At 73.6% G+C, this 45,377-nt stretch carries 39 protein-coding genes; 16 read left to right on the top strand and 23 right to left on the bottom strand.

Features of this window, described 5'->3' with window-relative positions; genetic code table 11:
- The first annotated feature begins 69 nt into the window (after positions 1-69).
- The 3 genes from trpS to ADL22_RS24070 all read left to right on the top strand — a co-directional run bounded on the left by trpS (position 70) and on the right by ADL22_RS24070 (position 2,939).
- Positions 70-1,083, top strand: a complete 1,014-nt coding sequence (gene trpS, locus ADL22_RS24080; RefSeq protein ID WP_066983560.1) for a tryptophan--tRNA ligase — start codon at positions 70-72, stop codon at positions 1,081-1,083.
- 119 nt (positions 1,084-1,202) lie between these two features.
- Positions 1,203-1,799, top strand: coding sequence for a 2'-5' RNA ligase family protein (locus ADL22_RS24075; protein WP_066983557.1), 597 nt, complete (start codon positions 1,203-1,205; stop codon positions 1,797-1,799).
- A gap of 216 nt (positions 1,800-2,015) precedes the next feature.
- Entirely contained in the window at positions 2,016-2,939 is a 924-nt protein-coding gene (locus tag ADL22_RS24070; protein ID WP_066983581.1) for a YihY/virulence factor BrkB family protein, read from the top strand.
- 76 nt (positions 2,940-3,015) lie between these two features.
- Here the strand turns inward: ADL22_RS24070 and ADL22_RS24065 are convergent, their stop codons facing one another.
- The 3 genes from ADL22_RS24065 to ADL22_RS24055 all read right to left on the bottom strand — a co-directional run bounded on the left by ADL22_RS24065 (position 3,016) and on the right by ADL22_RS24055 (position 6,233).
- A complete protein-coding gene (locus ADL22_RS24065) occupies positions 3,016-4,305 on the bottom strand; it encodes a D-alanyl-D-alanine carboxypeptidase family protein (RefSeq protein WP_107116374.1) in 1,290 nt (429 codons plus the stop codon).
- 351 nt (positions 4,306-4,656) lie between these two features.
- Complete coding sequence (locus ADL22_RS24060; RefSeq protein WP_066983554.1) at positions 4,657-4,926, bottom strand: SCO4848 family membrane protein; 270 nt, start codon at positions 4,924-4,926, stop codon at positions 4,657-4,659.
- Between the two features lie 77 nt (positions 4,927-5,003).
- Positions 5,004-6,233: a trypsin-like serine peptidase gene (locus tag ADL22_RS24055; RefSeq protein WP_234430840.1), complete on the bottom strand. Its 1,230-nt coding sequence runs from the start codon at positions 6,231-6,233 to the stop codon at positions 5,004-5,006.
- A 228-nt stretch (positions 6,234-6,461) separates the two neighbouring features.
- Between ADL22_RS24055 and fabV the strand changes: the two genes are divergently transcribed.
- Positions 6,462-7,679, top strand: a complete 1,218-nt coding sequence (gene fabV / locus ADL22_RS24050; protein ID WP_066983572.1) for an enoyl-[acyl-carrier-protein] reductase FabV — start codon at positions 6,462-6,464, stop codon at positions 7,677-7,679.
- A 61-nt stretch (positions 7,680-7,740) separates the two neighbouring features.
- Here fabV and ADL22_RS24045 read toward each other — a convergent pair whose 3' ends face one another.
- Positions 7,741-7,953 (bottom strand): hypothetical protein, encoded by a 213-nt coding sequence (locus tag ADL22_RS24045; RefSeq protein WP_066983551.1) that lies wholly within the window; start codon positions 7,951-7,953, stop codon positions 7,741-7,743.
- 238 nt (positions 7,954-8,191) lie between these two features.
- On the opposite strand from ADL22_RS24045, the gene ADL22_RS24040 reads away from it, so the two are divergent.
- Both ADL22_RS24040 and ADL22_RS24035 read left to right on the top strand, forming a co-directional pair.
- The gene (locus ADL22_RS24040; protein WP_066983548.1) at positions 8,192-12,490 is read left to right on the top strand and encodes a Pls/PosA family non-ribosomal peptide synthetase; all 4,299 of its coding nucleotides are present in this window, start codon (positions 8,192-8,194) and stop codon (positions 12,488-12,490) included.
- 5 nt (positions 12,491-12,495) lie between these two features.
- Positions 12,496-13,242 carry a BPL-N domain-containing protein gene (locus ADL22_RS24035; protein WP_079064387.1) on the top strand — a complete coding sequence of 249 codons (747 nt, stop codon included), beginning with the start codon at positions 12,496-12,498 and terminating at the stop codon, positions 13,240-13,242.
- Between the two features lie 31 nt (positions 13,243-13,273).
- Here the strand turns inward: ADL22_RS24035 and ADL22_RS24030 are convergent, their stop codons facing one another.
- The 7 genes from ADL22_RS24030 to ADL22_RS24005 form a co-directional block, all read right to left on the bottom strand.
- Positions 13,274-13,651: a VOC family protein gene (locus tag ADL22_RS24030; protein WP_066983566.1), complete on the bottom strand. Its 378-nt coding sequence runs from the start codon at positions 13,649-13,651 to the stop codon at positions 13,274-13,276.
- Positions 13,652-13,805: 154 nt separating this feature from the next.
- On the bottom strand, positions 13,806-14,810 hold the full coding sequence (locus ADL22_RS24025) for an ABC transporter substrate-binding protein (RefSeq protein ID WP_066983545.1): 1,005 nt from the start codon (positions 14,808-14,810) through the stop codon (positions 13,806-13,808).
- 2 nt (positions 14,811-14,812) lie between these two features.
- Positions 14,813-16,807, bottom strand: a complete 1,995-nt coding sequence (locus tag ADL22_RS24020) for an ABC transporter permease (protein ID WP_066983542.1) — start codon at positions 16,805-16,807, stop codon at positions 14,813-14,815.
- A complete protein-coding gene (locus ADL22_RS35490) occupies positions 16,804-16,977 on the bottom strand; it encodes a hypothetical protein (RefSeq protein ID WP_159048714.1) in 174 nt (57 codons plus the stop codon). Before ADL22_RS35490 ends, ADL22_RS24020 begins: the two co-directional genes overlap by 4 nt.
- The gene (locus tag ADL22_RS24015) at positions 16,977-18,107 is read right to left on the bottom strand and encodes a quaternary amine ABC transporter ATP-binding protein (protein WP_066983539.1); all 1,131 of its coding nucleotides are present in this window, start codon (positions 18,105-18,107) and stop codon (positions 16,977-16,979) included. Before ADL22_RS24015 ends, ADL22_RS35490 begins: the two co-directional genes overlap by 1 nt.
- Positions 18,107-19,648, bottom strand: coding sequence for a GMC family oxidoreductase (locus tag ADL22_RS24010; RefSeq protein WP_066983535.1), 1,542 nt, complete (start codon positions 19,646-19,648; stop codon positions 18,107-18,109). Before ADL22_RS24010 ends, ADL22_RS24015 begins: the two co-directional genes overlap by 1 nt.
- Positions 19,649-19,730: 82 nt before the next feature.
- Positions 19,731-21,239, bottom strand: a complete 1,509-nt coding sequence (locus tag ADL22_RS24005) for an aldehyde dehydrogenase family protein (protein ID WP_107116377.1) — start codon at positions 21,237-21,239, stop codon at positions 19,731-19,733.
- A 303-nt stretch (positions 21,240-21,542) separates the two neighbouring features.
- Here ADL22_RS24005 and ADL22_RS24000 point away from each other — a divergent pair, with 303 nt between their 5' ends.
- The 3 genes from ADL22_RS24000 (at position 21,543) to ADL22_RS23990 (ending at position 23,305) form a co-directional block, all read left to right on the top strand.
- Positions 21,543-22,355: a hypothetical protein gene (locus ADL22_RS24000; protein WP_079064386.1), complete on the top strand. Its 813-nt coding sequence runs from the start codon at positions 21,543-21,545 to the stop codon at positions 22,353-22,355.
- A gap of 89 nt (positions 22,356-22,444) precedes the next feature.
- Positions 22,445-23,038, top strand: coding sequence for a Uma2 family endonuclease (locus ADL22_RS23995; RefSeq protein WP_066983526.1), 594 nt, complete (start codon positions 22,445-22,447; stop codon positions 23,036-23,038).
- 57 nt (positions 23,039-23,095) lie between these two features.
- Positions 23,096-23,305, top strand: coding sequence for a DUF5988 family protein (locus ADL22_RS23990; protein WP_066983523.1), 210 nt, complete (start codon positions 23,096-23,098; stop codon positions 23,303-23,305).
- A gap of 72 nt (positions 23,306-23,377) precedes the next feature.
- On the opposite strand, the gene ADL22_RS36390 is transcribed toward ADL22_RS23990, so the two are convergent.
- The 7 genes from ADL22_RS36390 to ADL22_RS23955 all read right to left on the bottom strand — a co-directional run bounded on the left by ADL22_RS36390 (position 23,378) and on the right by ADL22_RS23955 (position 31,084).
- Positions 23,378-24,358, bottom strand: a complete 981-nt coding sequence (locus tag ADL22_RS36390) for a hypothetical protein (protein ID WP_066983520.1) — start codon at positions 24,356-24,358, stop codon at positions 23,378-23,380.
- A gap of 6 nt (positions 24,359-24,364) precedes the next feature.
- The gene (locus tag ADL22_RS23980; protein WP_066983517.1) at positions 24,365-24,748 is read right to left on the bottom strand and encodes a hypothetical protein; all 384 of its coding nucleotides are present in this window, start codon (positions 24,746-24,748) and stop codon (positions 24,365-24,367) included.
- 1 nt (position 24,749) lies between these two features.
- Positions 24,750-26,582 carry a hypothetical protein gene (locus tag ADL22_RS23975; protein ID WP_066983514.1) on the bottom strand — a complete coding sequence of 611 codons (1,833 nt, stop codon included), beginning with the start codon at positions 26,580-26,582 and terminating at the stop codon, positions 24,750-24,752.
- Between the two features lie 282 nt (positions 26,583-26,864).
- The gene (locus ADL22_RS23970; protein WP_066983511.1) at positions 26,865-27,854 is read right to left on the bottom strand and encodes a malate dehydrogenase; all 990 of its coding nucleotides are present in this window, start codon (positions 27,852-27,854) and stop codon (positions 26,865-26,867) included.
- 437 nt (positions 27,855-28,291) lie between these two features.
- Positions 28,292-29,512, bottom strand: coding sequence for an NADP-dependent isocitrate dehydrogenase (locus ADL22_RS23965; protein WP_066983508.1), 1,221 nt, complete (start codon positions 29,510-29,512; stop codon positions 28,292-28,294).
- A gap of 145 nt (positions 29,513-29,657) precedes the next feature.
- Positions 29,658-30,086 carry a DUF3017 domain-containing protein gene (locus tag ADL22_RS23960; protein WP_066983505.1) on the bottom strand — a complete coding sequence of 143 codons (429 nt, stop codon included), beginning with the start codon at positions 30,084-30,086 and terminating at the stop codon, positions 29,658-29,660.
- Positions 30,087-30,226: 140 nt separating this feature from the next.
- Positions 30,227-31,084 carry a bifunctional methylenetetrahydrofolate dehydrogenase/methenyltetrahydrofolate cyclohydrolase gene (locus tag ADL22_RS23955; RefSeq protein WP_066983502.1) on the bottom strand — a complete coding sequence of 286 codons (858 nt, stop codon included), beginning with the start codon at positions 31,082-31,084 and terminating at the stop codon, positions 30,227-30,229.
- A gap of 246 nt (positions 31,085-31,330) precedes the next feature.
- On the opposite strand from ADL22_RS23955, the gene ADL22_RS23950 reads away from it, so the two are divergent.
- Positions 31,331-32,113: an RDD family protein gene (locus ADL22_RS23950; protein WP_066983499.1), complete on the top strand. Its 783-nt coding sequence runs from the start codon at positions 31,331-31,333 to the stop codon at positions 32,111-32,113.
- 128 nt (positions 32,114-32,241) lie between these two features.
- Entirely contained in the window at positions 32,242-32,820 is a 579-nt protein-coding gene (locus ADL22_RS23945; RefSeq protein ID WP_066983497.1) for a hypothetical protein, read from the top strand.
- Between the two features lie 96 nt (positions 32,821-32,916).
- On the opposite strand, the gene purH is transcribed toward ADL22_RS23945, so the two are convergent.
- Together purH and purN are read right to left on the bottom strand one after the other, a co-directional pair.
- On the bottom strand, positions 32,917-34,488 hold the full coding sequence (gene purH, locus ADL22_RS23940) for a bifunctional phosphoribosylaminoimidazolecarboxamide formyltransferase/IMP cyclohydrolase (protein ID WP_066983494.1): 1,572 nt from the start codon (positions 34,486-34,488) through the stop codon (positions 32,917-32,919).
- A complete protein-coding gene (purN, locus tag ADL22_RS23935) occupies positions 34,485-35,138 on the bottom strand; it encodes a phosphoribosylglycinamide formyltransferase (RefSeq protein ID WP_066983491.1) in 654 nt (217 codons plus the stop codon). Before purN ends, purH begins: the two co-directional genes overlap by 4 nt.
- 270 nt (positions 35,139-35,408) lie before the next feature.
- Here purN and ADL22_RS23930 point away from each other — a divergent pair, with 270 nt between their 5' ends.
- Complete coding sequence (locus tag ADL22_RS23930; protein ID WP_066983488.1) at positions 35,409-36,338, top strand: hypothetical protein; 930 nt, start codon at positions 35,409-35,411, stop codon at positions 36,336-36,338.
- Positions 36,339-36,351: 13 nt separating this feature from the next.
- On the opposite strand, the gene ADL22_RS35815 is transcribed toward ADL22_RS23930, so the two are convergent.
- Positions 36,352-37,743, bottom strand: a complete 1,392-nt coding sequence (locus ADL22_RS35815; RefSeq protein ID WP_199836365.1) for a DUF6350 family protein — start codon at positions 37,741-37,743, stop codon at positions 36,352-36,354.
- Positions 37,744-37,841: 98 nt separating this feature from the next.
- On the opposite strand from ADL22_RS35815, the gene ADL22_RS23920 reads away from it, so the two are divergent.
- On the top strand, positions 37,842-38,807 hold the full coding sequence (locus ADL22_RS23920; RefSeq protein ID WP_234430839.1) for a hypothetical protein: 966 nt from the start codon (positions 37,842-37,844) through the stop codon (positions 38,805-38,807).
- A 200-nt stretch (positions 38,808-39,007) separates the two neighbouring features.
- Here ADL22_RS23920 and sucD read toward each other — a convergent pair whose 3' ends face one another.
- Together sucD and sucC are read right to left on the bottom strand one after the other, a co-directional pair.
- The gene (gene sucD / locus ADL22_RS23915; protein WP_066983485.1) at positions 39,008-39,892 is read right to left on the bottom strand and encodes a succinate--CoA ligase subunit alpha; all 885 of its coding nucleotides are present in this window, start codon (positions 39,890-39,892) and stop codon (positions 39,008-39,010) included.
- A 22-nt stretch (positions 39,893-39,914) separates the two neighbouring features.
- A complete protein-coding gene (gene sucC, locus ADL22_RS23910) occupies positions 39,915-41,093 on the bottom strand; it encodes an ADP-forming succinate--CoA ligase subunit beta (RefSeq protein ID WP_066983482.1) in 1,179 nt (392 codons plus the stop codon).
- A 790-nt stretch (positions 41,094-41,883) separates the two neighbouring features.
- Here sucC and ADL22_RS23905 point away from each other — a divergent pair.
- The 3 genes from ADL22_RS23905 (at position 41,884) to ADL22_RS23895 (ending at position 45,138) form a co-directional block, all read left to right on the top strand.
- Positions 41,884-43,731 (top strand): phage tail sheath family protein, encoded by a 1,848-nt coding sequence (locus tag ADL22_RS23905; RefSeq protein WP_066983479.1) that lies wholly within the window; start codon positions 41,884-41,886, stop codon positions 43,729-43,731.
- Positions 43,732-43,833: 102 nt separating this feature from the next.
- Positions 43,834-44,358, top strand: a complete 525-nt coding sequence (locus ADL22_RS23900) for a phage tail protein (protein ID WP_016574124.1) — start codon at positions 43,834-43,836, stop codon at positions 44,356-44,358.
- Positions 44,359-44,379: 21 nt separating this feature from the next.
- Positions 44,380-45,138, top strand: a complete 759-nt coding sequence (locus tag ADL22_RS23895) for a hypothetical protein (protein WP_066983476.1) — start codon at positions 44,380-44,382, stop codon at positions 45,136-45,138.
- Positions 45,139-45,377 lie beyond the last annotated feature (239 nt).

The raw sequence follows: 45,377 nt of genomic DNA, 5'->3' as shown, positions 1-45,377 counted from the left end.
GGCCCCCCGCCCCGAACACCCCCGGGCCTCCACACCCAGGCCCCCCGCGGACCTGAGAGAATGGCTGCCATGGCTCTGAAGCGTCCTCGTGTGCTCTCCGGTATCCAGCCCACCGCCGGCTCCTTCCACCTCGGCAACTACCTCGGCGCGGTCCGCCAGTGGGTGGCGATGCAGGAGTCCCACGACGCCTTCTACATGGTGGTCGACCTGCACGCGATCACCGTTCCGCAGGACCCCGCGGAGCTGCGCCGGAACACCCGCGTCGCGGTCGCCCAGCTGCTGGCCGCCGGTCTGGACCCGGAGCGCTGCACCCTCTTCGTGCAGAGCCACGTCCCCGAGCACGCCCAGCTCGCCTGGGTGATGAACTGCGTCACCGGCTTCGGCGAGGCGTCCCGGATGACGCAGTTCAAGGACAAGTCGGCCAAGCAGGGCGCGGACCGCACCACGGTCGGCCTGTTCACGTACCCGGTGCTGATGGTCGCCGACATCCTGCTGTACCAGGCCGACCAGGTCCCGGTCGGCGAGGACCAGCGCCAGCACCTGGAGCTGACCCGCGACCTCGCGGACCGCTTCAACGCGCGCTTCGGCGACACCTTCACCATCCCGAGCGCGTACATCGTCAAGGAGACGGCGAAGATCTTCGATCTCCAGGACCCGTCGATCAAGATGAGCAAGTCGGCGTCCTCGCCGAAGGGCATCATCGACCTGCTCGACGAGCCGAAGGCCACCGCCAAGAAGATCAAGAGCGCGGTGACCGACACCGACACGGTCATCCGCTTCGACCGCGAGGCCAAGCCCGGCGTCAGCAACCTCCTCACCATCCTGTCCACCCTCACCGGCCGCGACATCCCGTCCCTGGAGCGCGACTACGAGGGCAAGATGTACGGCGCGCTCAAGACGGACCTGGCCGAGGTGATGGTCGACTTCGTCACGCCGTTCCGGACCCGTACGCAGGAGTACCTCGACGACCCCGAGACGCTGGACACGATCCTCGCCAAGGGCGCCGAGAAGGCCCGCGCGGTGGCCGCCGAGACCCTGGCCGCCACCTACGACCGGATCGGCTTCCTGCCGGCCAAGCGCTGACCGACCGCGGAAGGCCGGGGGCGCGCACGGTACGCCCCCGGCGCACTGAGAAGGTGCGCGCCCCCGCGGCGCGCAGGCAACGCATCAGGCGCATGCCACACATCAGGAGGGAGAACGCAGTGGGGACCGTAACGCTCGGCGTGTCGATCGCGGTCCCGGAGCCTTACGGCAGCTTCCTCCAGCGGAAGCGCGAGAGCTTCGGCGACCCGGCCGCCCGCGCCATCCCCACCCACATCACCCTCCTCCCGCCGACCGAGGCCGACGCGGCGGCGCTGCCCGCCATCGAGGCGCATCTCGCGGAGGTCGCCGCGGGCTGCCGGCCGTTCCGGCTGCGGCTGGCGGGCACCGACACCTTCCGGCCGCTGTCGCCGGTGGTGTTCGTACAGGTCGTCGAGGGGGCGCGCGGCTGCACCGCGCTCCAGGAGCGGGTCCGCGCCGCGTCCGGGCCGTGCGCCCGCGAGCTGCAGTTCCCGTACCACCCGCACGTCACCGTCGCGCACGGTATCGACGAGGCGGCCATGGACCGCGCCCAGAAGGAGCTGGCGGACTTCTCCGCCACCTGGCTGATCGGCGGTTTCGCGCTCTACGAGCAGGGCGCGGACGCGGTGTGGCGGCTGGAGCGGGAGTATCCGTTCGGGGCCGGTGGCGGGCCGGTGACGCTGCCCCGCCAGGCCGCCGAGGCCGGACTGTCCCGGCCGCCCGCGCCGTCCCGCTGACCGTCCCCGCCCTCCCGTGTCGCTCTCCGGCGGCCCGCCGGGTAGCTCCCGGTTTCCGGGGTATCCGGACGCTAGTGTTCCGGGTCAGTCGGGTGTCGGGAGGGCGGTACGCGGATGGCGGACGAACGCGGAATGCCGGGGAACGGCGACGGGAGCAGGGCCGGCGACCCCGGCGGGACCGGGCAGAGCCCCCAGGAGGGCAAGGCCGACGGCCAGCTGACCTGGATGCGCGGCCTCCCGCTCGTCGGCCCGCGGCTCGCCCCCCTGGTCGACCGGATGCTCACCACCCACCTCTGGCGCAGCTACAACCGCATGCTGGAGGTCCACTGGACCCGGCTCGCCGCCGCCATCACGTTCACCAGCTTCATGGCGCTCTTCCCGCTGCTGACCGTCGCGGCCGCGATCGTCGCCGCCACGATCGGCGACGCCCAGCTGCACCAGCTCCAGAAGAAGCTCGCCGAGCAGATCCCCGGGATCGCCGGGCAGCTCGACCTCGGCGCGCTGGTCGAGAACGCCGGCACGGTCGGCCTGATCGCCGGCGCCGCGCTGCTGCTCACCGGCATCGGCTGGGTGCAGTCGCTGCGGGACTGCCTGCGGGCCGTCTGGGAGGCGCCCGACGAGGAGATCAACTTCCTGGTCGGCAAGGCCCGCGACGGCGGGCTGCTGCTCGGCCTCGGCGGGGTCGCGGTGGCGTCGGTGGCCTGCTCGGCGTTCGCCTCGGCGGCGGTCGGCCGGGCCGCGGCGGCGATCGGACTGCCGCGGGAGGGCGCGGCGAGCGTGCTGCTGACGGCCGCCGGCTTCTGCATCGCGGTGCTCGCCGACTTCCTGATGCTGGCGTACGTCCTGACCAAACTCGCCGGGGCGCATCCGCCGCGCCGCGCGGTGATCACCGCCGGGCTGATCGGCGCGATCGGCTTCGAACTGCTGAAACTGCTGCTCAGCGGCTATCTGCGGGGCGTCGCGGCGCGCAGTATGTACGGGGCGTTCGGCACCCCGATCGCGCTGCTGCTGTGGATCAACTTCACCGCGAAGCTGCTGATCTTCTGCGCGGCCTGGACGGCGACCCAGCGCACCGGGAAGGGGCGCGGCACCGGGACGGACCGGGGCACCGGCCCGGAAACCGCGGCCAACGAGACCTGAACCGGCTCGCGGCACCGCCCGGAATCCACCGCCACCGGCACCTGACGCCAAGGGGACGCCCCAGGAAGGACCGCCCTCACTTGCGCCGCGCGCCCCCCGAGCCGCCCCGGCGCGACCGCGCCCCCTCGGCCGCCGGCCGCCGCCTGCGGACCACGTACGCCGCCCCGCCCAGCAGCGCCACCACACCCGCGCCGATGCCGACCGCCGTCCACGGCGCGCCCGAGCCGCCGGCGGTGTCCAGCGCGGCCCGCGCCTGCTGCCCGCCGTTCTTCGCCGAGCCGGTGCCGTCCGGCCCGTCGTCCGCGCCCTTCGGCCCGACGAGCCGGCCGACCGGCTCCACCTTGCCGTCCGCGGCGAAGCCCCAGTCGAAGAGCCGGGCGGCCTCCCGGTACGCCTCGTTGTGCACCTTCTTCTCCGGGTTCATCACGGTCACCAGCAGTTTGCGGTTCCCGTGCTGCGCGACCCCGGTGAACGTGGACCCGGCGTTCGTCGTGGACCCGTTCTTCACGCCCGCGATGCCCGGGTACGGCTTGATGTCGTAGTCGCCGCTGAGCAGCCGGTTGGTGTTCTGGATGCCGAACGTGGCGCGCTTGCCGTCCTTGCCCATGTCGCCCGGGAACTGCGCGCTGGCCGTGGAGCAGTACTCGCGGAAGTCCGGGTTCTTCAGCCCCTCCCGCGCGAACAGGCTCAGGTCGTACGCGCTGGAGACCTGCCCCGGCGCGTCGTAGCCGTCCGGGGTGACCACATGCGTGTCGGTGGCGTTCAGCTCCACCGCCCGCTGCTGCATCTGCCTGACGGTCGCCTCGGTGCCGCCGTTCATCGCGGACAGGGTGTGCACCGCGTCGTTCCCGGACCGCAGGAAGACCCCCAGCCACAGGTCGTGGACGGAGTACGTGAGGTTCTCCTTTATGCCGACGAGGCTGCTGCCGGCGCCCATCCCGGCCAGGTCGGCGGGCTTGACCTGGTAGGTGCGGGTCTTGGGGAACTTCGGCAGCACGGTGTCGGCGAACAGCATCTTCAGCGTGCTGGCCGGCGCCAGCTGCCAGTGCGCGTTCTTGGCGGCCAGCACCTCGCCGGTCTCCGCGTCCGAGACGATCCAGGAACGGGCGGTCAGCTCCTTCTCGTCCGGGAGCCTCGGCGCGCCCGCCCGGGGCTGCACCTGGACACCGGGCAGGCCCAGCCGCTCCCCGCCGACCCGCGACATCTTCGCGGGCGGCACGGGCACCTTGGGCTGCTGCCCGCCGTCCGCGGGGGCGGCGTGCGCGGTGCCGGCCAGCAGCGGCGTCATCAGCAGCGCGGAGGTCGCCAGCGCGGCGACGGCACGTACGGCGGAGGGGGACGCGGGGGTACTCAAGGTCGTCGGCACGTCCGTGAACGTACCCGCCCGCGGCCGCCCCGGGGAACGCACCCCACGGAAGAGTGCCCCTCCGAACGGCCGGATGGACCCGCCGCCCCCGCCCGCCCTTCCCGCTGCCCCCGTCTCCTCGTATCCGCCCGCCTTCCGGGGGAGCTGCTGCATCTGATCCACCTTTCGCACACGACTCGTAGGCGCCCCTCGGGACCAGGCGAAAGGGCAGGTCAGAGCACTGACACCGGTTCCTCGCGGTGGGCCGGGAACGCCTGGGCACCGGCCGGCGGCCGGACCGCGGGCGGTCCCGGATTCAAAGACGGAGCCCGGCCCGGCGGGGATCCACCGGTCGCCCGTACGGGACGTGAATCACTCCGTCGTGGCAGGGGCGCCGGTCGCCGCCGCCTCGCGGCGCAGGGCCCGGAGGCCGCGGAGGCCGATGACGCCGATGGCGGTGCCGAGGAGGAAGGAGGTGATGGCGAGGGCGAGGTGGATCCAGAAGTAGGCGGTGGGGGTGCCGTGGTCGAAGGCCAGGCCGCTGGCGTCCTTGGCCAAGTTTTTGACGAAGGTGGTCCAGACCACCCACGACCAGGCGCCGAAGGCGAGCAGGAACCAGGAGACGGGGCGGCTGAGCTTCATGGGTGCGTGCTTCCTCTGCTGCGGGCGGGGGCCTTGCCTTGCCAGTATCCGTGATCGGGTTTTCCGGACGTTCGCCGCTAGCGGCTGCCGGCGAATTTGGCGCTGATGGTGGTGAAGACGCGTTGCGCCTCGGGGCCGAGGTAGGGGCCGGCGAGCCAGGTGTGGGCGGTGGAGCTGATCGAGGTGTTGGAGATCAGGGCGAGCTTGCCGCCGCGGCTGACGAACCAGCCGCCGCCGGAGGTGCCGCCGGTCATGGTGCAGCCGATGCGGTCCATGGGCGGGGTGCCAGGGCGCATGGTGAGGCGGCCGGGGCGGTCGAGGCAGGCCATCATGCGGGCGCCGTCGTAGGGCGGGGCGGCCGGGTAGCCGAACGCTTTCACCGAGCTGATGCCGTCCGCGTGCGGGGCGTTGAACCACACCTGGGCGGCCGCGCCGACGGTCTCCTGGAGTGACTTCCCGCCGCCGTTCTCCGGGCGGACGTGCAGCACCGCGAAGTCGTACGCGGAGCCGGCGTTGCCGGACTCGGCGCTGCCCAGGTCGATCCACTCGCCGGAGGTGGTGATCCAGTCGGCCCAGAAGCGGCCGTACGGGGTGACCTCGCGGGTCGGGGTGGTGCCGACCCGGCTCATCGGCACGCCGGTGTCGTTGTAGGAGGGGACGAAGACGATGTTGCGCATCCAGCCGCCCTGGCGGCCGGAGTGGACGCAGTGGCCCGCGGTCCACACGAGGTCGGACTTCCCGGGGTGGGCCGGGTCCTCCACGATGGTGCCGGAGCAGACCATCGGGCCCTTGGGGCTGTCGAAGAAGATCTTGCCGACCGGCGCCATGTTGCGGTGGTACGGGCGGGCCACCTCCTCGGCGCGTACCGGGCGCGGCTCGGGGTCGGTGGCACCGTGGCCGCCGGCCGCGTCGCCGGCCCGTACGCCGACGTCCGGGGCGGCCTGGGCGCGGGCCATCCGGTCCGGCTGCCAGTGGTTCTTGATGACGGGGTTGGCGAAGTCCTGGGCCTTGCGGGCCCATCTCCCCCAGTTCTGCCAGCCGCCGTCCTTCCAGCGCTTGAGGTCGTCCAGGCCGGTGGGGCCGGGGTTCTTGTGGTCGGTGGACGCCGAACTGCCGTGGTGCGCGGCGGAGTTGGTGTCCGGGCCGCAGGCGGTGGCGGTGGTGAGGAGGGCGGCCGCGGCGGCCAGGAGGGCGAGGGCGGTGCAGGGGCGGTTGCGGCGGCGGGGGCCGGGCTTCGTACGGCTCGTAGCGGCGGCCGGGCCGTTCTCCCCGGACGGGTCCGGTGGTGCGGGCAGTGCGGACGGCATGGTGCGGGTTCCCCCCTGGTGCGTACGTGCGTGCGGTCGTGCCGGGGCGGTGGGCGGCGGGCCTGCGGTCCCGATGGGGCCGGCCCGCCCCCGGCTCCGGCTGTCATGCCCCTGTAGGGCGGCCTCCACTATGCCGTTCCGGCGCGGGTGGGCGGGGCGGGCGGCCGGTGCGGGGGTGCGATCGCGACAATCATGGGTGTCCTGTCCGAACCGTCCAAGGACCTGAACGTGACCGAGCGCGTGATCGACCGCCCCCGCAGCCGCGGGTTCCTCTTCCTCGACTCGCACCCCGCCGGGTGCCGGCAGCTGGTGTCCGGCATGTGGGACGCGGTGTCCGCCCCCGCCGCGCCGCCGCCCGCGGACGGCCCGGTGGCCCTGGTCATCGGCTCGTCGGCCGGTTACGGGCTGGCCGCCACGCTGGCCGGTCTCAAGCGGGCCGGTATCCGGGGCGTCGCGGTCTGCTTCGAGAAGCCGGCCACCGCGCGGCGTACCGCCACCGCCGGCTGGTACCGCACCGCCGCCACCGCCGAACTGGCCCGCGAGGCCGGGCGGGACCTGGTGTTCCTCAACGGTGACGCGTTCTCCGACGCGATGAAGGACCAGGTCGCCGAGGTGATCGAGGAGCGGTTCGGCGGGAAGGTGGACCACCTGATCTACTCGGTCGCGGCGCCGCGCCGCACCGATCCGGAGACCGGGACCACGTACGCCTCGGTGCTCCAGCCGATCGGCGAACCGTCCCGGACCCGCACCCTGGTCTTCGACGACGCGGGCGCGCCCGAGGTCAAGGAAGTGGAGACCGCGCCGGCCGCCGAGGAGGACATCGCGCAGACCGTCGCGGTGATGGGCGGCGCCGACTGGGAGCGCTGGATCGACCACCTGGCCGCGCGCGGGCTGCTCGCCGAGGGCTTCTCCACCGCCGCGCTGTCGTACATCGGCTCGCCGCTGACCGAGGCGATCTACCGCAAGGGGACCATCGGCGCCGCCAAGGCGCACCTGGAGGCCACCGCCCGCGACCTCGACAAGCGGCTGACCGAGCTGGTCGGCGGGCGCGCGGTGACCTCCGTCAACGGTGCCGCGGTCACCCAGTCGTCCACCGCCATCCCCGGTATCGCGCTCTACGTCGGGCTGCTGCGCGGCGTCCTGGGCGAGCGGATGGTGTCCCCGGTGGCGCAGCTCAGCGAGCTGTGGGACCAGCTGACCGGCGTGCGCCCGCTGGAGCTGGACGAGGAGGGCCGGGTCCGGCTGGACCGCTGGGAGCTGGCGCCCGAGGTGCAGTCCGCGGTCGCCGAGCGCTGGCAGCGGGCGACGACGGAGAACATCGCGGAGCTGGCCGACCTTGAGTGGTTCCGCGGCGAGGTGCACCGGCTCTACGGTTTCGAGGTCCCCGGGGTGGACTACGGCGCGCCGGTGGCGACCGAGGTGGCGTGGCCGGGGGAGGCCGGCTGACCGGCCGCGGTGCGCCGGCCGCGGCCGGTCCGTGGCGCGCCGTCCACCGGCCGTGGGCGGCTCACCGCGGGCCGGCCGCCAGGCGCGGGTCCCGGCGGCTCGCGCCGACGCCGTGGCGGTACTCCTCGATCTGCTCGCGGGTCGGATACCACTTCTTGTCGCAACGGTGGCACCACCAGCGCCAGTTGTCCCAGTGGACCTCGGTGGTGGTGGTGTCCTTCCACAGGCGGTCGTCGCAGTCGGTCGTCGGGCAGTGCGGCGGCGGCAGGGGCATGGCGGCCGGGCCTTTCGTGGGCCGGGGCGGGTTCCCGGGCGGGGCTGCGGGCGCCTTCCAGACTGGTGCGGCGGCCCGGCGTCCGGTGCCGCTGTGTGCACCGCGCCATACGATCGGGTGACCGGCCGTACGCCGGGTGACGCGCCTCGTACGCCCCGGAGTTGACGCCGGAAAACGTCCGGGCTCCGCGCAGCGGGGCGGAAATGCGATCACCGGCGTCCGGCGCTCCGATGGAGTCATGGCCACGACCAGGCGGATCCCCACGCGGCTGCACCGCCTCTTCGAATCCACCTGTGACCGCGTGCCGACGGCGACGGCGCTGGAGTGCGCGGGGCGGAAGCTCACCTACGCCGAGCTGGACGCCCGCGCCAACCGGCTCGCGCACCACCTCCGGGGCCTGGGCATCGGGCCCGGTTCCCGGGTGGCGGTGCTGGTGCCGCGGTCGGTGGACATGTACGCCGCGCTGCTGGCGGTGGGCAAGGCGGGCGCGGCCTTCGTACCGATCGATCCGGCGGCGCCCGCGGACCGGGTGGCGTTCATCGCGGCGGACGCCGGGGTGGACGCGGCACTGACGGTCTCCGGAACGGGCGGAGCGGGACGCGAAGCCGATTCCGGCTCCGGCGACGGGACGGGCTCCGGCGCCTCGGACGGCTCCCCCGGCCCGTTCCCCGCCCGCGCCCACGTCGTACGCCTCGACCACGACGCCGACCGGATCGCCGCCGCGCCCGATACCCGGCCCGAGCCGCCCCCGTACAACGCGGCGAACGCGGCGGACGACCCCGACCCGCTCGCGTACATCATGTACACCTCCGGCTCCAGCGGCCGCCCCAAGGGCGTGGCCATCGCGCAGTCCAGCGTCTGCAACTTCCTCGCCGTCGTCCCGGACGTCTACGGCGTCCGCCCCGACGACCGCGTGTACCAGGGCATGACCATCTCGTTCGACTTCTCCATCGAGGAGATCTGGCCCACCTGGGCGGTCGGCGCGACCGTCGTCGCCGGCCCGGCCGACGCCGGCGCGGGGCGGCTCGGCGCCGAACTCGCCGATGTGCTGGACGCGTCCGGCGTCACCCTCCTGTACTGCGTACCGACCCTGCTGGCGACCATCCCGAGGGACCTGCCGCGGGTGCGTTCCCTCGTCGTCGGCGGCGAACCCTGCCCACCGCAGCTGGTCGAGCGGTGGAGCCGCCCCGGCCGGCGGATCCTCAACACCTACGGCCCGACCGAGATCACCGTCACCGCCACGGTCGCCGAGCTGCGGCCGGGCCGGCCGGTCACCATCGGCCGCCCGCTGCCCACGTACTCGGTGGTGCTGCTGGACGAGGAGCGCCGGCCGGTGCCGGACGGCGCGGTCGGCGAGATCTGCGTGGGCGGCCCGGGCGTCGCCCGCGGCTACGTCGGGCGCCCGGAGCTGACCGCCGAGCGCTTCATCACGCACCCGTCGGCCCCCGGCGGCGGCCGGCTCTACCGCACCGGCGACCTCGGGCGGCTGACCCCGGACGGCGAGATCGAGTTCCTGGGCCGGGCCGACGACGAGGTGAAGGTCCGCGGCTACCGCATCGACCTCGGCGAGATCGACAACGTCCTGCTGGAGGACCCGGGCGTGGCCGAGGCGGCCACCGCGCTGGTGCCCCTGCCCGGCGGGGACGGCGACGGCGAGCAGCGCGAGCTGTCCGCGTACGTGGTGCCCGCCCCGAATGGCGACGGGGCCGGGGCGGCGGACGAGGACGCGCTGGTGGCCCGGCTGCACCAGCGGCTGCGCCACCGCCTCCCGGCGTACATGGTCCCGCCCTTTCTCGACCTCGTCCCCCGGCTGCCGGCCCTGCCGAGCGGCAAGGTGGACCGCAAGCGGCTGCCCGCGCCGACCGGCCGCCGGCTCGGCGGTGGCGGCGGTGGCAGCGGTCAAGTGACGCCCCCGCGCGGCGAGTTGGAGACCCGGGTGCGGGACGTGTGGGCCGAGGTCCTCGGCATCGGCCCGGACGCGCTGTCCACGGAGGCCGACTTCTTCGACGAACTCGGCGGGCATTCGCTGCTCGCCGCGCAGGTCGTCTCGCTGCTCCGCGGCCGCGGCGTCGGCGGCGGCACCGGCGCGACCCTGCGCGATGTCTACGCCCATCCGACCGTGCGGCGCCTGGCGGCCCGGCTGGCGGAGCTGCCCGACTCGGCGGCGCCCGCCGGCACCGGGGCAGGCGCCGGGCCGGAAGGCACCGGGCCCACCGGCGCCGGAGCGGCGGACGACGCCAGCCGCATCCCCGTCAGCAGAGCAGGCGGCAGAGGCGGCAACGGCGGCAGCGACGGCGACGACCCGGCCACCGGCCGCCACGGAAGCCGCGCCCACGACCCCGCCATCCGCCCCCGCCCCCTCCGCCACCCCCGCTCCCGCATAGCCGCCGCCGGCCTGGCGCAAGCCGGGGTGATCTACGTCCTGCTCTTCCTCATCACCCTCCCCCTCGCGGCCGTCTTCAGCTGGGAGCACGGCCAGTTCACCAGCCGCACGCCGGTCCCGGTGCGCCCCGTCCTGGCCGTCCTGGTCAGCTACTTCGGCGTCCGCTGGGTGCTGCCGGCGGTGTGCGCCCGGCCCCTGGCGGCCGGCATCCGGCCGGGCCGCTACCCCCTGTGGGGCACCACCTACCTCCGCCTGTGGACGCTCGCCCTGCTGCTGAGCGTCAGCCCGCTGGTGACGCTCAGCGGCTCGCCCCTGATGGGCCGCTACTTGCGGCTGCTGGGCGCCCGGATCGGCCCGCGCACCACCATCGCCAGCGGCGCGATCCCCCTGCCGACCCTGCTGTCGGTCGGCGCCGACGCGTCGATCGGCTACGGCGTCACGCTGCGCGCCTGGCGGGTGGCGGACGGCTGGGTGACCGTCGCCCCGATAGCCATCGGCCGCGGCGCGTACGTAGGGGCGCACGCCGTACTGGAGCCCGGCGCGTCGATGGCGGCCGGGTCCGGGCTCGCCGAGCAGTCGGTGCTCGGCCAGGGCGAGACCGTACCGGCGGGGGCCCGCTGGGCCGGTTCGCCGCCGTCCCCCGTACCGGCGCTGGCCCGGCACATCGAGGACATGCTCCGGGCCGGCGGCACCACCGAACGCGGCCGCCCCCGCCACGCCGCCGCCGCGGTGCTCGGCACCGCACTCCTGGAATGCCTCACCCTCGGCGTGGCGGGCCCGGGGGCGGCGCTGGTCTGGTGCGCCTGGCTGGCCTGGGGCAGCGTCCCCGCCGTCCTCGTCACCCTCACCGTGGCCGCGCCCGTCTACGTCGTCTCCGTCTGCGCCGCCGTCGCGTGCGCCAAACGGCTCGTCCTGCGCCGCACCCCGGTCGGCACCCACCCCGTCCGGTCCGCGCTCGGCGTCCGCAAATGGCTCTCCGACAAACTGCTGGAGGCCAGCCTCACCCTCACCAACTCCCTTTACGCCACGCTCTACACCGTCCCCTGGCTGCGGCTGCTGGGCGCCCGGATCGGTGCCGGCGCGGAGGTCTCCACCGCCTCCCACCTCGACCCCGACCTGCTCACCCTCGGCGAGGGCAGTTTCGTCGCGGACATGGCGGGGGTCGGCGGCGCGGCGTACGCCGGCGGGCGGGTGGTGTGCCGCCGCACCGAGGTCGGCCGGCGCGCGTTCGTCGGCAACGCCGCCTACCTCCCGGCCGGCACCCGCACCGGCCCCGGCTCCCTGGTCGGCGTCGGCACCGTCCCGCCCGGGGAGGAGGTCCCGCCGGACTCGTCCTGGCTGGGCTCCCCCGCCATCCACCTCCCGCACCGGCAGAGCAGCGGCACCTTCCCCGAGGAACTGACCTTCCGCCCCACCCGCGCCGCGGTCCGCCGCCGCCTGGCCATCGAATACTTCCGCACCACCCTCCCCGCGGCCCTCCTCGGCACGGCCGGCTTCGGCTTCCTCCTCACCCTCTCCGGCCTCGCCCACAGCCCCCACCCGGCCCTGCCCCTCCTCCTCGCCCCGGTCCTGCTCCTGGCCTCCGGCCTGGCCGTGATCGCCGCCTGCGCCGCCCTGAAATGGCTGGTCATCGGCGCGTACCGCCCCCGCGTCGAACCCCTCTGGAGCTGGTTCGTCCGCCGCACCGAATTCGTCACCGGCCTCTACGAGGCGGCCGCCGTCCCCGCCGGACTCGCCATGCTCACCGGCACCCCGTTCCTCCCGCCCCTCCTCCGCCTCTTCGGCGCCCGCGTCGGCCGCCGCACGTGGTTCGGCACCACCTTCCTCACCGAGTTCGACCTGGTCGAGATCGGCGACGACGCGGCGATCAGCGCGGGCGTAAGCTTGCAGACGCACCTGTTCGAGGACCGGGTCATGAAGATGTCGAAGGTCACGGTCCGGCCCGGCGCCACGGTCGGCAGCCGCACGGTCGTGCTCTACGACGGAGTGGTCGGCGACGGCGTCTGGCTCGACGCGCTCTCCCTGGTGATGAAGGGCGAGTACCTCACCCCCGGCACGGCCTGGCGCGGTATCCCCGCCCAGGGCCTGGCCCTCCGCCCCGCCGCCCGGCCCGCCGCCGAGCCGGCCCCGCACTCCCCCAGCCCCTCACGGTGAACCCCATGCCCCCTCCCCCCGGCTTCCCCGACGCCCTCCGCGGCCTCTTCGGCGCCCGCACCGAGAAGGCGGCGCCACCCCCCGAGACCGGCGGCCGCCGCCTGGCCCTGGTCTACCGCGGCCCGGCCGCCCGCCCGGCCGGCTGCTCCGAGGCGGTCGCGTCCCTGCTCGCCACCGGCCCCTGGAACTTCGACGTCCGCTACGTCGGCCCGCACGAGGAACTCCCGCTCTCCCCCGCCTCCCTGGCCCACGCCGCGGTCTACGCCCAGCCGGGCGGCGGCTCCCTGGCCCCCGCCTACCGCCGGCTGCGCAAGCACCGCGACACCCTCCGCGACTACGTCGGCGGCGGCGGCCGCTACCTGGGCGTCTGCCTCGGCGGCTACCTCGCCGGCCAGACCCCCGGCTTCGGCCTGCTCCCCGGCGACACCGACCAGTACATCGTCACGCCCGGCGCCACCGTCGGCCACGACGGCGACACCCTCGTCGACACCCGCTGGCGCGGCCTCCCCCGCACCGTCTACTTCCAGGACGGCCCCCACTTCGTCCTCGACGACAACGCCGACGCCACCGTCCTGGCCACCTACCCCAACGGCACCGTAGCCGCCCTGGTAGCCCCCTTCGGCTCCGGCCGCGTCGCCGTCGTCGGCCCCCACCCCGAAGCCACCGACGACTGGTTCCTCGACGAAAACCTCCCCGTCCACCACACCCACGACCTGGCCATCGACCTGGTCAACGAACTTTTGGAACGGTGACCGGGCCGCTCGCCCGCCAGGTTGTGTCCCGTCAATCCCGGACGAGACAGAACGGGTGCCCTGCGGGATCCGCGAAGATGCGCCAACTCCGCTTTCCGTCACCCGCATCGAGCAGTGTGGCGCCCCGTTCGAGGACCTCTTCCTGGGCTTCGTCCAGGTCCTTGACCCCCAGGTCGAGGTGGAACTGCTGAGGCCGAGCGGAATCCGGCCACCGTGGCGGCCGATGGTCTTCCACCCGCTGGAAGGCCAGCACGAACCCGCTGTCGGCATGGAGCGTCGCCCAGCCGTCGCCGAGCGACCACCGCGGATCCGGCTGGTTCACCACACCGCCGACAAGCGACTGGTAAAACCGGGACAGCTCAACGACATCGGCACAGTCCAACACCACACACTGCAGCTTGGCGACCATGCAGGGCAGCGTCTCACGACGCCTGATCACGCTCTACAGCCGGAGCACCAACTCTCCCCCGCAAGGACCTCGCACCGACGCGCGACCGCCGGGCGCCCCCGCCTCAACGGCGGGGCCACCCGGCGGCGTTAGCGATCTCCCGTGGCCGGACCCATCACTTCCCCGGTAGCCACTGCTTCCAGACGTCCGGGTGGGTGTCCACCCATTGCTTGGCGGCGTCGTCGGCGGGCAGGCCCTTGGAGGCGATGAGTTCGGCTACCTCGTTCTGGTTCTGCTTGGACCAGCGGAAGTTCTTCAGGAACCGGGCGGCGGGGCTGCCGCTCTTGGCGAAGTCGGTGTTGAAGTACTTCTGCAGGGGGGTGGTGGGGTACGCGCAGTCGATGGACTGCGGGTCCTTGGTGCCCTTGGCCGCGCAGGCGTCGGTGTACGGGGGGAGTTTGACCTCCACCATCGGCACCTGGTTGAAGAGCCACTGGGGCTCGTACCAGTAGGTGAGGAACGGCTTGTGCTGTTTGGCGAACTGCTGGATCTGGGTGATCTGGGCGGCCTCGGAGCCGGCGAAGACGACCTGGTAGTCCAGGCCGAGGTTCTTCACCAGGGCCTTGTCGTTGGTGACGTAGGACGGTGAACCGTCCATCAGCTGGCCCTTGTCGCCGCTCTCCGAGGTGCGCAGTTCCTTGGCGTACTTGTTGAGGTTCTTCCAGTTGGTGACGTCGGGGTGGGCGTCGGCCCAGTATTTGGGGACCCACCAGCCGATATGGCCGGTGACGCCGTTGCCGCCGCCGGCGGTGATGGTCTTCTTGTCCTGGACGTAGCGCTTCTCCTGGTCGGGGTGGCCCCAGTCCTCCAGGATCGCGTCGACCCGGCCCTGGCTGAGCGCGTCCCAGGCGGGGATCTCGTCCACCTGGACGGTGTCGACGTGGTAGCCCAGCTCGTGTTCGAGGAGGTACTTGGCGACCGCGACGTTGGCCTGCGCGCCGACCCAGGTCTGGACGGACAGGGTGACGGACTTGGAGCCCTTGGCGGCCGCGAACGGCGACGCCTGCTTGGTCATATCGGCCTTGCCGCAGCTGGAGAGCGACATGATCAGCGCGCCGGTGGCGGCGGTGGCGGCCAGCGCCCTGGTGAGGGTGCGGGCGCGGATGGGTGTGCGGGACATGGTCAGGCTCCCTTCCCCGTCGTCCGCCGTTCCGTGGGCTGGGTGACCCGGTCGAGCATCAGGCCCAGGCAGACGATGGCGACGCCGGCGACCAGGCCGATGGCGAGGTTTCCGGTGGCCAGGCCGGTGACCACGTCGTAGCCGAGGGCGCCGCCGCCGACCAGGCCGCCGATGATGACGACGGCGAGGACGAGCACCACGCCCTGGTTGACGGCGAGCAGCAGCGCGGGCCGGGCCAGCGGGAGCTGGACCTGGCGGAGGGTCTGCCAGCGGGTGGCGCCCAGCGAGCGGGCGGACTCCATCGCGCCGGGGTCGACCTGGCGCAGGCCCTGGGTGGTGATCCGGATGACCGCCGGCAGGGCGTAGACCACGGCCGCGGCGGCGGCCGGCGCGCGGCCCACCGCGAAGAGCGCCACGACCGGGATGAGGTAGACGAACTGCGGCATGGTCTGCATGACGTCCAGCACCGGCCGCAGGACCGCCTCGAAGCGCTTGCTGCCGGCGGCCAGGATGCCGATGCCGATCCCCACGGCCAGGGTCACCACGAGGGCGGCGATGACCTGGGAGAGGGTGTCCATGGACGGCTTCCACACGCCGAGGACGCCGATGGCGGCCATGGCCAGGACGGCGGTCAGCGCGGTGCGCCAGGTGCCGATGAGCCAGGCCAGCGCGGCGACGACGAGCAGCACGCCGTACCACGGCAGGGCGGTCAGGCCGTCGCGCAGCGGGTTGAGGACCCAGTTGGTGAAGTGCGCGGCCCAGTCGGCGGTGCCGCCGATGACCGGGACACCGGAGTAGAGGTGGTTGACCATCCACTCCTTGACGTCGTTGACGGGGCGGGCGATGGCGAACGTGGCGCCGGTGGGCCAGACCGCGGAGCCGGCCAGCCGCCCGGCGAGCGCGGCGGCGGCGGTGACCGCGGCGATACCGGCCCAGACGGGCCAGCCGCGCAGCAGCCGGGGGCGGCCCGCGGACGCGTCGGTGCCCAGCTTCTCGCCGGCCGCGGCGGTGGTGCGGTCCATGACGATGGCCAGCAGCACGATCGGGATCGCGGCGGCGAGCGCGGCGCCGACGTCGACCGAGGCGAGCGCCTGGTAGACGCGGTCGCCGAGGCCGGCCGCGCCGATCATCGAGGCGATCACGGCCATGGACAGCGCCATCATGATCGTCTGGTTGACGCCGAGGAGGAGTTCCTTGCGGGCCAGCGGCAGCCGGGCGGTGAGCAGCCGCTGACGCCCGGTGGCGCCGAGCGAGGCGACCGCTTCCAGCACGCCGGCGTCCGCGCCGCGCAGGCCGAGCGCGGTGAGCCGGGCCATCGGCGGGGCCGCGTAGATGACGGTGGCGAGCAGGGCGGCCGGGACGCCGATGCCGAAGATCATCACGACCGGCAGGAGGTACGCGAAGGCCGGCAGCACCTGCATGGTGTCCAGCACCGGGCGCAGCACCTTGAACAGGCGCGGAGAGAGGCCGGCGGCCAGTCCGAGCAGCGCGCCCACGGCGACCGAGGCGAGCACCGCCACGATCATCAGGGCCAGCGTCTGCATGGTCGGCACCCACATCCCCAGCGCGCCGCTGACCAGGAAGGACAGCAGGGCGGTGGCGGCGATCCGGGGGCCGGCGACGCGCCAGGCCAGCAGCGTCACCCCGGCCGTCACACCCGTCCAGCCGAGGGCGAGCAGCAGGAGGTAGACGGCGCGGACGGAGAGCACCACGGCGTTGCTGAGGTGGCCGAGGACGTAGACGAACAGCCAGTGGCTGTCGCGGTTGTCGATGATCCAGTTGCTGGCGCCGTTGAGCGGTCCGGAGACGTCGACGCTCAGCGCGGCGGGCCAGCCGGCGCCGGGCCAGGCGGTGGCGGCGACGGGTATCAGGGCCGCCGCGGCGACGCCGAGCAGCAGGAGCTTGGCGAGGCCGCGGCGGCGCAGCAGCGCCTGCAGCGGGCGGGGTCTGCCGGCGGCGAGCGCGGAGGCGGTGGTGGGGGGTGCGGCGGTGCTCATGCGCGGCCCCGCTTCACCGTGCCGGCCGGCACGTTCAGGGCGGCGGCGCGCTGGGCCTGGCGCCACTGGCGGAGCAGGGCGGCGCGCAGCCGGGCACGGGGGCCGGCGACGGGGGCGCGGCCGACGGCGGCGGCGCGGGCGGCGCCGCGGTAGGGAGCGGCGGCGTACATCACGCGGCCACCTCCCCGGCCGGGCCGTGGTGCGGCTGGGGGATCCGGGCCACCACGTTCAGCAGGCAGGCGCTGTCGACGATGCCCAGGCAGCGGCCGCCGTCGACGACCCGGGCCGGGCCGCCGGAGCGGGCGACCGCCTCGATGGCGTCGCTGATCAGGGTGTCGGGGGCGAGCGCGGGGCCGTCGCCGGCCTCGCCGTCCTCGGCGGGCCGCATCGCGCGGCGCACGGTGAGCACCTGCTCGCGCGGCACGTCCCGGACGAAGTCGCGGACGTAGTCGTCGGCGGGCGAGCCGACGATCTCCTCGGGGGTGCCGAGCTGGACGATCCGGCCGTCGCGCATCAGGGCGATCCGGTCGCCGATCCGCAGCGCCTCGGCCAGGTCGTGGGTGATGAAGACCATGGTGCGGCCCTCCTCGCGGTGCAGGCGGACGACTTCTTCCTGCATATCGCGGCGGATGAGCGGGTCGAGCGCGCTGAACGGCTCGTCGAACAGCAGGACTTCGGGGTCCACGGCCAGCGCGCGGGCCAGTCCGACGCGCTGCTGCTGGCCGCCGGAGAGCTGCCCGGGGCGGCGCTTCTCCAGGCCGGCCAGGCCGACCTTGGCGACCATCTCGGCGGCCCGCTCGCGGCGTTCGGCCCGGCCCATGCCCTGGATCTCCAGGCCGTAGGCGACGTTGTCGAGGACGGTGCGGTGCGGCAGCAGGCCGAAGTGCTGGAAGACCATCGCGGCCCGGCGGCGGCGCAGTTCGCGCAGCGCGGAGCGGTCCATGGCGCGGACGTCCTCGCCGTCCATCTCCAGGGTGCCGCTGGTCGGTTCGATCAGCCGGGTCAGGCAGCGGACGAGGGTGGACTTGCCGGAGCCGGAGAGGCCCATGACGACGAAGACCTCGCCCTTGCGGACGTCGAAGGAGACGTCGCGGACGGCCGCGGTGCAGCCGGTCCGCTCGCGCAGCTCGGCCGCGTCCAGGCCGGCCAGCGCGGGGTCCTCGGGGATCCGCTCGGCGCGCGGTCCGAAGACCTTCCAGAGGTTGCGGACGGAGAACACGGTGGACGCCTCGTCCGCGGAAGTCACGGAGTCCTTACGGGGGTTGGGGACGGCGGTCGGGTCGGCGGGCGTACCGGCCATCACGCATCACCCCCCTGGGTCGGGGCCTGGCGGAGCAGTTCGGCGCACTTCTCCCCCACCATCAGGACGCCGATCATCGGGTTGACCGCGGGCATGGTCGGGAAGACCGAGGCGTCGGCGATCCGGATGCCGCACAGTCCGCGGATCTTCAACTCCGGGTCGACGACGGCCAGTTGGTCGTCGGCGGCGCCCATCTTGCAGGTGCCGGCCGGGTGGTAGACGGTGTGCGCGGCCTTGCGGACCAGCTCACTGATCTCCGCGTCGTCGGTGACCTCGGGGCCGGGGAAGACCTCGCGCTTGAGCCACTTCTTGAACGGCTCCGCCTGGGCGACCTGACGGGCCAGCTTGATGCCGTCGACCAGCGTCCTGCCGTCGTAGTCGTCCGGGTCCTCGAAGTACCGGAAGTCCAGCGCGGGCTTGGCCTCGGGGTCGGCGGAGGTGAGGTAGAGGCGGCCGCGGGAGCGGGACTTGGGGATGTTGGGGGTCATCGAGACGCCGTGCTCGGGGCGCTCGTAGCCCAGCCGCTCGGGGTTGTCGGTGAACGGGATCTGGTAGAAGTGGAACATCAGGTCCGGGCCCTTGTGGTCCGGGTCCCGCTTGACGAACAGCCCGGCGTCCGAGTCCATCGCGGAGTTGCCGGGGATCGGCCCGTTGGTCTCCCAGACGATGACCGATTCGGGGTGGTCGATGAGGTTCTCCCCGACGCCCGGCAGGTCCAGCACGCACGGGATGCCCAGCGCCTCCAGGTCGTGCTTCGGCCCGATGCCGGAGTGCATCAGCAGCCGCGGGGTGTCCACCGCGCCGGCGCACACCAGCACCTCGCGGGCGGCCTCGACGTAGACCTCCGCGCCGTCCTTGGTGCGGACGTGGACGCCCTTGGCGGTGGTGCCGTCCAGCTCCAGCTTGTACGCCCAGGTCTCCAGCATCAGCGTGAGGTTGGGGCGGTCGCCGGCCTCCATGTGGGGGTGGAGGTAGGCGACGGAGGCGGAGGAGCGCTTGTTGTTCTCCGGGTGGTAGGCGAGGTCGAAGAAGCCGACGCCCTCGTCGAAGGGCCGGTCGTTGAAGCCGACGACCTCGGGGACGCCGAGGGCGGTCTTGACGGCCTCGATCCAGTCCGTGGCGATCTGGTTCCGGTCCTTCTTCGCCACCCGCACGATGTTGTTGCGCAGCTTGCCGAAGTACGGGTCCATGTCCTTGGCGCCCCAGCCCGCGGCACCGGCCGCCGCCCACTCGTCCCAGTCGGACGGCAGCGGCTTGAAGGAGATCAGCGTGTTGTGCGACGAGCAGCCGCCGAGGACCTTGGCGCGGCTGTGCAGGATGTGCGAGTTGCCGCGCGGCTGCTCGGTGGTCGTGTACTCGTAGTCCAGCTCGCCGCCGAGCAGGCCGAGCCACTTGCGCAGGGTGAGGACGTCCTCGCGGTCGATGTCGGACGGGCCGCCCTCGATGACGGCGACGGTGGTGTCCGGGTCCTCGGTGAGGCGGGAGGCGATCACGGAACCGGCGGTGCCACCGCCGATCACGACATAGTCGTACACGGGCATGGGGTGTGCTCCTTACTGCGCGGTGCGCGCGGGGCCCGGAGGTGCGGATCCGGGCCGAGGGGACGGGCCAGGGCGGTACCGGTCAGCCGGCGAACCAGCGGACGGGCCGCGGCCGCAGGTTCTCGTAGATGTGCTTGCTTTCCCGGTACTCGTCCAGTCCACTCGGACCGAGCTCCCGCCCGATGCCGGACTTTCCGAAACCGCCCCATTCGGCCTGCGGCAGGTACGGGTGGTAGTCGTTGATCCATACGGTGCCGTGCCGCAGCCGGGCGGCGACCCGGCGCGCGCGGGCCGTGTCGGCGGAGAAGACCGCCCCGGCCAGCCCGTACTCGGTGTCGTTGGCGAGCGCGACCGCCTCGTCCTCGGTGCTGAACGTCTCCACGGTCAGGATCGGGCCGAAGGTCTCCTCCCGGACGACCTTCATCCCGCGGTGGCAGCCGTCGAGGACGGTCGGCAGGTAGAAGTAGCCGCCGGCCGGGCGGACCGCGCTGGGCTCGGGCCGGGCGCCGCCGCACCGCAGACTGGCGCCCTCGGCGAGCGCGGACGCCACGTACGCCTCGATCTTCTCCAGCTGCTGGCGGGAGACCAGCGGACCGCACTCCACGCCCGGCTCGGTGCCCCGGCCGAGCTTGATCTTCTCGGCGCGGCGGGCGAGTTCGGCGACGAAGCGGTCCCGGACGGACTCCTCGATGATCAGCCGGGCGCCGGCCGAGCAGACCTGCCCGCTGTGGATGAACGCGGCGTTCAGCGCCTGGTCCACGGCGGTGTCGAAGCCGTCGTCGGTGGCGCAGGCGTCGGCGAAGACCACGTTGGGGTTCTTGCCGCCCAGCTCCAGGGCGATCTTCTTGGCGCCGGAGACCGCCGCCGCGCCGGCCGTGGTGCCGCTGGCCAGGCCGCCGGTGAACGAGAAGAGGTCCACGTCCGGGTGCTCGGCGAGCCGCTGGCCGACCGGCAGCCCGGCACCGGTGACGATGTTGGCGACGCCGTCCGGCAGGCCCGCCTCGTTCAGCAGCCGCACCAGGTGCACCGTGGAGAGCGGGGTGACCTCGCTGGGCTTGATGACGAAGGTGTTGCCGGCCGCCAGGGCCGGCGCGATCTTCCAACTGGCCTGGAGCAGCGGATAGTTCCACGGCGTGATCAGCGCGCAGACGCCGACCGGTTCGTGCACCACCACGCTGTGCACCTCCGGCGATCCGGCGTCGACGACCCGGCCGCCGCTCTCGTTGACGACGAGGTCGGCGAAGTAGCGGAAGGCGCTGGTCACGTCGTCGACGTCGACCCGGCCCTCCTCCAGGGTCTTGCCGGTGTCGCGGCTCTCGATGAGCGCGATGGCCTCGCGGTCGCGCTGGAGCAGGTCGGCGACCCGGCGCAGCAGCGCGGCCCGCTCGGCGGCGGGCGTGCGCGGCCAGGCCCCGGCGCCGCCGTCGAAGGCGGCCTTGGCGGCCGCGACCGCCGCGTCGGCGTCCTCGGCGCCGCCCTCGGCGACCACCTGGAGCGTCGTCGCGTCGGCGGGGTCCAGGACCTCCCGTGTGGCGCCGGATGCGGCCGCCCGCCACACCCCGCCTACGTGAATGGTCTCGTTTGTCTCGATTGCCGACACGACGTCCTTCTGCCTTCCCGTTTTTCCGGTGCGGTGCGCGGGCGAGTCGGGCCGTCCGGTGTCTCCACTGGTTCAACCACTTCCCCCGCCCGGCAACCGGGACCCCTAACCGAAAGCCCCGGGCCTATGCGCAAACATTCATCGAAAGTGACCCGAGTCACCGCATGGCGTCCAACCTCTCCGCATGCGTCCGAATAGCCCGGAAAGTACGCTGAATAGCCGTATGCCTACCCGGGAGCCTTCCGGACGGCCCGCAGCGGACGCCCGGGAGCCCCGCCGAGCGGAGGTGCCGCGATGCCCCGCAGACGCCGCTCCGTGGCTTTTGGCGCCGCCGGCGCCGCCGTGGCCTTGATGTGCACCGCGGGCGCCGCGGTCCCGGCCGGTACGGCCCCGTCCGGTACGGCCCCGGCCGCCGGCGGTGGCGGCGAGGGCGACCTCGCCGGCAAGTCCGCCCAGCAGATCTCCGACGACGCCCTGCACCAGCTCACCGGCGCGACCTCGCTGCGCCTGCGCACCTCCACCAGCACGGACGACACCCAGCTCGACCTCACCCTGGACCGGTCCGGGAACTGCGCCGGCCACATCAGCAAGGGCCCGCTCGGCCGGGTCGATCTGATCAAGCGCGGCAAGGACGTCTGGCTGAAGCCGGACGCCGCGTTCTGGAAGAGCCAGCTGCCCGGCGACGAGGGCGCCGCCGCGGCCCGCGACTACCGCGACCGCTACCTCCACGGCACCACCGACGACAGCTTCCTGCAGAGCCTGGCCGCCGCCTGCGACCTCACCGCCTTCCAGAAGTCGATGACCCCGCCACCGCCCGACCCGCAGGGCCCGTCGCAGCCCTCGGTCACGCTCACCAAGGGCGCGCCCACCACCCGCGAGGGCACCCGCGTCCTGCCGATCGTCAAGAAGGCCGGCGGCGCCACCCAGACCCTCTACGTCGCCGTGGAGGGCCGGCACTACCCGACGGAGCTGACGACCGAGGTCGACGGCGAGACCGGCACCATCCGGCTCGGCGACTACGACCGCCCGGTCCCCTCTGCCACCCCCGACCCCGGCCGGACGGCCGATATCTCCGTCCTGGAGGGCGGCCCGTCGCAGAGCGTATGAGCGGACGCGCCCCGTGACCGCTCGTACATACGTATCGTTGAACCGTGCGGCTCCCCCCATCCCGCGGCGGAGCGGGGAGGAGCGGCACGATGACCATCAGCCTTGAACGGACCGACAGGATCGAGATGGCCGAGCCCGGTGAGCTGTCCTTGGACCAGTTGTTCGAGCGACTGGAGCGGATGCCCGTCCCCGAGGGATACAAGGTCGAGATCGTCGAGGGGACCGTTTACATGACGCCGCAGCGGGACGTTCACTGGCAGTGCATTCGCCGGGTCCTGTGGGCTTTCGAAGACCGCTTCGGGCGGGACGCCCACCTGGTTTCGGACGTGCGGATCGATTTCCCGGGGGGTGACAACGCCTTCTGCCCGGACGTCGCCCTGATCGCCGACAGCGCCAAGAAAGTACGCGGCCGCTGGCGCCCTCAGGACATCCAGTTCGTGGCGGAGGTCATCTCCAGGGGAACCGGGATGAACGACTACGGCCCCAAGAAGCACGCCTACGCCGACGCCGAAGTCCCCGTCTACCTCATCGTGGACCCGTACGTCCGCCGCTGCCGGGTCTTCACGCACCCGCAGGACGGCGAATACAAGCGCGACCTCACCGTGGCCTACGGCGAACCGATCGATCTCACGGACACCGTGCTCGGCATGACCATCGAGACCGAGCATTTCCCGCACGACTGAGCGCCGCCCCCGGCGAGCCGCCCCCGGCCGGGAACGGGTGCGCGAGACACTGCCGCCATGGCGAGCAAGGCACCCAAGGCAGTTCTCCAGGGCGGACCCGAAGGGATCACCGAGCGGATCGTGGAGGTCACGCCGGACGGCGGCGACCTGAAGATTCCGTTCCGCGGCGGCTACGAGCACTTCCGGCCGACCGCCCGGGAGTGGGACACCGCCGACGGCCGCCTGCCGGTGTACGAGTGGTGGGAGCGCACCGAGCTTCCCGGATAGCGGCCGCGCGGCCCGGGGCGACCGGGCCGCACCTCCTCAGCGTTGCCGCATCTCTCAGGCGCTGGGGACGAGTCAGGCGCTGGGCACGAACGAATCCAGGGCCGCCCGCTGGATCGTCTCCTGCTGGGGCCAGTCGGACTCCGGGCCCAGGACCAGCACCGCGAACTGCCGGCCGTCCGGGACGGTGAAGGCGCAGTCGACGGCCCGCACCCGGATGCCCAGGCGCTCGCTGTCGTAGGCGTAGGTCAGCACCGCGCCGTCGCTGCCGCCCGGGCCCGGGCGCGGTTCGATGCCCAGCTCCTCGTAGCCCGGATTGCGGGACAGGCCCTTGGACGCCTGCTCCAGGGCCTGGCGCGGGGTGAGGTCGGGCTCGGTGATCTGGAAGATCTGGAGCAGGCTGCGGTCGTCCGGCGAGGTGTAGAAGACGCCGGTGGAGCGCAGGTCGCGCTGCCAGCCCTCGGGGACGGCGAGGGTGAAGCCCTTGTCGTCGTGGACGAGGCGGTAGCCGCTGGGCACGGCGGTGGACGAGGCGGAGGCGTCGGGGGTGGGCGACGCGGAGTCCGGGCCGGAGGCGGTGGCGGTCGGGGTGCCTGCTGGGGTGGCGGTCGCCGAGGCGGCCGGGCGGGCCGCGGGCGGGGTGTCCGGGCCGCGGCCCCACAGGAGATAGCCGCCGCCGGCACCGGCCAGCACCACGGCGGCCACCGCCCCCGCGACCAGGACCCGCCGCCGGCCGCCGGACTCGGGGCCGGGACCGCCCTCGGGGCCGGAGCCGGGGACGCCCGCGGAGTCGGGACCGTATCCGGGGCCGGGCCACGGGGTGTACGGCGGGCCGGGCGGGAAGCCGGGCGCGGTGGGGGCGGACGCAGTGGGGGCGGTCGGGTCGGAGGGGGCGGACGGGGCGGGTGACGGGGCCGTACCAGGGGCGGTCGCGGGTGGCGGGGGCGCGGCCGGGCGGGGCGGCATCGGGCCGGTGTACGGGCGGGCCGGGCGCGGCGGGCCGGTTTCCCAGGACTGGGTGTCGGGGTTCCAGCGCGGAACGGGGCCTTGGGGCACGGCCGGTCAGCCTCCCAGGAGCGCGGCGACCGCCTGGACGACCGCCGCGCCGGACGCCAGCAGGCCCACCACGGAACCGGCGTCGGTCAGCGCGCCGCGCAGCCGGGCCAGCCGGCCGGGGGCGGCCGCGCCGCTGCCGGCGATCTCCTCCTCGGTGCCGGCCAACTCGTCCGTCAGTGCCCGGACTTCGGGCGTCTCCACGGCCCGGCCGAGGTCTTCGCGCAGGGCGCGGACGGCCCGCAGCAGCTCCTCGTGCGCCGGATCGACGGCGGGCGCGGCGTCCCGGCCGGCGTTGTTGATGGCGATGTTGTGGTCGCCGATGGAGACCACGCCCTGGACGTTGCCGATGGTGATGCCCTTGCCGTTGCCGGACGCGTCGGTGGGTGCCACGTCAGGACCTGCCCTTCTGGGATGCGGGGTCGCTCTTGGGAGCGGGGTCGCCGTTGTTGGTGATGGTGTTGTGGTCGCCGATGCCGATGGCGCCCTGGGCGGACTCGACGTAGACCCCGCCATCGGCGACATGGACGATCCGCTGCTCGAATTCGGCGGTCTGGTAGCCGGCGTCGCGCAGCGCGCTGGTCACACCGGCGGCCACCCGCTGCTGAATGGTCTTCAGATAGCGGGCGACGTCCATGTACTGGAACAGCGAGGCGTCGTCGGTCGCGCCGAGCTCGCGGACCGAGGCGGCCGGGCCCTCCGGGAGGGCGGCACCGTGGCCCTCGGTGGCCCGCCCCCAGCCGCCGCCCAGCCCGCGCAGCAGGGTCAGCACGGCCTCGCCGGCGGCCCGGGGGGTGTTGGTCAGCGCCCAGACGGCGCGGCCGAAGCGGTGGTGGTGGCGGTACTGGTGGGCGATCCGGTCGGCGTTCTGGAACAGCGGGCGCAGCGGCCACAGCACATGCGGGGCCACCTCCATCATCAGCATCCCGCCCTGGGTGTGGACCCGGACGAAGACGGTGGTGACCACGCCTTCGTTCCACCCCCCGACGCGGATCCGCAGGAAGTGGCGGCGGGTCTCGCCGCCCTCCTCCAGGGCGGCGGCCCGGTGCTGCTCCAGGGCCGCGGGGTCGTACGGGGCGGCGGCGCGGGTCGGCAGGCCGTCGGCGGGCAGGAAGACGCACTGGTCGATTTCGAGGGAGCGCAGCCGGTCGCGGACCGCGTCGGCGGTCTCCGGGGAGCCGGACGGCACCCGCAGCGCCTCCACCAGCGGGACGATCCGGGCGAGGATCTCGCCGTTGTCCAGCGGGACGGTGGTGGTGCCGGCCCGGGGCACCAGCTCCACCGACAGCGACCACGGCTTGAACGGCTCGCCGGCGCCGCAGAACGGGTCGCCGGGGCGGTACATCACCAGCGGGCCGTGCTGCTCGATCCGGATCCGCTCGCGCAGCCGCTGGAAGCGGATGCCCTCGGCGTGCTCGGCCGGGTCGGACCTCACGTCGGGGAAGCGCTCCGGGGACAGCTCGTGGGCCAGTGCGCGGGCGAACTGGCCGCGCTGGAGCGCCACCAGGGCCGCCACCAGCACCGGCAGCAGCAGCGTCACCCACACCGCGAAGCCGAAGCCGAAGCCCGGGCCCGAGCTGTCGGAGCCGCCGCCCCCATCGCTCCAGCCGCCGCCGGACGAGGAGCCGGTGAGGCCGGTGTCCGAGAGCAGGGCGTTGATCAGGCCGAGCGGTGACAGTGCCGGCAGGAGCAGGGTGCTGGCGAAGGCCGTCGTGACCATGCCCACCAGGAAGAGGAACAGCGTGACGCGGGCGTACCAGCGCAGGACGAAGGCGAAGCCCCGGACGAACCAGACGGTCGGGGCGAGCCGGCGGACGAAGCGGGCCAGGCCCAGCAGCGCGACCGGGATGAGGTAGGCGGAGGTCAGCCCCCGGGACAGCGGCAGGGAGACGACCCACGCCAGCAGGATCGCCGCCGACCAGCCGAGCTCCAGCCGGCGGGCGCGCAGCGCGTGCGCCAGCACCCGGGCCGCGTCGATGCCCAGGGACGGGGCGGCGAACCGCTCCTCGTGGACGTACAGCTCGTCGATGACGGCGTCGCGGAAGGTGTCGTCGAGGTAGGTGCCGGCGCACAGCAGGCGGGTGGCCTCACTGGCCCCGGGCGGCGTCGGGGGCAGCGGGGCGGGCGGCGGTGCGGCTGCGGGCGCCTTGCGCAGCCCGGGCGGCTCCCCCGAGCCCCCGGATCCCCCGGCTCCCCCGGGCTGTGCGGGCACGTGCGTACCGGTCATGGCCTCCCCCGTCGCTGCTCTCACCGCCGTCCCCTGTCGGCGTATCCCTCTCAACGCCCCCGCGCGGCACGGCGGTTCCGCCGGCGCGCATCGTCACCCGAACGTGTGAAAGGGACCGCAGCATAAAGGAGGCGGACACCGGCTGTCAGCGCGTTAACGAGGGTCCGGCGCCCGGACCGGCGGACCCAACGGGCCGAGCCCGCACGGCAGTTGGGCCGTACGGGCTCGGTCGAGTGATGCGGGTGGTGCCGGTGATGCGGGTGGTACGGGAGAGGCGGCGGCTCAGATGAGGCCGAGCGCGCGGACCGCCTCGCGCTCCTCCGCCAGCTCCTTGACGGAGGCGTCGATGCGGGCGCGGGAGAAGTCGTTGATCTCCAGGCCCTGGACGATCTCGTACGCGCCGTCCTTGGTGGTGACCGGGAAGGAGGAGATCAGGCCCTCCGGGACGCCGTAGGAGCCGTCCGAGGGGATGCCCATGGAGGTCCAGTCGCCGTCGGCGGTGCCGGTGACCCAGGTGTGGACGTGGTCGATGGCGGCGTTGGCCGCGGAGGCGGCGGAGGACGCGCCGCGCGCCTCGATGATCGCCGCACCGCGCTTGGCGACGGTCGGGATGAAGGTGTCGGCCAGCCACTGCTCGTCGTTGACGGTCTCGGCGGCGCTCTTGCCGGCGACGGTGGCGTGGAAGATGTCCGGGTACTGGGTCGCGGAGTGGTTGCCCCAGATGGTCAGGCGGCGGATCTCGGACACCGGGGTGCCGGTCTTCTTCGCGAGCTGGGTCAGCGCGCGGTTGTGGTCCAGGCGGGTCATCGCGGTGAAGCGCTCGCGCGGTACGTCCGGCGCGGCGGCCTGGGCGATCAGCGCGTTGGTGTTGGCGGGGTTGCCGACGACCAGGACCTTGATGTCGTCCGCGGCGTGGTCGTTGATGGCCTTGCCCTGCGGCTTGAAGATGCCGCCGTTGGCCTCCAGCAGGTCGCCGCGCTCCATGCCCTTGGTACGGGGGCGGGCGCCGACCAGCAGCGCGACGTTGGCGCCGTCGAAGGCGACGTTCGGGTCGTCGGTGATGTCGATGCCCTGGAGCAGCGGGAAGGCGCAGTCGTCGAGCTCCATCGCGGTGCCCTCGGCCGCCTTGAGACCCTGCGGGATCTCCAGGAGGCGCAGCTTCACCGGCACGTCCGCGCCGAGCAGCTGACCGGAGGCGATGCGGAAGAGGAGGGCGTAACCGATCTGGCCGGCGGCGCCGGTGACGGTGACGTTGACGGGAGTGCGGGTCATGGCGATCTCCTGCGCGGTATTCCGGGGGCAAGCCCCTGGACCACCTTGGGTGGCGGTGGGTGTCCCTGCCCATCTATCGAGGTCTCTTGGTATCGAGAGAACCGGCCGTCAGGCTATCGGAACCCCGCGCGCCGCTGGTGGCGGGCCGGTGTGGGACACCTCACCGGCGCCCGCCGGGGCGAGGCGACGGCCGCCCGCGCCGTGGAGGGGAGGGCGCGGACGGCCGTGCGGTGGTGACACACCCGTGGGGGGCTGGGGAGCGCATGCCCGGGATCCGCGACGGCAATCCCCCCTTTCTCGCGGCGCTCCCCCGGGGGCGGCGAATCCCGGCCAGTGGGGCCGGGCCCGGCGCGCCAACAGGCGGGCCCCACGCGCCCGTAAGCCGGACCCCACGGCCCCCGTAAGGCAGGCCCCCGGCCGGGCCCCGCCCCCGCCCCTCACGCCGGCGCCATCGTCCGCTGGAGCGCCTCCTCCACCGCGTCCAGGAACTGACCGGTCGTGAGCCAGGGCTGCGCCGGGCCGATGAGCCGGGCCAGGTCCCTGGTCATCCGGCCGCCCTCGACGGTCTCCACGCAGACCCGTTCCAGGGCCTGGGCGAAGCGGGCGACGTCGGGGGTGTTGTCGAGCCGGCCGCGGTGCGCCAGCGCGCGGGTCCAGGCGAAGACGGACGCGAGGGGGTTGGTGGAGGTGGACTTGCCCTGCTGGTGCTGCCGGTAGTGGCGGGTGACGGTGCCGTGCGCGGCCTCCGCCGCCAGCGTCCGGCCGTCGGCGCTCATCAGGACCGAGGTCATCAGCCCCAGGGAGCCGAAGCCCTGGGCGACGGCGTCGGACTGCACATCACCGTCGTAGTTCTTGCAGGCCCACACATAGCCGCCGGACGACCGCATGGCGAAGGCGGCCATATCGTCGATGAGCCGGTGCTCGTAGGCCAGCCCGCGGTCCTCGAACGCGGCCCGGAACTCGGCGTCGAAGACCTCCTGGAAGAGGTCCTTGAAGCGGCCGTCGTACTTCTTCAGGACCGTGTTCTTCGTGGCGAGGTAGACGGGGTAGCCGCGGTCGAGGCCGTAGCGGAACGACGCGCGCGCGAAGTCCCGGATCGAGTCGTCGTGGTTGGCCATCGCCAGCGCCACGCCGGGACCGGGGAACTCGTGCACCTCCAGCTCGACCGGCTCGCCGCCGCCGGCCGGGGTGAAGGCCAGGGTGAGCGTGCCGGGCCCGGGGATCTTGAGGTCGGTGGCGCCGTACTGGTCGCCGAAGGCGTGGCGGCCGATGACGATGGGCCGGGTCCAGCCGGGGACCAGCCGCGGCACGTTGGCCACGGTGATCGGCTCGCGGAAGATCACGCCGCCGAGGACGCGGCGGAGGGTGGCGTTCGGCGAGCGGTACATCGCCTGGAGGTTGAACTCCTCGACCCGCGCCTCGTCCGGGGTGATGGTGGCGCACTTCACCCCGACGCCGTACTCCCGGACGGCGTGCGCGGCGTCGAGCGTCACCTGGTCCCGGGTCGCGTCGCGGTTCTCGATGCCGAGGTCGAAGTACTTCAGGTCGATGTCGAGATACGGGAGGATCAGCCGGTCCCTGATGGACGCCCAGATGATGCGGGTCATCTCGTCGCCGTCGATCTCGACGACGGGGCCGGCAACCTTGATCTTGGCCATGGACGTCCCTCTCGCGGTCGGTGCACCCCCGGACGTCGCCAAGTTACCCGCGTCACACAGGCGCGCGGCGCTACGGCACGAGGTGTGCCGCGGCGCCGCGCGAGGCTCCCGGGCGGTCCTGCCGCGAGGGCGGGCCCCCGCGTGCCTATCGGACCGTGAAGTGCACGATGTCGTCGAGGAACGGGATGTGGATCCACGGCTTGGGCTGGACCATCATCGCCAGGATCACGATGACGAAGCCCAGCCCGCCGTATGTGAGCAGGTCGGTGAAGCGGGACCGGACGGCCAGCATCCCCACCGACGGCAGCGCCCAGCGCAGCGCCGCGCCGCCCAGCAGGGACAGCCCGATCAGGATCGTGCCGATCCGGAACGCGTCCACCGCGACCAGCAGCAGCCCGGCCGCGACCCCGGAGAGCACCGCCAGCAGCGGCCACTGGCGGGCCGGTGCCGGATAGTCGCCCGAGGCGGCCCGGCCGCCGCCCTCGGGGCGGGCGGTGTCGCGGGTCAGCTGCGGAAAGCGGCGCGGGGTGCGCTGCGGCTCGGACGCGCCCTCCGAGTGCGCTTCGGCAGCCATGTCTGGCGGTCAGCCCCTTCCGGTGTCCGGATCCGCCGGCATCGGCGGTACGACGGGTACGAGAGGTTCAACGGGTTCGGCGGGTCGAGTGGTTCCCGCGGATCGAGTGGTTCCCGCACGGCCGGCGGGAACCAGCCCGGTCACAGGCCGGCCGCGCGCTCCGCCGCCTCGACGACGTTGACCAGCAGCTGGGCGCGGGTCATCGGGCCGACGCCGCCGGGGTTGGGGGCGACCCAGCCGGCGACCTCGGCGACGCCGGGGTGCACATCGCCGACGATCTTGCCGTTCTCGTCCCGGCTGACGCCGACGTCCAGGACGGCCGCGCCCGGCTTGACGTCCTCGGGCTTGATGATGTGCGGCACACCGGCCGCGGCGACGATGATGTCGGCCCGCTTCAGGTGCGCGGACAGGTCGCGGGTGCCGGTGTGGCACTGGGTGACGGTGGCGTTCTCCGACTTGCGGGTCAGCAGCAGCGGCATCGGGCGGCCGATGGTGATGCCCCGGCCGACGACGACCACGTGCGCGCCGTTGATCTCGACGCCGTGCCGCCGCAGCAGGGTGACGATGCCGTACGGGGTGCAGGGCAGCGGGCCCTCGATGCCGAGCACCAGGCGGCCCAGGCTCATCGGATGCAGCCCGTCGGCGTCCTTGGCCGGATCCATCAGTTCCAGGACGCGGTTGGCGTCGATCCCCTTGGGCAGCGGGAGTTGGACGATGTAACCGGTGCAGTCGGGGTTCTCGTTCAGTTCCCGGACGACGGCCTCGATCTCCTCCTGGGTGGCCGTGGCGGGAAGTTCGCGCTGGAGGGAGGCGATGCCCACCTCGGCGCAGTCCCGGTGCTTGCCGTTGACGTACCAGCGGCTGCCGGGGTCGTCGCCGACCAGCAGGGTGCCCAGGCCCGGGGTGACACCCTTGGCCTTCAGCGCCTCCACGCGGGCGGTGAGCTCGGACTTGATCGCGGCGGCGGTGGCCTTGCCATCCAGAATCTGGGCACTCATACCCCCATCCTCGCGGATGAGGGCGGCCGTGTTCCAATCAGGGCGCGCGGACGGCAGTTGTCCGGAAACGATCATTGCGGTTGGACAAAAGCTGACCGCCTTGACTGGACAGACGGAATCCTCACCTAGAAGGATTGACGGCGCAGTGCCGCAGGCATCGTCGGGGGCGGGCCATGAAACAACCTGTTTTTCCTCCGAGTCACGCCGCGTCGTCCCCCACTGACACCAACGGAGGAAAGCAGCACCATGAGCTTCGGTGACCCGAACAACCCCTACGGCCAGCAGCCGCCGCAGGCGCCGCAGGGCCCGTACGGCCAGCAGCCCCCGGTCCCGCCGCAGGGCGGCCAGCCGGGCTACGGCTACCCGCAGCAGGGCCAGGTCCCGCCGCAGCAGCCCCAGCAGCCGTACGGCTACCCCCAGCAGGGCCAGGTCCCGCCCCAGGGCCAGCCCGGCTACGGCTACCCGCAGCAGGCGGCCGCCCCGTACGGGCAGCCGGGTATGCCGGGCATGCCGCAGGGCTACGCGAGCTGGGGGGCGCGGGTCGGTGCCCTCCTGCTCGACGGCCTCATGATCTTCGCGGTGCCGACCATCCTGTACATCATCGCTGCCGTCGTGGCCGCCGGCTCGGCCAGCTCCGCCAGCAGCGCAGCCAGCAGCGCAGCCAACAGCTGCCCTCCGGGCGACTACAACTGCGTCTCCAACGCCTACTCGTCGTCGTCGACCATGCCGACCGGCGCCGTCATCGTCATGGTGCTGGCGTGGCTGGTCATGGTGGGCGGGATGTTCTTCCTCATCGCCAAGGAAGGCGCCACCGGCCAGACCCCGGGCAAGAAGGTGCTGGGCATCAAGGTCATCAAGGAGGCCACCGGCCAGCCCATGGGCTTCGGCATGACCTTCGTGCGCTACATCTGCCGCTACCTCAACGGCCTGCTGTGCGGCATCGGTTGGCTGTGGCCGCTCTGGGACGACAAGAACCAGACCTTCGCGGACAAGATCGTCGGCACGGTGGTCGTCCAGGCCCCCAAGTAATGCCGTAACGGGCCCTCGGACGCCCGCACCAGCCGATGAAGGCCCCCTCGCAGCAGCGACCGGGGGCCTTCTGGCGCTCTCAGTTACCGCTTCGCCTCGATACCGCATCGCCTGAAAGGGCACCGCTCGTGAGCTATCCCAACCCCAACCCCTACGGCCCCCCGCCGGGACAGCAGCCCGGTTACGGCTATCCCCAGCAGCCCGTGCAGCCAACGCCTCCGCAGCAGCCGGTGGCGCCGTACGGCCCGTACCCGGGCGGTGCGATACCCACGCCCCAGATGCCGTACCCGACGGTGATGCCGGGCGGCGTCAAGGCGGCCCGGGCGCTGCTGTTCGTGCTCGCCGGTCTGAACCTCATCGGCCTGGTGCTGGCGGTGATGGGGCTGGGCGGCGTCACCAAGGCATCGCACGAGGCGGCCACCTCGGCCTATTCGGACATGTCGGCGTTCAACGTCGGCAAGGGCTTGCTGATCGCGATCATCGTCATCATCGTGATCTTCACGGCGGGCGCGATCACGCTCGCCGCGCAGTTCGGCAACGGCGGCAAGGGCGTCCGCATCGCCACCATCGTCGCCTGCGTCCTCGGCATCATGCTGAGCCTGGGCACCTTCCCGTTCGGCCTGGTGCACACGGTGCTGGGCGTGCTGGTGCTGGTTTTCGTCGCCAAGGATGACGGCAACGCCTGGTTCAACCGCCCGCGCTACTGACCCCGCGGGCGTTGCGCGTAGGCGCCGCGTACGGCTGAGGGCCGCACCCCGTTGGACGGGGGTGCGGCCCTCAGCGTTGTGCGGTTATGCGGGACCTCAGTGGAAGAAGTGGCGGGTGCCGGTGAAGTACATCGTGACGCCGGCCTTCTTGGCGGCCTCGACGACCAGTTCGTCGCGGATCGAGCCGCCGGGCTGGACGATCGCGCGGACGCCCGCCTCGATCAGGATCTCCGGGCCGTCCGGGAACGGGAAGAAGGCGTCCGAGGCGGCGTAGGAGCCGCGCGCCCGCTCCGCGCCGGCCCGCTCCACGGCGAGCTTGCAGGAGTCGACGCGGTTGACCTGGCCCATGCCGACGCCGACCGACGCGCCGTCCTTGACGAGCAGGATGGCGTTGGACTTCACCGCGCGGCACGCCTTCCAGGCGAAGGCCAGCTCGGCCAGCTCGGCCTCGGGGAGCGGTTCGCCGCTGGCGAGGGTCCAGGTGGCCGGGTCGTCGCCGGCGGCCTGGAAGACGTCGGTCTGCTGGAGCACCGCGCCGCCCGAGAGCAGCTTGAGGTCGCCGGGCTGGTGCGGGCTGCCCTCGACCTTCAGGACGCGGAGGTTCTTCTTCCGGGCGAGGATCTCCAGCGCGCCGTCCTCGTAGTCCGGGGCGGCGATGACCTCGGTGAAGATCTCCGCGACCTGCTCGGCCAGCGCGACGGTCACCGGGCGGTTCACCGCGATGACGCCGCCGAACGCGGAGACCGGATCGCAGGCGTGCGCCTTGCGGTGCGCCTCGGCGACGTCCGCGCCGATGGCGATACCGCACGGGTTGGCGTGCTTGATGATGGCGACGCAAGGCTGCTCGTGGTCGTAGGCGGCGCGGCGGGCGGCCTCGGTGTCCACGTAGTTGTTGAAGGACATCTCCTTGCCGTGCAGCTGCTCGGCGTTGGCGATACCGCCCGGCCGGCCGTCGGTGTAGAGGGCCGCGGCCTGGTGCGGGTTCTCGCCGTAGCGCAGGGTGCTGCGGCGCTCCCAGGTGCCGCCGAAGAACGCGGGGAGGGCCGGGCCGTCCTCCTCGGGCGCGTAGACGTTGGTCATCCAGGAGGAGACGGCGACGTCGTAGGCGGCGGTGTGCTGGAACGCCTCGGCGGCCAGCCGCTTGCGGGCGGCGAGGTCGAAGCCGCCGCTCCGGACGGCCGCGAGGACGTCGGCGTAGCGCTCGGGGCTGGTGACCACGGCGACCGAGGGGTGGTTCTTGGCGGCGGCGCGGACCATCGAGGGGCCGCCGATGTCGATCTGCTCGACGCACTCGTCGGGGGCGGCGCCGGAGGCGACGGTCTCCCGGAACGGGTAGAGGTTGACCACGACCAGGTCGAACGGCTCGACACCGAGGTCGGCCAGCTGCCGCTGGTGGTCCTCGCGGCGCAGGTCGGCGAGGATGCCGGCGTGGACCTTGGGGTGCAGGGTCTTGACCCGGCCGTCGAGGCACTCCGGGAAGCCGGTGAGCTCCTCGACCTTGGTGACCGGCACCCCGGCGGCGGCGATCCTCGCGGCCGTCGATCCGGTCGAGACCAGCTGGACGCCGGCCGCGTGCAGCCCCTGGGCCAGCTCCTCCAGCCCGGACTTGTCGTAGACGCTGACCAGCGCGCGGCGGATGGGCCGCTGCGTACCTTCGGTGGCGGTCACGAGATACGTACCTTTCGTCCCTCTATGCGGTAGCCGTGCCGGGCCAGACGCCCCACGACCTCGACGAGCAGCGAGCGCTCGACGTCCTTGATGCGCTCATGCAGCGCGGATTCGTCGTCCTCCTCCCGGACCTCGACCACGCCCTGGGCGATGATCGGTCCGGTGTCGACCCCGTCGTCGACGAAGTGGACGGTGCAGCCGGTGACCTTCGCACCGTACGCGAGCGCGTCGCGGACGCCGTGGGCACCGGGAAAACTGGGCAGCAGCGCCGGGTGGGTGTTGATCGTCCGGCCGCCGAAGCGGGCCAGGAACTCCGGGCCGAGGATCTTCATGAAGCCGGCCGAGACCACCAGGTCGGGGCGGTGCGCGGCGGTCGCCGCGGTCAGCGCCGCGTCCCAGGCCGCGCGGTCGGGGTAGTCCGCGAGGCGGCAGACGAACGCCGGCAGCCCGGCCCGCTCGGCGCGCGCCAGCCCGGCGATCCCGGCGCGGTCCGCGCCCACCGCCACGATCTCGGCGCCGTACGCCTGCGCGCCCTCCTCGGCGATGGCGTCGAGCAGCGCCTGGAGGTTGGTGCCCGAACCGGAGACGAGTACCACGATCCGGGCCGGGGCGGAGCCGGCGGGACGAGCGGGAAGGGGGGAGGAGGCCACGGTGGGGTCTTTCTCGCCAGGTCGTACGGGGCTGGACAGGTGGGGTGTGGAGTTTGTGCGGTCGTACAAAGCGAGGGGTAGCGGGAATCCGGGGAACCCTACGAAGGCGCCGACCGTCAGCAACGATACCGGCACTCCGTGCGGCCCCCACGGGACGGGGGCGGGCACGGGAGGTAGCGTCGGGCGGGAGCACGCATGCAGTTCACGGTGACCGCCCGCCCGGCCCACCTGCCGGACGGACGCCCACGACAAGGGGAAGACTCACTCCAGATGCCGGACCGACGCCGCCGCGCGGCTCTCCTCACGTCCCCCGCCGCCACCGCCGGGTGGTACCCCCAGCCCGTCACCGCCCCCGGGGCGGTCCTGCTGCCGCGCGAGCGCTCGTCGTCGTCCGCCCCGGATTCCGCGCCCGCCGGCTCCGGCCGCGGCGGCCGCGACGACCGGGACGACAACCCCTTCGCGCCGCCGCCGGCCGGCGCCCCCGACCAGGAGTGGCGCCCGCGCCCCCACCTCACCGGGCACGCCCGGGAGGACGGCGGCGAGGGCGACGGCGGGAACGGCGAGGGGCGTCCCGGCCAGCCGCCGGCCTGGGGCAGCCAGTGGAGCAGCCGCCAGCCGGGCCGGCAGAGCGGCGGGTTCGGCAGCCGGCCGGGCCGGGGCGGCGGCCAGGGCGGACCGGGCGGGCCGGGCGGCCAGGGCGGCGGACCCGGCGGACTGCGCTGGGACCCCACCGACCCGCTCCAGCGCCGGGCCCGCTACGCCCTGCTGGCCGGGATGTGGGCGTTCTTCTTCGTGCTGTTCAGCCTGCCGGAGGTGGCGCTGCTGCTCGGCGCGCTCTCGCTGTACTGGGGCATCAGCGCGCTGCGCGGCAAGCCGGAGCCGAAGCAGGCGGCGTCCGGTGGCGCCGCGGAGGGCCGTCCGGCCGGCGGCGCCGCGTCCGCGCCGGGCCGTCCTGGCGGCGCCCCGGGAGCGCCGGGCGTCCCGGGCCCCGGCGTGCGGCCGCAGACCACCGCCGCGGTCGCCGGTCTGGTGGCCGCCTCGCTGGCGCTGATGATGGTGGCCGCGACGTTCACCGTGCAGCTCGTCTACCGCCCGTACTTCACCTGCGTGAACGACGCGCTGACCCGGGCCGCGACCAAGTCCTGCGAACAGCTCCTGCCGCCGCAGCTCCGGCCGCTGCTCAGCCAGCAGCAGCCCTAGGGGGCAGCGGGGTCTAGCCGGTGGTGCGGCGGCGGAAGGGCAGGCCGATGCGGCGGGCGCGGCCCGGGGGCCGGTCCTCCGCCGCCGGGGGCCGGTCTTCCGTCATCCGCCGCGCCGTGTGCCGCCGCCAGGCCCGCAGGGCGAGCGCGCCGGGCACGCCGGTCAGCGCGGCCCAGCCGGCCGCCGCGGGCCCGGTGAGCCACCACACCGGGCCGAACGAGGCGAGCGCGCCGCGGCCCACCGCGCCGCCCGCCAGCGCGGCCAGGACCGCCATCGCCAGCCCGCACAGCCCGGCCGCCACCGCCGCCGTACCGGCCGTCCGCCGCCACGAGCGGTGCCCGTCCCCGGCCGCGTACCGGGCCAGCGCCGCGCCCGCCGCGGCCGGGACCACCGCCAGCGCCAGCCAGCCCGGCCAGGAGCCGGGGCCCGGGTCCGGTACGCCGCTGAGCAGCGGGAACGGCGGCAGCGGCGGACGCGGCGCGGTGCCCAGCGGCCCGACCGCGGCGCCCGTGCCGACGGTGAAGCCCGGCCCCAGGCCGTAGCCGGCGCCCCAGACCGCCGCGTTGGGCAGCAGGAAGAGGCAGAGCAGCAGCAGGGTGCCGCGGCCGGCCCAGTCCGGGGCGAGGCGGGTCAGATCGCCGCCGAACCGCCCGGCGTGCAGCGCCAGCCCGAGGAGGGTGAGCGCGGTGCCGGCGGCCAGCAGGGCGAGGGTGGCGGCGGCCGCCGCGGTACGGGCGGTGGCGAAGCGGGGGCCGGTGCAGGCGGCGCGGACGGCGGGCGGCAGCGCCGCCAGGGCGGTGCGGACGCGGGCCGGGAGCAGGGCCGCGGCGTCCGCGCCGAGGGTGTGCCAGGCGGTGGCCGCGACGGTGGCGGCCGCGGTGCCCGGGACGGCGAGCAGCGCGGAGAGCGGGGCGGCGGGGAGCCCGCCGGTCGAGGTGTAGAGCAGCGCCCCGGCGGCGACCAGCAGATAGCCGGCGAGCAGGGCGCCGAGGAGGGTGCGCGGGGCGGCCGCCGGGCCGGTGCCGGGCGCGGCGGGGCGGTCGGCGGTGGCCGCGGCCAGGGTGTCGCGGGCGGCGCGGTGCAGCAGCCAGAGCGGGAGCGCGGCGAGCAGCAGCGGGGTGACGGCCAGCGGCGCGGGGGCGCCGGAGAGCGTTGCGGTGCGGACGAGGTCCCCGCCGTGCGCCAGGAACCACAGCCCGGCGGCCAGGTGCAGCGCCCGGGACGGGCCGCTGTCGGGGTACGGGGAGGCGATCCAGAGCAGCAGGACGGCGACCGCGAGCGCGCCCAGGCCGAGTCCGGCGGCGGTGGCGCCGCTGACGGCGGCGGTGCCGATCGCCGAGGAGCGCCGGGCGGCGGTCCGGCCGTGCGAGGAGAGGGTGGTGCCGCGTTCGGTCAACTGGCTCACACCGCCATGCTGCCAATAACACCCCTTTCCACCACGTACCGGGCATCCGTCCGCCGTGTCGCGTGAGTTCCGCCCCGCGCCGTTCCCAGACTTCCGCCATGACCACGCGCGACGGCCACCCCACTGGTAACGGAATTCCCGACGCCACATCAGAATCCCGGAGCGGCAACGAAACTGACTCGCCGTCAGTGGAATTCGACGCGCTCTACGCGGCGCACGCCGGACCGCTGGTGCAGCAGGCGGTGCTGCTGACCGGGCGGGCGCGGCTGGCGCGGCGGGCGGTGGAGCGGGCGTTCCAGGCGGCCTGGCAGCGGTGGCCGGAGGTGGCCGCGGACCCGGATCCGGCGGGGTGGGTGCGGGCGGCGGCGTACGAGTACGCGCTGGCGCCGTGGCGGCGGGTGCCGGCCCGGCTGCGGCGGGCCGAGCGGCCGGGCCCGGGGACGCCCGCGCCGCCGGCGGACGCACCGGCGGACCGGGCGCTGCTGGCGGCGCTGCTGGCGCTGCCCGTGCCGTACCGGCGGACGCTGCTGCTGCACGACGGGGTGGGGCTGGGACTGCACCGGACGGCGGTGGAGGTGGAGGCCAGTACGCCGGCGGCGACCGGGCGGCTGACGCACGCCCGGGAGTGCCTGGCCGCCGAGCTGCCGGAGCTGGGGCTGCGGGGGCTGCCGCCGGACCGGCAGGGGGCGGTGCTGCACGCCCGGCTGGCGGCGCTGGCGGCGTCCCGCCCGGTGGCGCCGCCGGCCGCGCGGGAGGTGCGGGCCGCCGGGGAGCGGCGGGCCCGGCGGGCGACCCGGGCCGGTTTCGGCGCGGCCGGGGTGCTGGTGGTGGCCGCGCTGGCGGTCTCGCTGGGGACGCCGGACGGCTACCGGCCGCCGCCCCGGCGCCCGGCCGTGGCGGTCCCGTCCGTGCCGTCCGCGCCGGCCGGGCCGTCCGCCCGCGCGGGGTCGGCGCCGGCGGTGGCGGTGCAGCAGGGCGCGACGGCCCCGGGGAAGCGGCGCCACCGGCGGCCCGGGCACCGGACGCTGCCGCCCGGCGCCCGGCTGGCGCCCGACGCCCGCTGACCGGACCCGGGCGGCCTACGGGACCGGAAGGCGCCCGGCGTACGGACCGGAAGGCACCCGGCGTACGGGGACCGGAACGGCCACCGGCCCGCACCGCCCCCAAACGCCCACAGGCCCGCACCCCTCACCGGGTGCGGGCCCGTGGCCGTATCGCGGTGGCGCCGCCGGACGGGGCGGCGCCACCGGACTTGGTGTCGGCGTCAGCCGGCCAGGATCTCCCGGGCCAGCAGCGCGGTCTCGGACGGGGTCTTGCCGACCTTCACGCCCGCGGCTTCCAGGGCCTCCTTCTTCGCCTGGGCGGTGCCGGACGAGCCGGAGACGATGGCGCCGGCGTGGCCCATGGTCTTGCCCTCGGGGGCGGTGAAGCCCGCGACGTAGCCGACGACCGGCTTGGTCACGTGCTCCTTGATGAAGTCGGCCGCCCGCTCCTCGGCGTCGCCGCCGATCTCGCCGATCATCACGATCAGGTCGGTGTCGGGGTCGTCCTGGAACGCCTTGAGGGCGTCGATGTGGGTGGTGCCGATGACCGGGTCACCGCCGATGCCGACCGCCGACGAGAAGCCGATGTCGCGCAGCTCGTACATCATCTGGTAGGTCAGCGTGCCGGACTTCGACACCAGGCCGATGCGGCCGGGCTTGGTGATGTCGCCCGGGATGATGCCGGCGTTGGACTGGCCGGGGGTGATCAGGCCGGGGCAGTTCGGGCCGATGATCCGGGTCTTGTTGCCCTTGGCCTTGGCGTAGGCCCAGAAGGCGGCGGAGTCGTGCACCGCGATGCCCTCGGTGATCACGACGGCCAGCGGGATCTCGGCGTCGATGGCCTCGACGACGGCGGCCTTGGCGAAGGCCGGCGGGACGAAGAGGACGGAGACGTTGGCGCCCGTCTTCTCCATCGCCTCCTTGACGGAGCCGAAGACCGGGACCTCGGTGCCGTCGAAGTCGACGGACGTGCCGGCCTTGCGCGGGTTCACGCCGCCGACGATGTTCGTGCCGTCGCCGAGCATGAGCTTGGTGTGCTTCATGCCCGTGGCACCGGTCATGCCCTGGACGATGACCTTGGAGTCCTTGTTGAGGAAGATAGCCATGGCTGTGGTTGTCCCTCGTCCCTTACTTGGCCGCGGCCAGCTCGGCGGCCTTGTCGGCCGCACCGTCCATCGTGTCCACGCGCTGCACCAGCGGGTGGTTGGCGTCCGAGAGGATCTTGCGACCCAGCTCCGCGTTGTTGCCGTCCAGGCGGACGACCAGCGGCTTGGTGACGTTCTCGCCCTTGGACTTCAGCAGCTCCAGGGCCTGCACGATGCCGTTGGCGACCTCGTCGCAGGCGGTGATGCCGCCGAAGACGTTGACGAACACGGACTTCACGTCCGGGTCGCCGAGGATGATCTCCAGGCCGTTCGCCATGACCTCGGCCGAGGCGCCGCCGCCGATGTCGAGGAAGTTGGCGGGCTTGACGCCGCCGTGCTTCTCACCGGCGTACGCGACGACGTCCAGGGTGCTCATGACCAGGCCCGCGCCGTTGCCGATGATGCCGACCTGGCCGTCGAGCTTGACGTAGTTCAGGCCCTTGGCCTTGGCCGCGGCCTCGAGCGGGTTGGCCGCCGCCTTGTCCTCCAGGGCCGCGTGCTCCGGCTGGCGGAACTCCGCGTTGGCGTCCAGGGAGACCTTGCCGTCCAGCGCGATGACCTCGCCGGAGGCGACCTTGGCCAGCGGGTTGACCTCGACCAGGAGGGCGTCCTCCTTGATGAAGGTCTGCCACAGGGTGACCAGGACGTCGGCGACCTTGTCGGCGACCTCGGCCGGGAACTTGGCCTGGGCGACGATCTCCTGGGCCTTCTCCTTGGTCACGCCCTCGTTGGCGTCGACCGGGACCTTCGCCAGCGCCTCCGGCTTGGTGGCGGCGACCTCCTCGATGTCCATGCCGCCCTCGACGGAGGCCATGGCCAGGAAGGTGCGGTTGGTGCGGTCGAGGAGGTACGAGACGTAGTACTCCTCGGCGATCTCGGGGGCCGTCTCCGCGATCATCACCTTGTGGACCGTGTGGCCCTTGATGTCCATGCCCAGGATCTGGCGCGACTTCTCGACCGCGTCGTCCGGGCTGTCGGCCAGCTTGACGCCGCCGGCCTTGCCGCGGCCGCCGACCTTGACCTGCGCCTTGACGACAGACCGGCCCCCCAGCCGCTCGGTCACCTCGCGCGCCGCCTCAGGCGTGTCGATGACTTCACCGGCCAGCACCGGTACACCGTGCTTGGCGAAGAGGTCCCTCGCCTGGTACTCGAACAGGTCCACGCGCGTCCGTCCCTTGTCTTCTCAGAATCGCCGTAGTGATCGCGGTTCGTTCGTCTGCGATGGGCGTGCCGCGAAGGGCAACGTGACGGCGCTGTCACAGGGGAGGCGTATACACGGTGTCCGGATACGCGGCATGTCCGTCTCGCAGGGTATCGCCGCCGGACAGGCGTCCCTAAATCGCAGATCACACTCCGGCGGTGATTACTGTCACAGATCTATTGGCCAACTTACTCCGCCGCCGCTTTTCCGCAGGTTCGCGGCGGTCCGCCGGTGATATTTCGCAGGACCGAACGGGGCCGGGGGCCGCCCCACCGCCATCCGCCGTGCACGCCGTGGCCATGCGCCGTTCGGGCGCCGGGGCGGGACGATCCGGTGCGCCGGGCCGTACCGGTTCGGTGCGCGGGAGAGCGGGAATCCGTTTGGGAAGAAGGTGCGACGCGTCCGCACAGGACCTCCGCAGGGGGTGTCCGGAAAGCTCCTTGCCCCTCCAACTCCCCCTGGCGGAAACTGCGTTGAGCACTTACGCATCAGGAGTCACAAGCCGCCAGACGCATGCTCGGGGCTTGGTCCCGTGCGGGCTTCGGCCACGGAAATCCGTGCCGTTCCGCACCGGACGCAGACGGGGGAACTTGATGGGTGGTGGGGGGATGCCCGGCCGCGCCCGGCGCGGGGAGCGGTCGTGGAATCCGCCCGTGCCCGCGCCCCTCCCCCTTCTTCCCGCCGCCCCTCCCCAGGCTTTCGCGATTTCTTGGTGTCCTCGCACTCGGTGCCTGAAGGGATTGGAGGGGGAATGCCGACACATACGACCTATCCCGGCGTCTATGTCGAAGAGCTTCCCAGCAGCACCCGCAGCATCACCACCGTGACGACCTCGGTGACCGCGTTCGCCGGCCACACCCGGCGCGGTCCGCTCAATCAGCCGGTGAGGATCACCAGCTTCGCCGATTTCGAACGCCGATTCGGCGGTCTGACCTCGCGCAGCCCGGTCTCGTACGCCGTCCACCAGTTCTTCGGCAACGGCGGGACGGTCGCGGTGATCGTCCGGGTGGCCCGGGCCGGCACCGGCGAGGAGGCCCGTACGGTCCTGGAGTCCACCGAGGGCCGCAGCCGCTGCCCGGCCCTGGAGGTGCACGCCAAGGAGCCGGGCGTGTGGGGCGACGGCCTGCGCGTCGCCATCGACCACGACACCCCGTGTCCCGAGGAGACCTTCAACCTCCAGGTGCTGGACGCGCACGGCACCGCCCGGGAGTCGTTCGCCGGGCTGTCCATGGACCCCGGCAGCGGCCGCTTCGCGGAGACGGTCGTCAACGCCGGTTCGGCGCTGATCCGGGTGGTCGCGGTGGGCGAGGACCGCCCGGACCCGTCCGGTACGGTCTCCAAGCCGTTCCACCACGAACTCCCCGACCTGAATGTCGAGTTGACGGTCAAGATCGGCGACGTGGAGCGCGAGTTCACGCTCTACGACCCGGACTGCGACGGCGAGCCGCCGTGCGACGTCACCGGCCTGGCGCTGCTGCTGGAGCACAAGCTGCGCGCCCTGCCGGACGCCCCCGGCAAGCACGCCTTCGCCGGCACCCGGGTGACCGCCTTCGGGCGCCGCCTCCAGGTGGTGGCCGGCTCCACCGACCCCGGCGACGTGGTCCGCTTCGTCGGCGAGTGCGCCAACGACCTGGGGCTGGAGGCGTCGGTCAACCCTCCGGTCTTCCCGCTGTGCGGCGGCCGGGACGGCGATCCGCCCGGGCCGCGCGACCTGATCGGCAGCGAGGCCCGCAAGAGCGGCCTCCAGGCGCTCCGCGACGTCCCGGACGTCAATCTGCTCGCGCTGCCCGAGCTGGCCTCGTACGAGTCCGCCGAGGACATGGCCACGGTGATCTCGGCGGCCCAGCGGCTGTGCCAGGAGCGGCGGATGTTCCTGCTGGTCGACGCGCCCGCCGCGTGGGGCAGTGTGGACGCCGCGCGGGCCGGGATCGGCGCGTTCGACGCGGTGCGCGGCAACCACGCGGCCCTGTATTTCCCGCACCTCCAGCTCACCGACCCGCTGACCGGCCGGCTGCGTTCCTTCCCGCCGTGCGGCGCGCTGGCGGGCGTGATCGCCCGGACGGACGGTGAGCGCGGGGTGTGGAAGGCCCCGGCGGGCACCGAGGCCCGGCTGGCCGGTGTGCACGGGCTGACCGTCACCCTCACCGACCGCGAGAACGGCCTGCTCAACCCGCTCGGCATCAACTGCCTGCGGACCTTCCCGATGGCCGGCCCGCTGGTGTGGGGCGCGCGGACGCTGGAGGGCGCGGACGCGCTGGACAGCGAGTGGAAGTACGTCCCGGTGCGGCGGCTGGCGCTGCACGTCGAGGAGAGCCTGCTGCGCGGGCTGCAGTGGGTGGTCTTCGAGCCGAACACCGAACAGCTCTGGCAGCAGATCCGGCTGAGCGCCTCGGCCTATCTGCACACGCTCTTCGAGAAGGGCGCCTTCAAGGGCACCACCCCGCGCCAGGCGTACTTCGTCAAGTGCGACAAGGACACCACCACGGAGGCGGACATCGCGAACGGGGTCGTGAACGTCCTCGTCGGCATCGCGCCGGTCAAGCCGGCCGAGTTCGTGATCGTCCGGATCCAGCAGCTGGCGGGGCAGTTCGAGCTCTAGGGCCGTAGGGGCCAGAGGGGCCGCCAGGGCCGCTCCGCCCGTTCTCCGGACGCGCAGGCAAAGGACGTGAAGGACCGATGGCTGAGGACGTGAAGGATTCCGATGGCTGAGTTCAAGATCAACGCCCATCGCTTCGACCCGTACAAGAACTTCAAGTTCCTGGTGCTGTGGGACGGCCGCACGGTCGCCGGGGTCAGCAAGATCAGCCCGCTCAAGCGCACCACCGAGGTCGTCAAGCACCGCAACGGCGGCGACCCCAGCTCACCGCGCAAATCGCCGGGCCGCTCGGAGTTCGAGGGCATCACCCTGGAGCGCGGGGTGACCCACGACCCGGAGTTCGACCGCTGGGCCAACAAGGTCTGGCAGGTCGGCGCCGGCCTCGGCTCGGAGGTCTCGCTCGCCGACTTCCGCAAGGACATCGTCATCCAGGTCCTCAACGAGGCCGGGCAGGTCGCCGTCTCGCACAAGATCTACCGGTCCTGGCCGAGCGAGTACCAGGTCCTGGGCGAGATGGACGCCAACGCCAACGCGGTGGCCATCCAGAGCCTGAAGCTGGAATGCGAGGGGTGGGAGCGCGACTACGAGGTGCCCGAGCCCGAGGAGCCCTCGTTCACCCACCCGGCCTGACCGGCGGCGGCGGGAGGAGGCATGGCGGTCACCGGGCCGGCGGAGCTGCTGGCCACCTGGGAGGCCGGGCTGGACCGGCCGGGCGCGGACCGGGCCCTGCTGCTGCACCGGGCGGCCCGGCCCGGCGCGGACCCCGGCGCGCTGCTGTCGGCGCCGCTCGGGGAGCGGGCGGCCGACCTCTTCGCCCTGCGCCGGACGCTGTTCGGCGACCGGATGGAGGTCACGCTCGACTGCGCGGCGGCGGGGTGCGGTACGGCGCTGGAGTTCGAGCTGGACGCCGGCGCCCAGGCGGCCCGGCGCCCGCGGCTGCCGGAGGGCGGGCTGCGGGTGGCGGAGGACGGGTGGGAGGCGCGGTTCCGGCTGCCCTGCCCCGCGGACCTCGCCGCGGTGGCCGCCGCGCGCCCGGCGGACGCCACGGCCGCCCGGCGGCTGCTCGCGGCCCGCTGCGCGCTGACCGCCCACCGGTCCGGCCAGGAGGCCGCCGCGGATGACCTGGCCCGGCTGCCCGACGCGGTGCTCAAACGCTTCGCGGAGGCCGCCGAGCAGGCCGACCCCGGCGCCGAACTGACGCTGGAGATCGCCTGCCCGCAGTGCGGCGCGGCCACCCCCGCCGAGCTGGACATCGCCGCGTACCTGTGGACCGAACTGGACGCCTGGGCCCGGGACCTCCTCCTGGACGTCCATCTGCTCGCCTCGGCCTACGGCTGGAGCGAGCCCGAGATCCTGGCGCTGAGCCCGCTGCGCCGCCGCTACTACCTGGAGCTGTGCGCGGATGGCTGAGATGACACCCGGGGTGCCCGGGAGGCCCGGAACGCCCGGGACACCCGGGAACCCCGAGACGCCCGCCGCGGCGCCGGAGGGGCCCGGGGATTACCTGGGGCGGCTGGTGGCGCGGTGCGTTGTGCCGGGGGCTGGTGGGCCCTTTGGCGAGCCCGGTGGGCCTGGTGGGCCTGGGGAGGTGGGGCGGCGGGCGCTCGTTCGGCCGCGGTTGCCGGAGCCGTTCGAACGGGGCGTGGGGG

The organism is Streptomyces sp. NRRL F-4489 (assembly GCF_001509485.1).
Classification (GTDB): domain Bacteria; phylum Actinomycetota; class Actinomycetes; order Streptomycetales; family Streptomycetaceae; genus Streptomyces.
This window is presented reverse-complemented; position numbering and strand designations above follow the sequence as displayed.

Excerpts from the sequence above, each read along its gene's own strand:
- trpS (WP_066983560.1), top strand. The coding sequence starts at position 70 with ATGGCTCTGAAGCGTCCTCGTGTGCTCTCCGGTATCCAGCCCACCGCC.
- ADL22_RS24060 (WP_066983554.1), bottom strand. The coding sequence starts at position 4,926 with ATGAAGCTCAGCCGCCCCGTCTCCTGGTTCCTGCTCGCCTTCGGCGCC.
- ADL22_RS24055 (WP_234430840.1), bottom strand. The coding sequence starts at position 6,233 with ATGCCGTCCGCACTGCCCGCACCACCGGACCCGTCCGGGGAGAACGGC.
- ADL22_RS24045 (WP_066983551.1), bottom strand. The coding sequence starts at position 7,953 with ATGCCCCTGCCGCCGCCGCACTGCCCGACGACCGACTGCGACGACCGC.
- ADL22_RS24040 (WP_066983548.1), top strand. The coding sequence starts at position 8,192 with ATGGCCACGACCAGGCGGATCCCCACGCGGCTGCACCGCCTCTTCGAA.
- ADL22_RS24035 (WP_079064387.1), top strand. The coding sequence starts at position 12,496 with ATGCCCCCTCCCCCCGGCTTCCCCGACGCCCTCCGCGGCCTCTTCGGC.
- ADL22_RS24030 (WP_066983566.1), bottom strand. The coding sequence starts at position 13,651 with ATGGTCGCCAAGCTGCAGTGTGTGGTGTTGGACTGTGCCGATGTCGTT.
- ADL22_RS24025 (WP_066983545.1), bottom strand. The coding sequence starts at position 14,810 with ATGTCCCGCACACCCATCCGCGCCCGCACCCTCACCAGGGCGCTGGCC.
- ADL22_RS24020 (WP_066983542.1), bottom strand. The coding sequence starts at position 16,807 with ATGAGCACCGCCGCACCCCCCACCACCGCCTCCGCGCTCGCCGCCGGC.
- ADL22_RS35490 (WP_159048714.1), bottom strand. The coding sequence starts at position 16,977 with ATGTACGCCGCCGCTCCCTACCGCGGCGCCGCCCGCGCCGCCGCCGTC.
- ADL22_RS24015 (WP_066983539.1), bottom strand. The coding sequence starts at position 18,107 with ATGGCCGGTACGCCCGCCGACCCGACCGCCGTCCCCAACCCCCGTAAG.
- ADL22_RS24010 (WP_066983535.1), bottom strand. The coding sequence starts at position 19,648 with ATGCCCGTGTACGACTATGTCGTGATCGGCGGTGGCACCGCCGGTTCC.
- ADL22_RS24000 (WP_079064386.1), top strand. The coding sequence starts at position 21,543 with ATGCCCCGCAGACGCCGCTCCGTGGCTTTTGGCGCCGCCGGCGCCGCC.
- ADL22_RS23995 (WP_066983526.1), top strand. The coding sequence starts at position 22,445 with ATGACCATCAGCCTTGAACGGACCGACAGGATCGAGATGGCCGAGCCC.
- ADL22_RS23990 (WP_066983523.1), top strand. The coding sequence starts at position 23,096 with ATGGCGAGCAAGGCACCCAAGGCAGTTCTCCAGGGCGGACCCGAAGGG.
- ADL22_RS23975 (WP_066983514.1), bottom strand. The coding sequence starts at position 26,582 with ATGACCGGTACGCACGTGCCCGCACAGCCCGGGGGAGCCGGGGGATCC.
- ADL22_RS23970 (WP_066983511.1), bottom strand. The coding sequence starts at position 27,854 with ATGACCCGCACTCCCGTCAACGTCACCGTCACCGGCGCCGCCGGCCAG.
- ADL22_RS23965 (WP_066983508.1), bottom strand. The coding sequence starts at position 29,512 with ATGGCCAAGATCAAGGTTGCCGGCCCCGTCGTCGAGATCGACGGCGAC.
- ADL22_RS23960 (WP_066983505.1), bottom strand. The coding sequence starts at position 30,086 with ATGGCTGCCGAAGCGCACTCGGAGGGCGCGTCCGAGCCGCAGCGCACC.
- ADL22_RS23955 (WP_066983502.1), bottom strand. The coding sequence starts at position 31,084 with ATGAGTGCCCAGATTCTGGATGGCAAGGCCACCGCCGCCGCGATCAAG.
- ADL22_RS23950 (WP_066983499.1), top strand. The coding sequence starts at position 31,331 with ATGAGCTTCGGTGACCCGAACAACCCCTACGGCCAGCAGCCGCCGCAG.
- ADL22_RS23930 (WP_066983488.1), top strand. The coding sequence starts at position 35,409 with ATGCCGGACCGACGCCGCCGCGCGGCTCTCCTCACGTCCCCCGCCGCC.
- ADL22_RS23920 (WP_234430839.1), top strand. The coding sequence starts at position 37,842 with ATGACCACGCGCGACGGCCACCCCACTGGTAACGGAATTCCCGACGCC.
- sucD (WP_066983485.1), bottom strand. The coding sequence starts at position 39,892 with ATGGCTATCTTCCTCAACAAGGACTCCAAGGTCATCGTCCAGGGCATG.
- ADL22_RS23905 (WP_066983479.1), top strand. The coding sequence starts at position 41,884 with ATGCCGACACATACGACCTATCCCGGCGTCTATGTCGAAGAGCTTCCC.
- ADL22_RS23900 (WP_016574124.1), top strand. The coding sequence starts at position 43,834 with ATGGCTGAGTTCAAGATCAACGCCCATCGCTTCGACCCGTACAAGAAC.
- ADL22_RS23895 (WP_066983476.1), top strand. The coding sequence starts at position 44,380 with ATGGCGGTCACCGGGCCGGCGGAGCTGCTGGCCACCTGGGAGGCCGGG.